This is a genomic window from Devosia sp. P2_G7, assembly GCF_056403495.1.
The window spans coordinates 1-55,695 of record NZ_JBFUFI010000006.1; the positions used below are offsets into that span (position 1 = coordinate 1).

Genomic DNA, 55,695 nt, shown 5'->3' on the forward strand with positions numbered 1-55,695 from the left:
AGCGGCTTGACCGGCGAACCGGTCCTTGCCGTGATGGTTTCCGCCTGAACTGCAGCGACCCGCAGCCCACCCGGTCTCCCCCGCACCAACCACTCGTCATGATCTCGCTTCGGTGCAGCGGATGGGGGGAGAATCGCATGGGTGGGGAGCGGGGGGATAGATCGGCGCAAGATTCTCGCAACGCCTTGCCCGGCCTCGTGATTGTGGCTCCGCTCACCCCCTCCCATCCTCCCCCGTCAGAGGGGGAGGTGCCGGGCGGTGGTTGTGGCAAGATCGAGCTCCGACCACTGCAGGGCGGATGTGTGTTCAGATGGTGCGTCACCAACCTGCGCGCTGCCTACAGGCTACCATCCACCCCCGCCGCCACCGCCTCCGCCACCACCGGAACCGCCGCCTCCGCCGCCGCCGCTGGAGAAGCCAGAGCCCGATGACGAACTCGGCTGCGCAGCGACCATCGCGGCGCTCATGCCGCTGGCGACCGAGGAAACGGTGTTCGCGAAGCTGCCCGAGCCGCTCGACCAGTCGCGGCCGGAATAGAAGCCGGGCGAGTAGCTGCCGCTGCGCGCGTCCGCCACCGCGTTGCGCGCTAGTTCGCCCTCGAAGTGCTCCGACCATGGCTTTTCGACGCCCAGCGCGATGGCGTAGGGCAGGATGCGCTCGAACCGCTCCACCGTCATCGGTGGCTCGTTGGTCATGTTGAGGCGATTCTTCTCAGCGGTGTTCATGTACATCTTGAAGCCGTCGAGTTGATCCATGACCTTGCGGCCCTGCACCGTCGGCGCCCGCATCAGCACGGCGAACACCACGTTGATGAAGATGATCGAGGCGGCGCCGATCAGCGCCATGTCGGGGCGGAACTCGCCGATGCGGAAGTCGCCGAAGAAGCTGCCGGCCGCGCCGAGGACATTCCCGCCGAAGATCACTGCCCACACTGCGAAGATGATTTTCGACAGGATCGGGCTGCGCCACAGGCCCCTCAGGATGCCGGCGAGGATGCCCAGAAACAGCGCGCCGGCGCCCGCGAACACCAGGGTGATCGGGTCCAGCATGTCGAACAGCACCATGGCGAGAAGGATCGCCACCGACAGCGCCACGCCCAGCACCACGTAGCCGGTGTTGTTCTTGTAGTAGACCTGCCGGTTCTCGGTCTCGATGGCCGAGACGAACTGGCCGCGGGTCTCGTTGAGCTTCGGCCCTGTCGTGGTGTTGACCGTTACCTTGCCCTGCGAGTTGAAGTAGTTGAAGAGCAGCCGCTCGGCCGCCCCGAGATCGTCCGGCGGCTCCTTCCCGGTAGTGGTGACGGTCAGCGTCTTGCCCGGGTTGTCGATCTTTACCAGGCCCCTGACCCCGAGGTCGAAGATCGAGGCGGTGAAGGCAGTCCAGCCACCCTTCGCCCAGCCCATGCCGTCGACATATTCGGCGAGCCCCGGTGAGAAGTCCTTGGGCGGGTGGAACAGCGGGATGATGGTGCCCTTCTTGGGGTCGCGGCCGACGGCGCTCCAGGCGAGGAGGTTGTAGAGCAGCACCAGGCCGACAGCGATCACGGGCACCACGATGTCGCGGTGGTCGCTCAGCCAGAACAGCAGCGCGTCTAGTCCCTCCGGCTCGGTGAGGATGCCCTTTTGAAACGACGCCGCCACGCTGACGCCTTCGCCCGAGGCCAACGGTCGGTTTACCCGGAAGATCGCAGTGTTGTCCGAGGTGCGAGTGATGGTGACGGCTTGCTCCATCGATCCGGGCGGGCCGGTGTAGCCGACCAGCCGGTCGATCACCGCGCCCTTGGGCAGGGTGATCGAGGCGACAGCCTCCTCGATCGGGAAGTTCCAGTAATTGCCGGTGGCGTTCCAGAACAGCTCGTCATGATCGGCGAAGATGCGGCCCATCCGGGTCATGGTGTAGCGGATGGTGTATTTGTGCCGGCCGTTGCTGAGGAACACATCGGCATCACCGATACGGATGCGCTTGAAGCCGGCCCCGATGCTTTCGAGCGAGTAGGGCTCGGTCCGGCCGTCGCGAGTGACCGATTGCACGGCGAGGTTGGAGCGGAGGCGCGAGTTGTCCGGGTTGATCAGGATCAACGGGATGTCGCGATAGATGCCGCGCTTGATCTCATAGCCTTCGGCGTTCACCTCGATGGTCTCGATGACGTCGACCGAGCCATCGGCGAGGAGGGTGACGGCGGAGGCGAATGAGGTGATGGCTTCGCGGGCGGTGGCCGGAAGGGCGAGGAGGAGGGCGAAAAACAGCGCCAATAGAGCGGCCGCGAACCCGGTGGCTGTGGACCGCCACCCCTGTTTCCTCCCCCTACTGGGGAGGGAAACCCTCCGAATTGGCGGCGGCTGCCGCAACGTCGGAGCAAGCGGCTCCTTCGTCTCCCTCCCCGGCAGGGGGAGGGGACAGGGGTGGGGGTCCACAGCCACCAGCTTCTCCATTTTGAACAACCGGCGCTTAGAACTTCACCGACGGCACGGCCCGGTCGGCCTCGTTCTCCAGCTCGAAATACTCCGCCTTCTCGAACTTGAAGGCATTGGCGACGACGTTGGAGGGGAAGCTCTCGACGGCGGTGTTCAGGTTGCGCACCGAGCCGTTGTAGTAGCGGCGGGCCAGCTGGATTTCGTCTTCGACGTTCTGCAGCGCGCTCTGGAATTCGAGGAAGGTGGTGTTGGCCTTGAGGTCTGGATAGGCCTCGGCGATGGCGAGCAGCTTGCCGAGAGCACCTGACAGCGCCCCCTCGAGCTGGCTGCGCTCTGCCGGGCCGGCATTGGCGCCGGCGGTGGCCGCGGCGCGGGCGTTGGTGACGGCCTCGAGCGTCTCGCGCTCATGGCCCATATAGCCCTTCACCGTCTCCATCAGGTTGGGGATCATGTCGGTGCGGCGCTTCAGCTGCACATCGATGCCCGACCAGCCCTCTTCCTTGAGCTGCCGCTTCGACACCAGGTCGTTGTAGATGAAGATCGCGTAGCCAACTGCGGCGACGACGATCGCCAGAATGATCAGCCCAGTCATGGAGCCCTCCCGATGTGACGCCCTGAGTGCCGCAAAGTGGCACCGGACGGTAGGGCATCGCAATTGAATTGCGCCGGCTGAATGGGAAATGAACGTGTTTTTGGAAGGAGTTCGCGGCGCGAGCTAAACTTGGGGATAAACTGGAATTCAGCAAATCAACTGAATTAACTGCAATGAAGTTATTCGTCTGGCTCTTCGGTTTCGAGCAGCGGGTCCTGATTGTGCTTCTTCTTGCGCTTGTAGCCCTTCGGACCGGGCTCCACTTTGGGCTGGAACTGCCCTTCACGCAGTGCCTTGGCGGCGACGTTGCGCGGCGCCGTCTGCTTGCGCGTCAGGGCGACGGTGATTTTCTGGTCCTTGCTGGGCATGCCGGAAGATAGCGCGCTGAGGGTCGGTTGTCAGTGGCGCTTGAAGTACTGCACTTCGCGCTGGTGCTTTTCGGCGCCTTCGCGCGTGTCGAAGGTGCCCAGGTTCCGACGCTTGCCGGTCTTGGGGTCGGTCTTCTTGGAATAGAGCCGGTATTCGCCGGACTTGAGCTTGCGGATCATCGGAGTTCTCCTTCGAAGGACAACGCCGGGGCCGAAGCGCCGTTCCTAGCGCTCGGCCAGCCGCGGCATCAGCTCGACGAAGTTGCAGGGCTTGTGCCGGTTGTCGAGCTGGGCCCGCAGGATCCCCTCCCACGCATCGCGACAGGCGCCGCGCGAGCCGGGAAGGACGAAGACGAACGTCTCGCCGATCAGGCCGCCGGTGGCGCGAGACTGGAGGCTCGAGGTGCCGACGGTGGTCGAAGAGTACTGGTGGAACAGCACCGAGAACCCCTCCATCCGCTTCTGGAACAGCGGCTCCAGCGCCTCGGGCGTCACATCGCGGCCGGAGAACCCAGTGCCACCGGTGGTGATGATCGCATCGATGGCCGGGTTCACCACCCACTCCATCACCTTGGCGCGGATCTGATGGATGTCGTCGCGCACCACGGCGCGCTCGAAGCACTTGTGCCCGTCGGCTTCCATCAGCGATTTCAGCAGCGCTCCACCGGTATCGGTTTCGAGCGTGCGCGTATCCGATACGGCGAGCACCGCGATCGACAGCGGGGTGAACGGCTTGCTCTGGTCGAGCTCGCTCTTGAACATTTCTCTACTCCGGCTTCGGCTTGTCCGACTTCGTCGTGTCACCTGGAGCATCGGGCTTGGGATGCTCGGGCGCAAGCACCACCGGCTCGATCGGATCAGGCACGATGATCTCGGCTTCGCCCGCAGGTGCCGCAGGAGCTGCAGTCGGGCGCGGCGCCTGGCTTTCGTCACCGCGGGGATCGAGCGTCACTGTCCCGGGCGACACGCCCTTCTCGGCGCTCATGGCGCGGAACCGGACCCGTCCCGTCGCGTCGCGCACTGGCCGCACCTTCATCCTGAGGAACGCTGTAACGGCCAGCGCTCCGTGGAACGTAGCGGTGACGATGAACAGTCCCACCGGCGCGATCGTGTTCATCACCCAGCTGGCGATGATCGGACCGATGGCGAGGCCGATGCCGAGGATCAGCAGCATGCCGCCGGCGACGCGGCCGAACTCGCCTTCCTTGGCGAAGTCGTTCGCGTGCGCCACGGCGATGGCATAGAGCGGGTAGGCGCCGAAGCCGTACATCCCGAACAGGATGAACATCAGCACGCCGCTGCTGGGGTTGATCAGCACGGTGAGCAGCCCGACGACGGCCGAGAAGCCGCTGAGACCGACGATCACCAGCCGGCGGTCGATCTTGTCCGACAGCCGGCCGAACGGCGTCTGCGCCACGGCGCCGACGACGGCGGTGACGGCGAACAGGTAGGCGATGGTCGAGGCATCGAGCTTCTGCTCGAAGCCATAGACCGGGGCGAGCGTGCCGAACGTGCCGTTGGCCATGCCGCAGGCGAAGGCAGCGATCACCGCCAGGGGCGAGGTCTTGTAGAGCAGCACCACGTCAAGCCGGGCCGACGAGATCGGCCGCGGCTGCGGCGTCGAGGTGAGCGCGGACGGCAGAAGCGCGCAGATGAAGGCGATGGCGCCGACCACGAACGGGATGTGCCCGAACGTGCCGGTGACCGCCATGGCGAGCTGGCCGACCGTCGAAGCTGCCATGTTGATCGTGGTGTAGACCGAGAAAATGGTGCCGCGGCTGCGGTTGTCGGCGACTTCGTTGAGCCAGCTCTCGACGATCATCGCGGCGCCCGCGAAGCAGAAGCCGGAGAAAGCGCGCAGCACGATCCAGCCGATGTCCTGAACCCAGAGCAGGTTAAGGAGAATCGTGACCGTGCCGATCGCCGCCATGATCGAGTAGGCACGAATGTGCCCGACCCGTTTCACCAGCAGCGGCACGGTGATCGAGCCGGCGACGAACCCCACCGACCAGCCGGTGCCGATGAGGCCCAGCGCGGTCAGCGAAAAGCCCTCCTCGGCGCCGCGCACCGAGAGCAGAAGGCCCTGTAGGCCGCCTCCGAACATCAGGAGTGCCGAGCCGATGAACAGGGCATAGATCTTGAGGGCGGAGGACATGGCGCTTTCTGCGGTTCTTGGTCCTGAGGCGCTTGCCCGTGGAGTCGGACCAAATTCGGGCAGGATACTCAAGCGCCGCGATTATTCTCTGCGCGAGAGCGTTAAGTCGCCGTCAAAATAGCGATGTGGGTTGGTGCTTTGGTCGCAGGAGATAACGGCTCGTGGCCACGGCAGCCGCACGGACTAGCCGGCAGAGGCCCGTGTCTCATCCATCGCCTGCTTCAAACTCAGCATGTCCCGCCAAGCCAGCGCCTTGCTCGCCGGAGTGCGCAGCAGATAGGCCGGGTGCAAGGTGGCCAGCGCACGGGTCTGGTGGCTGTTGATCGTCAGGTCGCGCCACTGGCCGCGCATGCGGGTGATGCCGTTCTGGGTCTGGAACAGCGACTTGGTCGGGACGTTGCCGAGGGTCACGAGGAACTTCGGCGCCACCAACTCGACCTGGCGCAGCAGGAACGGCGTGCAGAGCGCCATCTCTTCGGGCGAGGGGTCACGATTGCCGGGCGGGCGCCAGGGCACCATGTTGGCGATGTAGACCTTAGTGCGGTCTAGCCCGATGGCTGCCAGCATGCGGTCGAGCAGTTGCCCGGCGCGGCCGACGAAGGGCTTGCCTTGCAGGTCCTCCTGTTCGCCGGGGCCTTCGCCCACCAGCATGATCTCGGCTTCGGGATTGCCGTCGGCGAACACCAGTTGGGTGGCGCGCTTCTTAAGGAGGCACCCGTCATAGGCGTTCATCACCGCGCGGAGCTCGTCGAGCGTCGTGGCGCCGGCCGCGAGAGCAGTCGTTTCGGTCGGATCCGACGTCAGCGAGATCGCTATCGGAGCCTGTGCGGGCACCGGCGTCGCGGTCTGAGCAACGTCGGCAACTGGTGCCGGACGCGCGCGCGACGGCGCTGCCGAGGCGGCGAAACGATCGACCGGCTCCTCGCCCACGGCGAAATCGACGCCGACGGCGCGATACCAGTCGAGCGCCGCGCGGGCTTCGGCGTCATTTAGCGGTCGATTTTCGGACATTTGTTCTGTTATGTCACAGCCCGCTTTCCCCCGCCATATTCGAATGGGATGTGACCTTGGCCGACGCCGGCAACCGCGAGATCCTCGAGACCGATGTGGTCATCGTCGGCGCTGGTCCCGCGGGGCTGAGCGCGGCCATCCGGCTGAAGCAGGTGGCGCCGCACCTGTCGGTCACAGTAGTGGAAAAGTCAGCTGAACTGGGCGGACACATAATTTCCGGCGCAGTGATGAACCCGGTAGGGCTCGATGCGCTGCTGCCCGGCTGGCGCGACATGGGGGCGCCGGTTGGTCCCGATGTCACGCGCGATACCTTCCACTTCCTCACCGGCACCGCCGATGTCCCGCTGCCGGGCCTGATGATCCCGCCGCAGATGAAGGTCCCCGATGCGGTGATCGTCAGCCTCGGCGATCTGGTGAAATGGCTCGGCGAGCAGGCACAGGGCCTCGGCGTCGACATCTTCCCGATGACCGCGGCAGTGGATGTGCTGACTGGCGAGGGCGGCCGGGTCGAAGGCATCATCACCGGTGATCTCGGCGTCGATCACGCCGGCAATCCCAAGGGGACCTATGCCGCGGGCATTGGGCTCAGGGCCAAATACACGCTGATCGGCGAAGGGGCCCGCGGCTCGCTGGCCAAGCATTTGATTGGCCATTTCGGCCTTGCCGACGGGCACGATCCGCAGCTCTACGGGCTCGGCATCAAGGAAGTCTGGGAGATCGCCCCCGAGCATCACGAGGCGGGGCGCGTCGATCACTATCTCGGTTTCCCGCTCGACAATGCCACTTCCGGTGGCGGGTTCGCCTACCATACAGCGGGCAACAAGCTCTATCTCGGCTTTGTTGTCCACCTCGGCTACGAGGACCCGACGCTGTCGCCATTCGGCGAGTTCCAGCGCTTCAAGAGCCATCCCGCGATTGCCCGAGTACTGCAGGGCGCGCGACGGCTGAGCTATGGCGCACGCGCATTGACCTCGGGCGGGCTGCAGTCGGTGCCGGACCTCGCTTTTCCGGGCGGTGCGCTGATCGGTTGCGCCGCGGGCTTCATGAACGTGCCGGCGCTGAAGGCCATCCACAACGCCATCCGCTCGGGCATGGCCACCGCCGACCGGGTCGCCGCGGCGATCGGCGCGGGCAGGGCGCACGATACGCTCGAGGAGCTGAACGACAGCGTGTTGGCAACCGGTATCGGCGCTGAACTGAAACCGGTGCGTAATGTGAAGCCGTTCTGGGGCCGCTTCGGCACGTATCTCGGCGTATTACTGGGCGGCTTCGACATGTGGTGCGAGGCGCTGTTCCGCTTCTCGCTCTTTGGCACACTGAAGCACGGTAAGGCTGACTACCAGGGGCTGAAGCCGATCTCGGCAGTGACGCCGCGGACCTATGCGCGCCCGGACGGCGTGACGACCTTTGATCGCGCCGCCTCGGTCTATCTCGCCAACCTCAGCCACGACGAAGACCAGCCGGTGCACCTCAAGCTCGCTGACCCCGATCTGCCGGTGCGGGAGAACCTGCCGCGCTATGGTGAGCCGGCGCCGCTCTACTGCCCTGCGGGGGTCTATGAAGTGACCGAGGAAGGCGGGGCGCCAGTGTTCCGCATCCACGCGGCGAACTGCGTGCACTGCAAGACTTGTGATATTAAAGACCCGGCACAGAACATTACTTGGGTGCCGCCCGAAGGCGGGTCGGGACCCAACTATTCCGGAATGTAGGCGGCCGGACGCCGTCACGTCATCGTGCCTGCCCCTTGCGGCGCAGTCGCAAAATCGCCCATGTTTCTTGGGCTAGTCAGCGCTTTCCTGCCCTCCTCGGAGTTTTCGAGCCTCGTGACCCAAAAAGCCCGTCTCGCTTCCGGCGTTCTGCTCGCCGCCATGCTCACCATCGGCGGTGCCATGGCGCTCGAATCGACCGCGTTCCCGCTGCGGGATAACAGCGTCACCGGCAGCTACCTCGCCGGCCGGCAGGCGCTTTCGGATCTGCGCACAGATGACGCAGCGCGCTATTTCCGCGCCGCCGCAGAGGGCGACTGGGACAATCCGATCATCATCGAGCGCAGCTTCATCGCCTATGCCGCGAACGGGCAGGTGTCCGACGCGGCGCGCGTTGCCAAGCACATGCTCGAGCTGAGCGCGCCGAACGACCTGGCGAGCCTCGTCCTCGGCACCGAGGCGGTCAAGCAGCGCCGCTATGGCGCCGCGGCCAAGGAACTCGAGAATGTCGGCGGCGATACCTTTGCCGGGATCACCGGCGGGCTGCTGCGCGCCTGGGCGCTGCTCGGCGACGGCAAGCCGGATGAGGCCAACAAGGTGCTCGACGAGATCGGGCAGGGCGGGCTCGAGGATTTCCTCGTCTTCCACCGCGCGCTGATGGCCGACGTCGAGGGCAAGAGCAAGGAAGCGCTGGAATACGCCGCCAAGGCATACGAGACCGACCCGTTCGTCGCCCGTATCGTCGAGGCCTATGCGCGCATGCTGGGCAATGCCGGCCGCTTTGACGAGGCCGAGGAAGTGATCGCCAAGTTCGAGGCCCAGGGGCTCGACCATCCGCTCGTCGCTGCCGTGAAGGCCAAGCTCGACCTGAAGCAGCGCCCCGGCGTGTTTGCGGCCGACGTGCAGTCGGGCGCAGCCGAGATGTTCCATTCGGTCGGCGTGGCGCTGGCCCGCGAGGGCAGCCCCGATGTCTCGGCAGTGTTCCTGCAGCTCGGGATGTATCTCGATCCCAAGTCCGACGTGATCGACCTGGTCTATGGCCAGCTGCTCGATGGCGCGGGCCAGCATGACGCTGCCAACGCCATCTACGACAAGTTGCCGGCCGACTCGCCGATGAAGCCGATGGCCGTGGTGCGGGTGGCGGAAAACCTCAACGCCATGGGCAATCGCGACGAAGCGATCCGCAAGCTCGGCAACATCGTCGCCACCAACCCCAAGGATCTCGAGGCGCTTTCGGTGCTCGGCGACATGCAGCGCGCCGCCGAGAAATATGCCGAGGCGGCCGACACCTACACCAAGGCGCTTGCGGTTGCCGGTGGCGACGCTCCGGGCGACTGGCGCTTCTACTATGTGCGCGGCATTGCCTACGAGCGCGACAAGCGGTGGGAGAAGGCCGAGGGTGATTTCAAGCGCGCGCTCGAGCTCAACCCCGACCAGCCCCAGGTGCTGAACTATCTCGGCTACAGCTGGGTCGACCAGGGCATCAACCTGATGCCGGCGCTCGACATGATCCAGAAGGCAGTCGCGGCGGCGCCGAATGACGGCTACATCATCGACAGCCTTGGCTGGGCCTATTTCCGGCTTGGCCGCTTCGAGGACGCGGTGCAGCAGCTCGAACTCGCCGTGCAGCTCCGTTCCACCGATCCCGAGATCAACGACCACCTCGGCGATGCCTACTGGCGGGCCGGGCGCCAGCTCGAGGCTCGGTTCCAGTGGAACATCGCCGCGGCCGTCGACACCACCGGCGCGGTGAAGGAGCGGGTGGCCAAGAAGCTCGCGGGCGGTCTCGATGCCGTTAGCCCCGCGCCCGATGCAAGCCCTGTAGCGGAAGGCCAGGCCGCGCCCGCCCAGTAACATGGCGCAAGGCACCGCCGTGGCCGCCGTTTCCGAGGCGGCCCCCGCAAAGGTCAATCTCGCCCTGCATGTCACCGGCCGGCGCGCCGATGGCTACCACGAGCTCGAGAGCCTCGTGGTGTTCGTCGATGTCGCCGACGAGGTCTCGGCGCACCCCGCCAAGGCCGATCGCCTGCGCGTCACCGGTCCCTTCGCCGCAGCGGCGGGCGGAGGCGACTCCAACCTCGTGACGCGGGCAGTGAACGCGTTCCGGGCCCGCTGGCCGGAGAGCCTGCCCAACGGGCTGGATATCTCGTTGACCAAGAACCTGCCGGTCGCCGCAGGCATTGGCGGCGGTTCGGCCGACGCCGCAGCGATGCTGCGCCTGCTTGCGGGCATCGCGGAGGGCGAGTTCTCGCTTGCCGACCTGCGGGCGGTTGCACTGACGCTCGGCGCCGATGTGCCAGCCTGCCTGCTGTCGCGGCCCTGCGAAGTGCGTGGCGTCGGCGAAATTCTCCACCCGCTGCGCGGTTTTCCCCCCACTCACCTGGTGCTGGTCAATCCGCTGATCCCGGTGGTCACCGCCGACGTGTTCCGCCGGCTGGAGCAGCGCACCAACCCGCCAATGCCGGCCCTGCCGCAACCGCTCACCCGGCCGGCGCAGCTCGGCCTGTGGCTGGCCGAGACTCGCAACGACCTCGAGGCTCCGGCCGTCGCGCTGGTGCCGGCGATCGGTGACCTGCTACGGCAGATGCGGGTGCTGGATGGCTGCGCGCTGGCCCGCATGTCCGGCTCCGGCGGCACGGTGTTCGGCCTCTTCGGCTCCGCCGCGCAGGCCCATCAGGCCGCCCACGACATGCGCGCGAAATACCCGCAATACTGGGTCGCAGCGGCTCCGGTGATCAGCTGAAAACGACAACGGCCCCCGAAGGGGCCGCTGCGAAATGATGCTGATCGGTACGATCAGAAGTGGAAGTTCACGCCCGCGGTGATGCTGTGGGCGACAATGTTGCTGTCGGACTCGATATTGAAGCCCGGGCCAAACGGAATAAAGTAGTCGTAGGTCTGGCTGCCGTAGTCGCTGTAGCGGTACTCAAGCTTGGCCGACACGTTCTCAGCAACCATGGCTTCCGCGCCAACACCGACGGTCCAACCCACATGGGTGTTGGTGTCATCGGCAAAGCCGAAAATCTCCGTAGTGCTGTTGGCCACTGCGAGGCCGGCGGTACCATACAAGAGGACGGCGTCGAACGACACGCCGGCGCGAGCACGCAGCGAAGCTGTCCAGTTGATCTGGCGATCGATGAAGCCGGAGAGATCCGGGTCGCTCACGATGTTGCCGAGAGAAATGTCGCCTTCGACGCCGAGCACAAATGTATCGACCTGCCAGTTGTAGCCGCCCTGGACACCGAGCAACCAGCCATCGATGTCGTAGGTACCGAACGGGCCTGGCGGGGGCACGAGCTCCCAGTCGACCGTACCACTGACCCAGCCAACGTGACCGCCGACATACGCACCGGTCCAGTCAGCGACGGGTGCCGCCGCTTCGACGGCGACTTCGTCAACGATCAGATCAGCAGCGTTGGCGGCGCCGGCCGCGCTCAACAGCAGCACGCTGGCGAATGCAATTTTAGTCTTCGTCCACATAGAAAATCTCCCAAATCAATGGACCACTCGATAGGGGGTCGATTGTTGGGAGTCTATTAATTGTGGCGGGATGCGGAAAGAACTGTGGCCAAATGTTGCGCGCTTGCCACAAAGCCGCCGCGGCAGAGGAAAACGCCGCGGCCGTATAAGTGTTAATACGCCCGCGCAACAGTAAATTCGGCGATCTCGCCGAGAAGCGATTTCATCTCGCTGGGGGGCAACTGCTTCAACGACTCACGAGCCCGGCGGGCGTGAGTGCCGGCTTGCTCGATGGTGCGGCCAAGGGTGTCGTAACGATTGAAGATCGCGACGACTTGCCTGAGCTGGGTTTCCCCGGCGTCCACGACGCCCAGTGCCGCGACCAGCACGTCGCGCTCAGCCGGTGTCGCCGTTTGCAGCGCCAGAATAACCGGCAGGGTCATCTTGCCTTCGCGCAAATCGTCGCCGGTGTTCTTGCCCAGGGTGCCGCTTTCGCCGCGATAGTCGAGCACGTCGTCGACCAGCTGGAACGCGAAGCCCAGTTCGCGGCCGTAGTTGCGGAGCGCCTCGCGACCGGCCGCGTCGGCGCCGCCGGCCATCGCACCCACTTCCGTCGCCGCCTCGAACAGCGTGGCCGTCTTCGCGCCGATCACCTCGTCATAGTCGGCGGCGCTGGTGCTGAGATCGCGCGTCTTGGCCAACTGCAGCACTTCACCCTCGGCGATGATCGTCGCGGCCTGCGAGATCACCCTCAGCGCTTCGACATTGCCGGTGTCGACCATCATCATGAAGGCTTGGCCGAGCAGGAAATCGCCCACCAGGACGCTCGCCTGGTTACCCCATTTCATCCGCGCTGCCGCCCGGCCGCGCCGCATCTCGCTCTCGTCGACCACATCGTCGTGCAGCAGGGTGGCATTGTGCATGAACTCGACGGCGGCGGCGAAATTCACTTCGCTGCCATTGGCACGGCCGAACAGCATCGAGGCCGCGACGGTCAGCATTGGCCTGAGCCGCTTGCCGCCCGCATCGATGAGATAGCGCGCCACTTCCGGCACCAGCTGGACATGCGAGCTGGCCTTTTCGAGGATCATCGCATTGACGAGATCCATGCCGGTCCGGGTGGCGTCGACCAGCCGGTCAAGCGCGCCGGCGTTCGTCGTCGCCTCGTTTGCCGCTGCCGCCGATAGAGCCATGAAATCCCCGGTTTGAGCTACGCATCCGGCACCCTATAGTCGGGCGCATGCGAACTGTCGCGATGGTGCGATGTCCCTAGACGAAGCTACCGATCTTGTAAAACAACAAACGCTGACGCGCGACGCCTTTTTGGGTGGCCGCCTCACCGTGTCGCAGCCTGAGCGGGGCTTTCGCGCTGGGCTGGACTCCGTGCTGCTCGGTGCGTCGGTGGGCGCCGGCTCGCGCAGCCTGCTTGATCTCGGCGCCGGCGCCGGCACCGCGGCGCTGGTCGCCATGGCCGAGCTCGTGGACCTCACGGGGACGCTAGTCGAGGCTGATCCGGCAATGGCGGCGCTTGCGGTGCTGAACCTCGGCACCAACGGCATGGCCCAGCGCAGCAAGGTGCTGCAGCTCGATTTGACGGCGCCGGGCCGGGTTCGTGCCGCTGCGGGGCTGGCCAGTGATCATTTCACCACCGTCATCGCCAACCCGCCCTTCTTCGATCCAGGCCGGGGCTCGGCGCCGTCCACTCAGCGCGCCGACGCACGGCACATGGACGACGACGTTCTCGATCGCTGGGTGAAGACCGCTGCCACCCATGCCGCGCCGGGCGGTGAGGTGATCTTCATTCATGTCGCAGAGGCATTGCCGCTGCTGTTGACCGCCTTCACCCGGCGCTTCGGCGCCGTCAGCGTGCTGCCGCTGCTGCCACGCGAGGGCGAGCCGGCCAGCCGGGTGCTGGTGCGCGGCATCAAGGGCTCCCGTGCGCCGTTCACGCTGATGGCGGCTCGCGCCTTGCACGAACCCAGAGGCCGAGCCTTCCGCCCAGAGTTCGACGCGATCTTCCGCGGCACGGCGCGGCTCATCTGGTAATCCCGCGCCGAGGCACATACATCTGCCCGGTCGAAAACGAGGGTATCGCATGGGTCTCCGGTCCTGGATGAAGCGCAAGATGGGGCAGGGCGGTCCGGTGGTGCCGGTGGTTCGCCTGCATGGCGTCATCGCTGCCGACCAGCGGCCCGGCCGGCTGAACATCGAGACTGTGGCGCCGCTGCTGAAGCGCGCCTTCGCGGTAAAATCCGCGCCGGCGGTTGCCATCATCATCAATTCTCCGGGCGGCTCGGCGGTGCAATCGCGGCTGATCTCGAAGCGCATCCGTGATCTTGCCGATCAGCACGAAAAGCCTGTGCTGGTATTCGTCGAGGACGCCGCGGCTTCGGGCGGGTACTTCATTGCTACTGCCGGTGACGAGATCATCGCCGATCCCTCGTCCATCGTGGGCTCTGTCGGCGTGATCTTCGCCGGCTTCGGCTTTGTCGAGACGCTGAAGAAGGTTGGTGTTGATCGCCGGGTGCATACCTCGGGCCGCAACAAGTCGACGCTCGATCCTTTCCTTCCCGAGAAGCCGGAGGACGTGGAGCGCATCAGGCAGATGGAGACCGACATCCATCAGGTGTTCATCGACTGGGTGAAGATGCGTCGTGGCGACCGGCTGAAGGCATCGGATGACCTGCTGTTCACCGGCGAGTTCTGGAGTGGCATCCGTGGATTGGAACTGGGCCTGGTCGATGGCCTCGGCGACCTGCATGAAGTGCTGCAGACGCGCTACGGCGACAAGGTCGAGTTGCTGCCGATCGGGCCCAAGCGCAGGCTCTTCAGTCTCCCGGGCTTCGGCTTGGCGGCGCTGGCCGGCGACGTTGCCGCCAACATCGAGGACCGCTCCGTGTGGGCGCGGCTGGGGCTCTAGCCATGACCGGCACCCTTCTCCGCGTCTTGATCTTCGTGGCGATTATCCTCGCCATCCTGTGGGGTGTGCGGAAAATCTGGCGCGACTGGACCGGACAGTTCAAGGAAATCGACAAGGCGAAACACGAGCGTGACCTGCAGGAGCGCAAGCGCCCCGACGTCATCACGCTGAAGCGCGACAAGGACGGCAAGTTCCGACCGCCCGAGGGTGACGGGCGCTAGATTCCCGAAGACAGGACGATGGCCCCCGGCTAGCCTTCCGGCAAACTGGAGTCGGGAAATGGTCGACAGTTTGCTGCGCAGCCGGCGGGCGGGACACCACGCCGAGGTGACATCGGTCGAGTTGTTCTTCGACCTCGTTTTCGTCATCGCGGTCACCCAGATATCGCACGCGCTGCTCGAAGACCTCACCTGGAGCGGCGCCCTCAGGGCAGGAATGCTGCTTCTCACCATCTGGTGGGCCTGGATCGACACTGCGTGGATCACCAACTGGCTCGACCCGCAAAAGCCGCTTGTGCGGCTGCTACTGTTCATCCTCATGGGTGTGGGGCTCGTGATCTCGAGCGCGCTGCCCGAGGCCTTTGGCGAGCGCGGGCTTGCCTTCGCGTTGGCCTTCGTGGTGTTCCAGCTCGGCCGCACGGCCTTCATGCTCTGGGCGGTCCGACGGGATGCGTCGCTGAGGCAGAACTTCGTGCGCATTGCCATTTGGTATGGCGCTTCGGCGGTATTCTGGCTCGCCGGCGGTTTCGCCGAGGGCGATCTGCGCCTCTACCTGTGGCTCATCGCCGTGCTGCTCGACGCGATGTCGCCTATCGTGAACTTCTGGGTGCCGGGGCTGGGTCACTCCGACACGCATGAGTGGACGATCGATGGCGGCCTGATGGCCGAGCGCAGCGGGCTGTTCGTGATGATCGCGCTGGGCGAGTCGGTGCTGGTGACCGGTACGGCTTTCACCGAACTCGAGTGGACGCCGGCGCTGATCTTGGCGATGACCGTGTCGCTGCTGCAGTCGATCGCCATGTGGTGGATTTACTTCGGCCAGCATGCCGGAGCCGCAGCGGCGGCCATAGGGCGCTCGGACGATCCCGGTGGCATCGCCCGCTTTGCTTACACCTACGTCCCCATTCTGCTGATCGCCGGCATCGTCGTTTCGGCAGTCGGGGACGAAATGGTGCTGGCCCATCCGGATGGGCACCTCGATACATCCGCGATACTGGTGCTGATCGGTGGACCGGCACTGTTCCTCGTCGGCGCCGTCTTGTTCAAGCTGGCCGTGTTCAAGTACTGGTCGATCCCGCGCCTCATCGGTCTGGGCCTGATGCTCGCGCTCTATCCGCTGGCCAGCGGGTTGTCGCCGCTGCTGCTGTCTACCGCCGCCACCTGCATCATGATTGCGCTTGCGGCCTGGGAAGTCGTCGATATCGCGAGGCACCCGGAGCGGTTTCCAGCCATGCAGCACCATGGCGAATGAACAGCGGAATTGACCCGGTGCCTTGGCCCCACTAGGTTCCGCGCGCAATTCCAGAGCCGGACCGCCCGCCGATGACCTCCCTACCCGCCCACATGGACCCCAGGAACTCGTTCCAGGGGCTGATCCTGACGCTGCAGCGCTTCTGGGCGGAGCAGGGTTGCGTGATCCTGCAGCCTTACGACATGCAGATGGGCGCCGGTACTTTCCACACCGCGACGACGCTGCGCGCGCTTGGCCCCAAGCCCTGGAAGGCGGCCTATGTGCAGCCCTCGCGCCGCCCCAAGGACGGCCGCTACGGCGAGAACCCGAACCGGCTGCAGCATTACTACCAGTTCCAGGTGATCCTGAAGCCATCGCCCGACAACATCCAGGAACTCTACCTGCAGTCGCTGGCCGAGATCGGCCTCGATTCGAGCCTGCATGACATTCGCTTCGTCGAGGATGACTGGGAGAGCCCGACGCTGGGCGCCTGGGGGCTCGGCTGGGAATGCTGGTGCGACGGCATGGAAGTGAGCCAGTTCACCTATTTCCAGCAGGTCGCCGGCTTTGAGACGAAGCCCGTGCCGGGCGAGATCACCTATGGGCTCGAGCGCCTGGCCTGTTATCTGCAGAACGTCGATTCCATCATGGAACTCAACTTCAACGGCGGCAGCGGCGAGGACAAGGTCACCTATGCCGACGTGTTCCTGCAGAACGAGCAGGAGTTCTCGAAGTACAATTTCGAGGCCGCCGACGTCGACATGCTGTTCCGCCACTTCAAGGATGCCGAGGACGAGTGCAAGGCGTTGCTGAAGAAGGGTGCCGTTGGCAATCGCCAGACGCTTGCCGTGCCGGCCTATGAGCAGGTCATCAAGGCCAGCCATAACTTCAACCTGCTCGACGCCCGCGGCGCCATTTCGGTCACCGAGCGCCAGAGCTACATCCTCAGGATCCGCGATCTCGCCAAGGCCTGCGGTGAGGCTTGGCTGCAGACAGCGGGCGGCGGGGCCGCCGACTGACGGCCTGCGGCAGCCTTAGCTGCACGTCACCTCGAGGCCATCCGATCCGGTGAACCGGAACTTCGTCTTGCCGGTGTCGTCGGTGCCGAACACGCCGACGAGCTGCATATCCTTGAGCGGTCCCGAGAGCGGGTTCACGTCGTTGCCGGCCGATGCCACCTGCCCACTCGCGCTGTTGCCGTCGACGTTCTTGAACGAATAGTCGCCCGCCACGAACAGCGTGAGTTCGCCAAGATTGGCGCCATTCTCGCTGACACAGGAGTAGACGCCGGGCGGTGGGAATTGCGCCAGCGCGGGGGTGGCGAGCAGTGCTAGGGCGGCGGCGAGGTGGAGCGGGCGCATTATGGGAGTATGCGACCGCGAGGCAGCGGAGGCAACGCGCAGGTCATAAGCAGCTCTCCGATTGCTCATGACGCCCAGCTTCGCCGGCAGTTATACCAGTTTCACGAAAATGGTATAACCGGACCGGAACCTGTGTTATACCATTTTCGCGAAAATGGTATAACACGATGAAACAGCTCGATCTGCCCTACCAGACCCTCTACTCGGAACTCGCTCAACGCAGCCTCGATGCCGCCTTCACGTCCGAGTTCGAACTCGATGGACGCTTCGTAGCTGTTGAGGTCAAGGGCAGGAAATTCTGGTACTACGACGCGCCCAAGCAACCCGGCGACGTCCAGGCCAAGCGTCGTACCTACGTCGGCCCCTCCGACGATGAGGAGATCACCCGGCGCGTCGAGCAGTTCAAGGACCTCAAGGAAGACTACCGCGTCCGCTCGCGCCTTGTTTCCACGCTTGTGCGCGAAGCCTACCTGCCTCGCCCCCAGCCGCTCGCCGGCAACATCGTCGAAGCGCTCTCTCGCGCTGGTTTCTTCCGGCTTCGCGGTGTGCTGATCGGTACGGTGGCGTTTCAGTGCTACTCGGCGCTGCTGGGTGTCCGCATGCCCGGCGCGATCATGCAGACCGGCGATGCCGACTTCGCCCAGTTCCATTCGATCGCCAATGCGGTCGACGACAGCATGCCGTTCATCCTCGACGTGTTGCGCGAGGTGGATCCCACCTTCCGGGAGATTCCGCATCGCAATGATGGACGCTACACCACGCAGTACAGCACCCGCTCGGGTTACAAGGTCGAGTTCCTCACTCCCAACACCGGCTCGGACGATCACACCGATCGGCCTGCCGCCATGCCGGCATTGGGAGCAACCGCCGCGCAACCGCTCCGCTTCCTCGACTTTCTGATTCATGAGCCAGTTCGCGCCGTGCTTCTACATGGTGCCGGCGTGCCTGTGCTGGTGCCTGCTCCCGAGCGCTATGCCATCCACAAGCTGATCGTCGCCACGCGCCGGCTCACGGACAACGATGGTCTCGGAAAGAGTCGCAAGGATGTGCAACAGGCAACGGAGATCATGCAGGCCATGGTCCAGACCCGCCAGACCGACGCCCTCGCCGACGCCTACATGACGGCGTGGGATCGTGGCCCGGCCTGGCGCGACGCCATCCGACAAAGCCTGCTGACTATCGATCCGGAAGTGTTGGAAGACATTCGGCGGGCGCTACTGGTCTCACTTGAACGCATGCTCGGCGACCCGGTCCACTACGAACTGGCCGCCCGGCCGGCTTAAACCGGCGGCATCAGCCCTTCCGACTTCCGCTTCTTGCCCTTGAACGGCTCCATACCCTCGTTGGCGAGCTGGTCGGCGCGTTCGTTCATTTCGTCGCCATTGTGGCCCTTGACCCAGTGCCAGTTGATCTTGTGGCGCTGGGTGGCGGCGTCGAGGGACTGCCAGAGTTCGACGTTCTTGACCGGCTTCTTGTCAGCTGTGCGCCAGCCGTTCTTCTTCCAGCCGTGAATCCACTTGGTCAGCCCGTCCTTGACGTAATTGCTGTCGGTGTGGAGCTCGATCTCGCACGGCCGCTTCAGCGCGGTCAGTGCTTCGATGGCGGCGGTGAGTTCCATCTGGTTGTTGGTGGTGAGCGGCGCGCCGCCCTTCAGCTCTTTCACCGTGTCGCCATACTGCAGCACGGCGCCCCAACCGCCGGGACCGGGGTTGCCTGAGCAGGCGCCATCGGTGTGGATGATAACAGAGTTCATGCGGGCGGCCGATCGTAGCGGTAGAACTCGACATCGGGATGGCCGTAGCTGTCTCCCGTATGGGTGTAGACGCCGCCGAGCTTGCGCAGCACCTTCAGCGAGGGCTCGTTGCGCGCGTCCGCCATGCCGAGGAAATGGTCGCGGTCGGTGTCGCGCCAATACCAGTCCCTGAGAGCGCTCGCCGCCTCGTACACGTAGCCCTGGCCCCAGAACTCCGGATAGAGCGAGTAGCCGATCTCCGGGATCTCGTCGGCGCCGTAGATACCGAAGCCACAGCGCCCCACGAGCACGCCATCGGCCTTCCGCGTCACCCGGAGCTTGCCCATCTTCTGGCGCTCGAACAGCGCGATCCAGTGGGCGAGCGCCTTGTCCATGTCCGCCTTGCTCCACGGCTGTCCGTGCCCGGTGAGATAGCGCGCCACCGTCGGATCGCCATGCAGGCGGTAGAGGTCGTCGATCTGGTCGGCACGCCAGCCGGAGAGGACCAGCCGCTCCGTTTCCAAGAGGGTCAGGTCAGTCATGCGGCGGGCTGGGCTCTGAGTTCGCGGGGCAGGTTGAAGACGATGCTCTCGCGCTGCTCGCCGCTGGCGCTGACCGCGATGTCGAAGCGCTGCGCGAAGGCCTCGATGACCTCGTCGACCAGCGTCTCGGGGGCAGAGGCGCCGGCGGTGATGCCCAGCGTTTTGATGCCCTCGAACTTGCTCCAGTCGATCTTGTCGGCGCGCTCGACCAGCGAGGCATTGGGGCAGCCATTGCGTTGCGCAACTTCGACCAGGCGGACCGAGTTCGACGATTCCGGAGCGCCGACCACGATCATCGCGTCGACATTCGGCGCCACCCGCTTCACCGCTTCCTGGCGGTTGGTGGTGGCGTAGCAGATGTCTTCCTTGTGCGGCAGCGCGATGGTCGGAAAGCGCCGGCGCAGCACCTCGACGATAGCGGAGGTGTCGTCGACGCTGAGCGTCGTCTGCGTCACGTAGGCGAGCTTGGCCGGGTCCCGGGGCACGAAGCTCTCAGCTTCCTCGACCGTCTGGATCAGCGTGATGGCTTCATCGGGCAACTGGCCCATGGTGCCGATCACCTCGACATGGCCTGCATGCCCGATGAGGACGATCTCGCGGCCCTCATTGTGGTGCCGGTTGGCCTCGATATGGACCTTCGACACCAGCGGGCAGGTCGCATCGAGAAAGAACATGTTGCGCGCCTTGGCGCCGGCCGGCACGGACTTGGGCACCCCGTGGGCGGAAAACACGACGGGAGCGCCGGTATCGGGGATCTCGTCGAGCTCCTCGACGAACACCGCGCCCTTCTGCTTGAGCCCGTCGACCACGTATTTGTTGTGGACGATGGCGTGGCGCACATAGACCGGCGCGCCGTAGCGCTCGAGCGCCAGTTCGACGATCTGGATGGCGCGATCGACGCCGGCGCAGAAACCGCGCGGCGCACACAGCGTAATGTCCAAGTGCGGCCTTGTTTGCATAGGAGAGCAGATGCGTTCAATGCCCGGGCAAGTCAAGGTAGCAATGCCGCGACCCAAGGGCACGGGCAACGGTGCGTCAAGCCGATCACAAGTGATCAGTTGCGGTGCAACGGCCTGAACGGCAATATGTTTCGCAACTTGGCGGAAGGTGTCCCCGGTGACCCTGGCAATGGAGATGTTCGCGATCGCGCCCGCCACGGGCAAGGCGAACCTTTCCTCGATCCAGGACGGGTTGCTGGTCGGCAAGGCTTTGTGGCTGAGCCGCGCTGCCGAAGCCGGGTTGCCCGTTGCCCCGACCATTGTCATCAGCCGCGCCGCCTGGAACGCCCTGCAGGAAGAGCGCAAGGCGAAGGACGACCGGCTGCGCATCCATTGGGTGGCGACGCTGTTCCGGCTGGTTGGCCGCGATGGCCGGCCGCCTGCGCTGGTGGTGCGCACGTCGAGCGCGGCGCACAGTTCGGGCCTGATGCCGGCACGGCCGGGGCTGAGCCCGCCTGCCAACGAGGCCGAGTCCGTCGACCCGGCACGGCCGTTGGCAAAGGCCATCTCGGATGCCTTTGCGTCCTACGCCACATTCGATCCGCGCCCGGAGCGGCAGATCGTCATTGTCCAGGCAATGGCCGACGGGGACGTTCGGCAGTTCCTCACTCGCGACGCGCAGACGGGAGTGCTTGGCCCGGCGCCAGTCAATGGCACGCCGTTCGGTCCCTTGCCGCCTTCTGCAACGGCGTTCGTCGATCTCCTGGATGCGGCGGCTGGGCAGCATCTGAGCTGCCTAGTGTCAGTGGAGGGCGACACGGTCCGCCTGCTTTCGGCTCGTGCCGCCCCGGCTTCGGCGGCGGCCGAACTCGAAGCCGCCGTTGATCGTGTGGCGCGTGGACGCTGGACGCAGCGCGAGGCAGTGACCCATATCGACCCGGCGCGCCTGCAGCAGATGCTGCATCCCCGGCTCCGCTCGCCTGAAAGCGCCGCGGTGCTCGCCACCGGACTTGGTGTCTCCCCGGGCGCCGCCAGTGGCGTCATCGTCTTCAACTCCGAGGATGCGGCGCGGATGAAGGCGCGCGGCCGGCATTGCATCCTCGTCGTCACCGAGACCGGCCCGACCGACATCGAAGGGATGAAGGCGGCGACCGGCATCCTGACCGCCCGGGGCGGCATGACCAGTCACGCGGGCGTGGTGGCGCGTATCACGGGCAAGCCCTGTGTTGCCGGCGTGCGGACACTGAGCGTCAACCAGGCGGAGATGACCTGCCGCATCGGCAACAAGGAATTCCGTCAGGGTGACCGCATCACGGTCGACGGCACCGACGGCTCGGTCTATCTGGGCGCCTTGCCACTGGCGCAGCCGCATATTGGCGGCGCGATGGGGAAGCTCCTGGGCTGGTCCGACGCCTCACGCCGGGTGAAGGTGCGGGCCAATGCCGAGACGGTGGAGGCGGTGAATACGGCGCTGAGCTTTGGCGCCGAGGGGATCGGCCTGGCGCGCTCGGAGCACATGTTCTTTTCGCGCGAGCGCATGGTGGCGTTGCGGCGGCTGATCCTGTCGGAAGATGCCGACGATCGCGCCAAGGCCCTGACCGGGTTGGTCGATTTCCAGACCGCGGACTATTCCTCGATCTTCCTTGCCATGAAGGGGCGGCCGGTAACCGTAAGGCTGTTCGATCCGCCGCTGCACGAGTTCCTGCCGCGTACCGACGAGGATATCGAGGAGACGGCGCAGTCGCTCGGCCTCGAGGTGCGTGCGCTTCGTATGCGGCTCGACCGTATTGCCGAGACCAACCCCATGTTGGGGCACCGCGGCGTGCGGCTCGCCATCACCTATCCCGAGATCCTGAAGATGCAGATCGAGGCGCTGTGCGCCGGCGTGCGTGCCGCTTCGGCCAAGCAGTCGGAGCCGGTGACGCTCGAGGTGATGGTGCCGTTCGTTTCCACTGTCAGCGAGGTGGTGGAGGTTAAGCGCCAGACCTACGCCATCGTCGAGCAGGCCGGGCTACCGCCGGCGGCCCGGGAGCGCTTCGCCTTCGGCACCATGATCGAACTGCCGCGCGCGGCGCTGCGGGCAGGGGACATCGCCGAACATGTCGACTTCTTCTCGTTCGGCACCAATGACCTGACGCAAACCACCTACGGCATCAGCCGCGACGATGCGCCGGCGTTCCTTTCGGCTTATCAGCGGAAGGGCCTCTACGACCTTGATCCGTTCGTCACGCTCGACCAGAAGGGCGTCGGCGAGATGATCACCATCGCGATCGAGCGCGGTAAGCGGGCGAACCCGAACTTGAAGATCGGCATCTGCGGCGAGCATGCAGGCGACCCGGCCTCGCTGTGGTTTTTCGCCCGGCTGGATGTGGATTACGTGAGCTGCTCGCCATATCGGGTGCCGGTGGCGAGGCTGACGCTGGCGCAATAGCCGGCAGCATTTACGTCAGCCCAGCTGCCCCATTTCGCCCGGATATAGCCCCTTCGTGGCCATCTCCGGCCCGTCCTGACGCCAAATTTCCCCTGTTTACGGTCGGCTAACCCTAAACCCGCATTATCGCGAAGGCCGGCATTTGCGTCACAGTTTATCTGAAATGCCGGCGCGTCGTTTGTTGCGTTCGCGTGGATAGTAAAGCGTTCTGATGGCCCCATACCGGACCACCCCGATGCGCCGTGCTCGCAATGAGCTCGCCGCACTCAAGGCATGCGCAGGTTTCGCGCTCGCAATTTTCGCCGTCGCCGGCTTGACCGGCGCCGCTCACGCCCCCGACATGGGGTCGAGTTCGGCATATGAGGCAAGCCTAACGCGGCCGAGCCTCAGTCGTTCCGGCACGGATGTGGTCATCACCGGCTCGATCGACAACATTTTCCTTTCGCAGAGCTTCGTCGGCGCCAATCGTGCGCTGAAGCAGGATCGGGCCCGCCCGGTGGTCCAACTGGCGGAACTGACCGCCAGCTTCGCCGATATCCGCGCCAAGATCGCGGCCGCACGCAACCCCAAGGGCACGGCTCCGGCGACCGTCGAGACGGCCAAGGCCGACCTTGCCACCTGGACCAAGAGCCAGGTGGAGGCCAAGGCCCCAGCCGAGATACCGGTAGCCGTTGCGGCCATTGACCCCGCGCTGACGACCCCCGCGCTCGATGCCATCGAAGGCCTTGCCGGCACCGGCAGCGATGTGCCGGTGCCCCACACGATGTCGGAGAAGCTCGCCTATGCGCGGGCCGACCTACCGGCGACGGTGTTCGACGGCTCGGTGATGAGCAAGCAGGGCAAGAAGGCTTCCGACAAGGAAGTCTGGTGCATGGCCACTGCGATCTATTTCGAGTCACGCGGCGAGAGCTATCGCGGCCAGGTGGCGGTGGGCCAGGTGGTGATGAACCGCGTTTACCACAAGCTCTATCCCGACACGATCTGCGGCGTGGTGTTCCAGAACCAGAGTAAGCGCAACGCCTGCCAGTTCTCCTTTGCCTGCGACGGCATCCCCGAGAAGGTGACCGACCAGAAATCCTGGAAGCAGGCCATGGCAATCGCCAAGGACGTGATCTCGGGCAAGGAATACCTGGCCGAAGTCGGCTACTCGACCCACTACCACGCCACCTACGTCTACCCGCATTGGGCGCCGCGCATGAAGAAGAACACCAAGATCGGCATGCACGTGTTCTACCAGTTCAAGCGCGGATGGAAGTTCGGCTGATAACTGGCTGTTTCTGAAGCGCGGCTGACTCGATGCCCCTCTCCCCCTTGGCGGGGGAGAAAGCGAAAACTTGGGCTTAGCGCAGCTAAGTCCTTAGTTTTCGCAAAGGGGGGTGCGGAGCCATCGTGCCCTCCACGATCCCCTCTCTTGCGATTTCTAAGGCTTAGCAGGCGCTAAGCCCAAGAAATCGCTTTCTCTCCCGCAAGGGGAGAGATGACTGAGGCATCGGTGCAAATTCGCCCAAAGCCCTCAGAACTTCGCCATCTCGCGCTTAACCTTCTCGATGAAGCCCTTCAGGCCCGCTTCGGTCTGGTTGTTCATGTCGTAGAGCGCCAGGTATTTTGGCGGCAGGAGCGTGCCGAAGGTGACCCAGGCCCAGCGCATGGCGAGGCGGCGGGGTGGATCGCCCATGATCATGGTGCGGAAGCGATCGCCGCCATAGGTGGTGATGTAGGCGACCTTCTTGATGTTCTTCATCGCCGGGACGAGCTTGCCCTTGTCATTGGCGTCGCCGCCTTCGAGGACGAACGAGACGCCCGGCAGGAAGATGCGGTCGAAGAAGCCCTTGAGGATCGCCGGATAGCCATAGTTCCACACCGGGTGGACGAAAACGATCTTGTCGCAGGCGCGGAGGCGGTCGACGTAGGGCTTGGTCAGCGGCGTCAGGTTCCCTGGCACGTCGTGGTAGCCGAGCCGTTCGTCGCGGCTCATCGCCGCGATGAAGTTGTCGTCATAGAGGTTCAGCGCATCAACCTCGTCGCCCTTCGCCCGAAGGGTTTCGCAGGTCGCGTTGAACAGCGCGCGGTTGTAGCTGGTCTCGACCGGATGGGCGTGGACGACCAGCACCCTCATTCGGCGGCGCCGCCGAGCGTGTAGAGGCCGGTGAACAGCCAGGTACGGCCGGATTCGAAATCGAAATCCGGATCGTCCCAGGCGATCATCTTGCCGGGGTTGAGGATGCCCTTGGGATCGGCTTCCTTCTTGAACTGCAGCTGCGCTCGGTCGGTCCGCTTCATGCCGCCCTCTTCGAGGGTGTAGCGGTGCGGGTTGAAGACCAGGCAGCCGTTCTCTTCGTGGATCCGGATGATCTCCTCGAGCCGCTCTTCCGAGGTGTAGCGGACGATGGGGAGGCCGGAGAACACGACGCGACCGTCGAAGCGGGTCATCTCGATATGCATCGGCAGCTCTTCGCCGAAGATGTCGATGATCTTCTTCACATGGTCGAGGTCGGGGTACTGGGTCTGCAGGTAGGTGATGGTCGGGTCGATCTTGAGGCCGCGGAGCGTCGTGTGGTTCCAGGCCAGCTCGTAGATCGGGGGCAGCTTGGCCTTTTCCTCGGGCGTCAGGGTGTCGGCGCGATAGAGCAGGTCGCCTTCGTGGAAGGCGACGAAATCGACCAGTGCGGGGACGGCTGCAGGAGCCGCCATCAGCAGCACGACCGATTGCTCGCGGCTGCGGATGTAGGGGCGGTGGCGGTTGAAATAGTCGTGCGCGATGGGCGCGGCGACCGGCGAGATTTCCTTGCACAACAGCCCATCCTGCAGCGCCACCTGCTCGGCGAAGGCGCAGGCTTCCTGGATGGTGTCGAAGCCCACCATCATGTCGACCCAGTCGTAATGCGCGGTCAGCGGCATCTCGGCTTCGACGATGATGCCGTTGGTGCCGTAGGCGTGGGCGACCTTGAGGATGTCGGGGCCGCGCAGGTCGAGCACACGCGGTTCGGCTTCGCAGGTGACGACCTTGAGGCCGAGGATGTTGCCGAAATTGCGCAAGCCGCCCCAGCGGATCGAGCCGACGCCGCCCGAGCCGCCGGCGATGAAGCCGCCCAGCGAGGCCATACGATAGGTCGAGGGGTGGAAGCGGAGCTCGCCGTTGACGGCGTGGATGGTCTGCTCGTCGAGCTGCTCGAGGATGACGCCAGCTTCGGCGCGCACCCGGTCCTGCTCGATCTTGATGACCTTGTTGAGGTTCATCAGGTTGAGCATGGCGCCACCCGACAGCGGCATGGCCTGGCCGTAATTGCCGGTGCCGGCGCCGCGCGGGGTGATCGGCACGTCGTACTTGAAGGCTTCGCGCAGCACGGTGACGACCTCGTCGACAGAGCGCGGCGAGACCACGATCTCAGCGGTGACGCCTTCGAGCTGCTGCTTCAGGCGCGGCGAATACCAGTAATGGTCGCGGCTCTTCTGCTGCACGATGCGCGGGTTGTCTTCGACCGGAATGTCGCCGAGAGCGGCGCGAAAGCCAGTGATATCCATGGTTTACTCCATCAGGTCGTCGAGTTCGCGATAGTCGGGAAGGCTCGTGTCGATGGCCTTGCCGGCACGAAGCACGATGCGGTCATGTTGCGGGCGGGCGTTGAGCTCGGTCCAGCTGCGGGCGCGGAACAGCACCAGGTCGGCGGGCGCGCCGGGCGCGATCACTGCCTTGTAGGTGAAGCCGGCATGCGCGGCAGGCGCTGAGCCGACGGCGCGCACCCAGTCCCACGCCTGATCCTGCGGGTGGTCGAACTGCAGGATGCGGGCGCCCTCGCGCAGCACCTCGACGCCGTCGAGATCGCCATAGGCGTAGAACGGGTCGCGGGTGTTGTCCGAGGCGATGGCGACGACGGCGCCAGCAGCCTTGAATTCGTTGAGGAGAGTGGCGCCGCGGCGGATCGGGGTGCGGACGGCGCCGTTCCCGTTGCTGCGGTCCTGCAGGTAGATGTTGCACATCGGCAGCGAGACGATGGCGATGCCGGCTTCGACGGCCTTGTCGATGGTGGTGCGCTGGGTGCGCTCGTCCTGCACGGTGAGGACGCAGCAATGGCCGGCCATCACCTTGCCGGTGTAGCCGGTCTCGAGCACCGCCTCGGCGAGATGCAGCAGGGCGTGCGCCGAGGGATCGCCGGTCTCGTCGGTGTGGAGGTCGAGATCGAGCCCGAGCTCGCCGGCCTTCTCGACCACGCGCAGCATGGCCTCCTTGGAGCGAGCATATTCGGCGACCGAGCCGCCGAGGATACCGCCCGAAGCCTTCACCTGCTGGGCGACAGCGTCGAGTTCGGCCGGGTTCACCAGCGTGTCCGGGCCCGTGATGGAGACGGCCTGCAACTCGATGCGGTCGGCCCAGCGCTCGCGCATCTGCTCGAACAGCGTCCAACTGATCTCGTGCTGGGGCGGGGCGCTATCGAGATGCGTGCGGATGGCGGCGGTGCCGTGCGCATAGGCACAGCGCAGGGCGAAATCCATCCGCCGCTCCATATCGGCGGCGGCCCACTTGCTTTCGCGATCGGCGCCGACGGCGAGCAGGGCGCCGAGCCAGGTGCCGTCGGGGTTTTCCTTGCGCGGCCAGATGTGACCCTTGTCGAGATGGGTGTGGATATCGACGAAGGCGGGGAGGATCAGGCCGGCATCGAGATCATGGCTCGGGCCGGTAACGGGGGCCGAGCCGGTGGGGCGGATGGCGGCGATGCGGCCATCCAGGATCTCGATATCGACGTTCTCGATGGCACCGCTGCCGGCCTTGCCCAACGCAGCGCTCGGGATCCGGGCGTTGCGGAGGGTGACATTGCCGGTTGCGAGGGCAGGGGTGCCGTGCACGCTCAATTCTCCCGCTTGATGGCGCTCTCGTGCCAGCGGTGCAAGGACAGCCAGGCAATGAACGAGGTGAGGCCAAAGATGGCGATGCCGGTGCCGGTGAGGAGGATCAGTGCTGCGAACAGCCGGGGGATGTTCAGCCGGTATTGCGACTCGAGCAGCCGGAACGCGAGGCCCGAGCCCTGGCCAGCGGTACCCGCGGCGAACTCGGCGACAACAGCTGCGATGAGCGCGAGGCCGCCGGCGATCCTGAGGCCCGCCATGAAGTACGGCAGGGACGCCGGCAGCTTGAGATAGATCAGCGTCTGCCAGCGCGAGGCGCCGTAGAGATCGTAGAGGTTGAGCAGGTTGTGATCGACGCTCTTCAGGCCCGTCACCATGTTGGAGAGGATCGGGAAGAACGCCACGAGGAACGCGATGATCAGCAGCACCGTCTGGGTGTCGGGCACATAGATCAGCAGCAGCGGGGCGATGGCGATGACCGGGGTTACCTGCAGGATCACCGCGAACGGAAACAGCGCCAGTTCCACCCACTTGCTCTGGACCAGGATGATCGCCATCGCGACACCGCCGATCAGCGCGAGGATCAGCGCGGTGAAGGTGATCCGCAGCGTCACCAGCAGCGAGGGGGCGAGCGTCGGCCAGTCGTTGTAGAGCGACGTCACCACGTCGCCCGGCGTCGGCAGGATGTATTTCGGGATACCGTTGAGCACCACGATCAGGTGCCAGGCGATCACCGCCAGCACCAGCATGGCCACCGGCACCGCGACTCGCAGCACGCGCTCGGTGTTGGAGGTGCGCGGGCGGAGGATGGCGACGGCGCTGTCGGTGCCGGCTTCGTCGTCGGTGTCGGGGGCGGTTTGCACGACGTTGCTCATCAGTGCGTCCCCCCACCGGCGTGAATGGCTTCGTGCAGTGCGTGCGACACCTCGTGGGTGGTGGCGCGGTACTCTTCCGACGTGCGGTATTCGGCGTTGCGCTCGCCGCTGGTCTTCAGCGGGATATCCGCGAACACCTGGCCGGGGCGGGCCTTCATCACCACGATGCGGTTGGAAAGGTAGGCGCTCTCGAACACCGAGTGGGTGACGAAGATGACGGTGACGCCCGACTGCTTCCAGAGCCGCAGCACGTCATCGTTGAGCTTCTGCCGGGTGATCTCGTCGAGCGCGGCGAACGGCTCGTCCATCAGCAGCAGCTTGGGCTTGGTGACCAGCGCGCGGGCAATCGAGACGCGCATCTTCATGCCGCCCGACAGCTCGCGTGGGTAGGCTTCGGCGAAATCGGCGAGGCCGACCGAGGCCAGCGTTTCCATGATGCGGGGGCGGGCGGCGGATTTGCTCACGCCCTCGAGGCGGAGCGGCAGGTAGACGTTGCCGAACACCGTCTGCCACGGCATCAGCGTCGGCTCCTGGAACACGAAGCCGACATCGCCCTCGGGCAGGCCTCTGGAATTGATCTTCGAGGATGGCCAGTCGATGGTGCCCGAGCTGGCGCCGCCGAGGCCGGCGATGATCCGGAGCGCCGTCGACTTGCCGCAGCCGGACGGGCCGAGCAGGCTCAGGAACTCCCCGCGCTCGACGTCGAGCGACATGTCCTTGAGCGCCAGCGTACCGTTGGAGAAGACTTTCGAGACGTTCCGCATGGAGACGACGGTGTGCGTCGATTTCGGTGCGGTCCTCGGCTCGGCGAGGGAAAGATCAGTCAATGCAGCAGCCCACGTTAGGGACGAACGGCGCGGGCGGAATTGCCCGCGCCGAGTAGGTTCTTCTTACTTCACCAGCTCTTTGCCAAGGCCCTGGCAGACCAGTTCAGTGGTATATGCCTGGGTGACGTCGATGCCTTCGGCGAACAGGCCGACCTTGACCATCTGGTCGTAAAAATCCTTCCAGCGCGCGTCGGTCATGCAGCCGATGCCGCCGGTCTCCGCGTCGCCGGAAACGACGATGCCGTATTCCTTCATCTTGGCGAGGCCGTACGCGAGCTGACCATCGGTCATCTCGGGATTGTCCTTCTTGATCAGCTCGTTGGCAGCGGCGTTGTCGCCGTAGAGGTAGTTGTACCAGCCAATGATCGATGCTTCGACGAAGCGCTTGGCCACGTCCTTGTTGGCGTCGTACCAGGGCTTCATGGTCTCGATCGTCGTCGAATAGGGCTGGAAGCCGTTATCGGCGAGCAGGAACACCTTGGGCGCCCAGCCGGCCTGCTTCTCGATCTCGTAAGGCTCCGAGGTCAGGTAGCCCTGCTGGATCGCCTGCTTGTCGGCGATGAACGGCGCCGGGTTGAAGGTGTAGGGCTCGAACTTCTCGTCAACGAAGCCCTCGTAGGCGGACTTCATCCAGCTGAAGTACGAGATGAAGCCATCCTTGGAGAGGATGTACTTCGACGCCTTGGCGAGATCGGCGAAGGTCTCGAAGCCCGCATCCGGATGGGCCAGCAGCACCTGCGGATCCTTCTGGAAGATCGAGGCGATCGTGATGGTGGGGATGCCTTCCTTGACCGCGTCGATCGCGGTGGTCGGGCCACCCATGTAGAAATTGATCTGCCCGCCGATCAGCAGCGACCGGTTGGCGCCCTGCGGCCCGCCTTGGCGGATGGTGACGTCGAGGTTGTACTTGGCGTAGGTGCCGTCGGCCACGGCCTGGTAGTAGCCACCGTGCTCCGCCTGGGCCAGCCAGTTGGTGCCGAAGCTCACCTTGTCCTGCGCGATGGCGCCGCTCATGCCCAATGCTAGCGTTACCACGCCGGCCGAGATGAGCTTGGTGAAGTCGATCATCGTTAGTCTCCCTGTTAAGGTATCCGCCGGGGCTTGTCCCCCGCCCGGCCGGTCGGCAAACTTCCATGCCCGCGGGCACACCAAACCATTCATTCCGCGCCGAAAAGCAAAAGAAAAGCCCAAAATTGCGCCATTCAGCAAAGTGCCGCCAGAATAGGCAATAAGGATTAGATTGGGGCTTTCATTCGCCCTCGTTTGACGCTTAGCTGAGCATACACACCGGGGGTCCTGTGCATAAGCCGCTTTCGCCTTCATCGATTCATCCGGCGTTTTCGCGCTACAGCCTCGGTGTCGAGGTCAGTTCGCGCTCGCGCTACGTCTTCTGTTCCGGCCAGGTCGGGATCACCGCTGATGGCGCGATTCCCCCCGATTGCGCCGGCCAGACGCGCGTCTGTTTCGACAACATTGCCGCCGTGCTGGCAGAGGCCGGCATGGGCTTTGGCGATGTGGTGAAGCTCAATGCGTTCGTTACCGGCCGCGAGCACCTGGCCGAGTACATGAAGGTGCGCAACGAGCTGTTTCCGGAGCCGTTCCCGGCCTCTACGCTGATGATCGTGACAGGATTCGCGCGGCCCGAATTCGTCGTCGAGATCGAAGCGGTCGCCGCGATCCCCAGCTGACTGAAAGACTTCACATGAGCTATCGCAAGATCTGGTGGAACGACTTCTCCGCCAACCAATTCCATGGCCTCGATCCGAACAAGACCATCGCGGTGTTCCCGGTGGCGGCGGTGGAGCAGCACGGCCCGCATTTGCCGGTGGGCACCGACACGATCATCAACCAGGGCCATCTCGACCTGTTGGTGCAGCGCGCGCCGGCGGATCTCGATATCCGCATCCTGCCGGTGCAGGCGATCGGCAAGTCGAACGAGCACATCTGGCAGAAGGGCACGCTGAGCGGGACCGCGACCAACCTGATCGATGCGTGGACGCAGATCGGGCTGGAGATCGCGCGGACCGGCATCAGGAAGGTGGTGTTCGTCAACAGCCATGGCGGGAACGTGTCGATCCTCGACATCGTGGCGCGTGAGTTGCGGGTGCGGCAGAACATGCTGGCGGTGAAGGCCGGCTGGAGCCATTTCTGGCCCAAGGACATCTATTCCGACATCGAGAACCGCTTCGGCATCCATGGCGGCGACAGCGAGACCTCGCTGGTGATGCACTTCCGGCCCGAACTGGTGAACCGCGAGGCGCTGCAGGATTTCCCGTCGGTCGCGCAGCGTGACGAGCAGGGCTACAAGTACATGCGGCCAACCGGCATGCTGAGCTATGCCTGGATCGCCAGCGACATCCACCCACTCGGCGCCGCCGGCGAGGCCAGCAAGGCGACGGCGGACAAGGGGCGGATCACTGTCGAGACGGCGGTGGACGGTTTCATCGAGCTGCTGCGTGAGGTGGAGCGCTATCCGCTGCCGGGGACGCGCGACTAGGGAAGCCGGCGCCTCCCATTGCGCGCCTGCCTTGCACCCGGTAATCCCTGCTGATGCAGCAGTTTCAGACGCAAACCGACACTCTATCGCTCAACGGCAAGCCACTCAGCTTCGCGAGCCTGGCGCGTATCGGCGCGCGTGCGGTTTCGCTCGAGGCCGATCCCGTCGCCATGGCGCGTGTCGACGTGGCGCGGAAGGTGGTCGACGACAAGCTCGCGCGCGGTGAGTCGGTGTATGGCGCCAATACCGGCGTCGGGGCGATGAAGGACGTCGAGTGGACGCCTGAGCAGCTCGAGACCTTCAATCTCGGGCTGGTGCGCGCCCACCATTTCGGCACCGGCGCGCCGTTTCCCAACTCGGTGGTGCGCAGCGCCATGGCGATCCGCGTCAACACGGCGCTGACCGGGCGGGTGGGGTGCTCTCGCGCGCTCGTTGACGCGTATCTGGCGCTGCTCGACAGGGATGTGGTGCCGGTGGTGCGGCGTACCGGCTCGATCGGCACCGCCGATATTGGGCTGATGGGCCAGATCGGCGCCGTGCTGACCGGCGTCGGCGAGGCGGTGTACCAGAACCGCCGGATGTCAGCCGAAGCCGCGCTCGCTGAGGCCGGATTGGCACCTTGCCGTATGGCGCCGCGCGACAGCCTCGCCTCGATCAGCGTCAATGCCGTTGGCTTTGCGGCCGCGGCCGAGGCGGTGCGTTCGGCAGCGTCGGCGGTGCGCATGCTGCTGGCGACGAGCCTCACCACGGCCGGCGCGTTGGGCGCGTCGCGTGACCCGTGGAAGGCCGTGGCGCATGTTGGGACGGAGCGGGAGGCCGAGATCGGCGCCTGGCTCTACCACAACGCCATGGGCTGGGACTGGCCGAACGCCACGCATGTGCAGGATCCGCTGTCGCTGCGCATGATGGCGCAGGTGTTCGGCTCGGTGTTCGACACGCTGCTGGTGGCGGGACGGACTGTGCTGGCCGCCACCGGCCGCACCGACGACAACCCGGTGGTGGTCGAAGGACAGGTGCTGACCTCGGGCGGATCGCTGCCGCTCGATGTGACGATCTATCTGCAGACCGCGCAACTGGCGCTGGCGCATGCAGCGCGCAACTCGTTCAACCGGTGCGTGCTGCTGAGCAACGGAGCGCGGCGCGACCTGCCGATCAACCTGGTGCCGCGCGGCGCGATTGCCACCGGCTTCGGCCCGATCATCAAGCTGGCGGGCGAACTGTTTGCGCGGGCGCTGTCGATGGCCATGCCGGTCTCGGCGCAATCGCTCGTGGTGGCCGCAGGGCTCGAGGACGAAGTGTCGTTCCTGCCGCTGGTGGTCGAGCGGTTGGAGCGGCAGGTGCGGGCGCTAAGGCGTCTCGCGGCGCTCGAGGGGCTGCTGGCGGCGCAGGCGATGGACATTCACGGCGACCGGCCGAGTGGCGTGCCGGGGATGATCTACGAGAAGGTGCGCAAGCACGCGGCGTTCTACGAAATCGACCGGCCACTTTCCGCCGAGGTGGAAATCATCGAAAGCGATCTCGGTTCCGAACAGGCAATGGCGGAACTGATTTCCCACGCACCCATTCCTGCACTGGACGAGTTTTTCGCGCTCGGCCCCGTCACGTAGCATGCCGGAGTATGACTTTTCCTTGGCGCCCGTATAGGTTTGGCACCAATTCCGGCCCTAGGGATCGTGCACGGCGGCCGGAACAATAAGGAGACCATCATGCTTTCGAAGAAACTGCTCGGCGCCGTTGCGGCGCTGGCCTTCACGGTGACCGCGGCCAACGCCCAGGTCGTCGTGTCGTCGAAGATCGATACCGAAGGTGGCTTGCTCGGCAACATCATCAGCCAGGTGCTGCAGGCCAATGGCGTCGCCGTAACCGAGAAAATCCAGCTCGGCGGTACGCCCGTCGTCCGCCAGGCAATTACCGCCGGCGAGATCGACATCTACCCCGAATACACCGGCAACGCCGCGTTCTTCTTCGAGAAGGCCGACGACCCGCTGTGGAACGACGCCGCGAAGGCCTATGAAGAGGCCAAGAAGCTCGACTACGACGCCAACAAGATCGTCTGGCTGTCGCCCGCTCCGGCCAACAACACCTGGGCCGTGGCGGTTCGCAAGGATGTGGCCGACGCCAACAAGCTCGCGACGTTCTCCGATCTCGGCAAGTACATTGCCGGTGGTGGAAACATCAAGCTGGCGGCCTCGGCCGAGTTCGTTTCGTCCCCCGCCGCCCTCCCGAAGTTCCAGGAAGTCTACGGCTTCACGCTGAAGCCCGACCAGCTGGTGACGCTCTCGGGCGGTGACACCGCGGCGACGATTGCTGCGGCCGCGCAGCAGACCAACGGCGTCAACGCCGCGATGGTCTACGGCACCGACGGTGGCATTGCCCCCTCCGGTCTGGTCGTGATGACCGACGACAAGGGCGTGCAGCCGGTCTACGAGCCGGCGCCGATCATCCGTGAAGCGGTGCTTAAGGCTAACCCGCAGATCGAAGAGCTGCTGAAGCCGGTGTTCGCCAAGCTCGACCTCGCGACGCTGCAGACGCTCAACGGCCGCATCCAGGTCGGCGGCGAAGCTGCCAAGGACGTCGCCATCGACTGGCTGAAGACCAACGGCTTCCTGAAGTAAGCCTTGGCGCAGACAGTGCATTTTGGGGGTGGGCAGGAATACTGCCCACCCCTAATGTTTTCGCGATGAGCGAACGGACACCATGACAGACATCGCGGTTCCCCAAGCTGGCCGGTTGCCGTTCGCCGTCGACAAGCTCGGCGTGCTGATCGCGGGGCTGGCGGCTGTCGCGTCGTTCCTGCCGTTCGCAGCGTTTCGCGCTAATCGCATCGTGCTGGGGGAATCGAAGGGGATATTCGTTGCGCTGCCCGGGTGGGAGGCGGTGTTGCTGGCGTTGGTGCTGGTGGCTGGCATCGGCATCGCGTTGTTCCGGACGCCGACGCTGTGGCGGTTGGCGACGAGCTTGGTGGTGCTGGCGCTGCTGTTCATCGCTATCGGCCATGCCGGCACGTTCCTGACGCCGCCGGGAGACAAGATTGCCCGCGTTTCACCCGGTGGCGGCTTCTGGCTGCTGATCTTTGCCTTCGCGCTGCTGGCGGCTGACGCCATCGCGCGATTGAAGCTGAAGCCGTGGATGCGGATCGGCGTGCTGGCGGCGGTGGCGGTGTTCTTCGCGGTGCTGCTCGTTTCCGGCACGCTCAACGACCTGTCGATCCTGCGCGAGTATTTCAACCGCGGCGACACGTTCTGGCGCGAGGCGCAGACGCATCTGGCGCTGGCGCTCGGCTCGCTGGCGGCGGCGACGGTCGCCGGTATTCCCATCGGCATCCTTTGCCACCGCAGCGATGCGTGGCGGGCGCCGGTGCTGAATGTGCTGAACGCCATCCAGACCATTCCGTCGATCGCGCTGTTCGGGCTGCTGATCGCGCCGCTGGCGTGGGTGGCGGCGAACGTTCCCGGCGCTTCGGCGGTTGGTATTTCCGGAATTGGTGCGGCGCCGGCGATGGTGGCGCTGTTCGCCTATTCGCTACTGCCGGTGGTGGCCAACACCGTGGTGGGGCTCGACAATGTGCCGCCGGCTGCCAACGACGCGGCCAAGGGCATGGGGATGACCGACTGGCAGCGGCTCACGACGGTAGAGTTTCCGCTGGCCTTTCCGGTGATCCTTACCGGCATCCGGATTGTGCTGGTACAGAACATCGGGCTCGCCACCATTGCTGCGCTGATCGGCGGCGGCGGGTTCGGGGTGTTCGTGTTCCAGGGCGTCGGGCAGACGGCGATGGACCTGGTGCTGCTGGGCGCCGTGCCGACCGTGGCCCTGGCCTTTGCAGCGGCCGTAGTGCTTGATTCTGTTGTGGAAATGGTCTCACCCAAGGATATGCACCGTGATTGAGATCGAGGCCCTCACCAAGGACTATCTCGAGCTGACAGTGGTCGACCACGTGAGCCTCACTGTCGCGGACGGCGAGCTGGCGGTGATCGTTGGCACGTCGGGTTCGGGCAAGACGACTTTGTTGAGGATGATCAACAGGTTGATCGAGCCGACCTCGGGCATGGTGAAGATCGACGGCGAGGATACGCGGGCGGTGCCGGCGTTCGAACTGCGGCGGCGGATCGGCTATGCGATCCAGGGGCACGGGCTGTTTCCGCATCGGACGGTGGGGCAGAACATAGCGACGGTGCCGACGCTGCTTGGCTGGGACAAGCAGAAATCCATGCAAAGGGTTGATGAGCTTCTGAGCTTGTTCCAACTCGAGCCCGCGGAATTTCGTGATCGGATGCCGAGCGAGCTTTCGGGCGGCCAGCAGCAGCGTGTCGGCGTGGCGCGGGCGCTCGCCGCGGAGCCGAAACTGCTGCTGATGGACGAGCCGTTCGGTGCGCTCGACCCGATCATCCGTGCCAAGGCGCAGTCGGATTTGCTGGCGATCCAGAAGCGGTTCGGCACCACCATCGTCTTGGTGACGCACGATATGGAGGAGGCGATCCACCTCGGCACGAAGATCGCCGTCATGGACAAGGGCAAGCTGCTGCAATACGCGCCGCCCGACGAGATCATCGCCCGGCCGGCGACGCCGTTCGTCGCGGAATTGATCGGCACCGGCGAGCGGCCGTTCCGGCTGCTGTCGTTGGGCAGGGTCCGCGACCTGGTGGAAGCCGGCCCAGCGCAGGGCGAACCGATTTCGGCCGATGCCTCGCTACGCGACGCCTATGCCGAGTTGCTGTGGACCGGGCGCGAGATGCTGCCCGTGGTCGACGAGACTGGCACCAGCATCGGCCGCATCCGCCGCGACGACATCGCCCACAAGGCTGAGCGCCCGCAATGAGCGTCGGGCTGATCACCCGGCTGATCGTCCTCGCGCTGCTGGTGGCGTTCATCGTCACGCCCGAGAGCTTCGCCTGGGTGTTCCAGCCGCTGACCAAGAACGGGCAGCCGGCGATCTATGTGCAGAACTCGCTGCTCAACCTGACGCTGAGCCATCTGACCATCGTTGCGATCGCGACGATTGCCTCGACCCTGCTGGCGGTGGGGCTGGCCATCCTCGTGACCCGGCCGTTCGGGGCGGAGTTCCTGCCGCTGAGCCGCTCGCTCGCCAATATCGGCCAGACCTTCCCGCCGGTGGCGGTGCTGGCGCTGGCGGTGCCGGTGCTGGGGTTCGGGGCGGCGCCGACGCTGGTGGCGCTATTCCTCTACGGGCTGCTGCCGATCTTCGAGAATGCGCTGACCGGGCTAACGACGTTACCGCCGGCGGTGACCGAGGCGGCGCGCGGGGTGGGGATGACCGACCGGCAGAGGCTGCTCGGTGTCGAACTGCCGCTGGCGACGCCGGTGATCCTCGCGGGCATCAGGCTCTCGGTGGTGATTTCGGTGGCGACGGCGACAATCGGCTCGACTGTGGCCGCGAGTACGCTGGGTGAGGTGATCATCGCCGGGCTGCTCTCGAACAACCTCGCCTTCATCGCGCAGGGCGGTCTGGTGGTCGGCGTGATGGCGGTTCTGATCTATGATGCGCTTTCGGCGCTCGAGCGGATGCTGATGGCTCGCACCGGTCAGCGTCGGCTGCAATCGTAGGAGCGGACATGTCCGATTTCGATCTCGTCCTCGCCGGCACGGTGGTGCTGCCTTCGATGATCATCGAGGGCGGCTATGTCGCGGTGCGCGACGGCAAGGTGGCGCATGTGGGGGAGGGCGTGGCGCCGCACGCACATGAGCGGCATCTGCTCGGCAACGCGCTGATCCTGCCCGGCGCGATCGACGCGCAGACCCATTCGCTGAGCCAGAAGAACCAGGAGGATTTCATCTGGTCGACCCGCTCGGCGGCGGCGGGTGGCGTCACCACTATCGTCGATATGCCGTACGATGAGGGCAACCTTGTGTGCTCGGCCGAGGCGGTGCGGATCAAGGTCGCGCATGCCGAGCCGCAGGCGCGGGTGGATTTCGCGCTTTATGGCACGATCAACCCGGAGGATGGCGCGAGCCGCATTGCTGAGCAGGCGGCGGCCGGGGTCGCGGCGTTCAAGTTTTCGACCTTCGGGACGGACCCGGTGCGCTTTCCGCGGATATCGCCGCCGCTGCTGGCCGAGGCATTTGCCGAGGTGGCGAAGACCGGGCTGACGGCGGGCGTGCACAACGAGGACGACGAGAGCGTCCGCGCCGCGATGGCGCGGGTGAAAGCCTCGGGGATCACCGACTGGCGGGCGCACGGCATGAGCCGGCCGCCGCTGACCGAGCTGCTGGCGACGCTGCAGATCTACGAGACCGGGGCGCAGACGGGGTGCGACGCGCATGTGGTGCATTGCTCGCTGAGCCGCGGCTACGACATCGCGGCGGACTACCGGGCGCGCGGGTTCGGCGCGACCATCGAGTGCTGCATCCACTACCTGACGCTCGACGAGGAGAACGACGTCCGGCGGCTGGGCGGCAAGGCCAAGATCAACCCGCCGATCCGGCCGCGGGCCGAGGTGGAAGCGCTGTGGCGGCAGGTGGCGGCGGGGAATGTGACGCTGGTCTCGACTGATCATGTGAGCTGGTCGGAGGACCGGAAGACCAATCCGGACATGCTGGCCAACGCCTCGGGCGTGCCGGGGTTGGAGGCGATGGTGCCGCTGTTCGTCAAGGGCGCGCTGGAGCGCGGGGTGTCGCTGACCTGGGCGGCGAAGCTGATGGCGGCGAACCCGGCGCGGCACTTCCGGCTCGGGCAGAAGGGGGCGCTGGAGGCTGGGAAGGACGCGGATATCACGGTGCTGGTGGACCGGCCGCAGGTCTATGACGCGGCGAGGTCGGGGCACAATGTGGTGGGGTGGTCGCCGTATAACGGGATTACGCTGCCGTGGACGGTGGCGGGGACTTGGTTGCGGGGGAAACAGGTGTTTGACGGGACGACTGTGGCTGAGCCGGGGGTAGGGCGGTGGGTGCGACCGTGACCCGAAACCTCCCCACGCAGGAAGCCCGCATCGCCGAGGACATCGCCACCCTCGCCGAGATCACCGAGCCCGGACGGCCGTACACGCGGCGCGCCTTTACCCCGATGTTCCTGCGCGGGCGGGAGTGGCTCGTCCGCCGCTTTGAGGCGGCCGGATTGGAGACGCGGATCGATGCTTCCGGCAACCTGATCGGGCGGCGGCGGGGACGCGTTGGCGGCAAGACCATCATGGTTGGCTCGCACTCCGATACCGTGCCGGACGGTGGCCGCTTTGATGGCATCGCCGGGGTGTCGGCGGCGCTGGAGGTGGCGCGGGCGTTGCACGACCAGGGCGTGGTGCTGGAGCATGATCTGGAGATCATCGATTTCCTCGCCGAGGAGGTTTCGATCTTCGGCGTGTCGTGCGTCGGCAGCCGGGGGATGGCCGGGGTGCGGCCGGACAATTGGCTGGACCGGGAGGTCGATCAATTCACGCTGCGCGAGGGGATCGCCGAGGTGGGCGGCAATCCGAACAAGCTCGAAAAGCGCGAGGATATCGCGGCGTTTCTGGAGCTGCACATCGAGCAGGGGCCGGTGCTGGAGGATGGGCATCTCGATATCGGCGTGGTGGCGGCAATTGCCGGAATCACCCGGATCGAGGTGGTGGTGAACGGGCGGGCCGACCATGCCGGGACGACGCCGATGGGTTCGCGGCAGGATGCACTTACCACGGCAGCGCGGCTGGTGGTGGGGATCGAGGAACTGGGGACGCGGCTCAGCAAGGGCCGGTTCCATTTCGCGGCGACGGTGGGTGAATTTTCGATCGAACCGGGTGCGGCGAACGTGGTGCCATCTAGGGCGCGGCTGCTGATCGATGCGCGGGCCGAGCGGCGCGAGGACATGGAGAAGTTCATTGCCGAGCTTGCTGTGCTCGTTAACGCGACGGCAGCCGCCACCGGGGTGGCGATAGAGCCGCCATTGACCATTTCCGACAATTTGCCAACGCCTTGCGACCCGTTCGTGCTTGATACGCTCGACGCGGCAGCTGTGGCCGTGGGGGCGCGCCATCGCCGCATGGCCTCGGGCGCCGGGCACGACACGGCATGGATGGCGCGGGTGACGAAGGCGGCGATGATCTTCATCCCCTGCCTCGGCGGCCGCAGCCATGCGCCGGAGGAATATGCCGAAACGGCCGACGTTGCCTTGGGGGCTGCGGTGCTGCTGGAGGCGGTGAAGAAGCTCGATAAGGACTTGTAGTATGGGTCGCGTACTGACCGAGAAGGATGTGGAGCCGGCGGTGAAGGGCGGGTCCGTCTATGCCGCGGGCGGGGGCGGATGGGCTGACCATGGCCGGATGCTCGGCTATGCGGCGGTGAGTATCGGCAAGCCGGAACTGGTGGACATCGAGGAGCTGGAGCCGCGCGATTGGGTGGCGACATCCGCCGCGATCGGCGCGCCGGCTTCGACCACGCCCTGGGAGATGCAGGGCCGCGACTATGTGAAGGCCGTCGAGCTGCTGCAGGAGGCGCTGGGCGAGCGGCTCGCCGGGCTGATGATCGGGCAGAACGGCAAAAGTTCGACGCTCAATGCCTGGCTGCCGGGGGCGATCCTAGGCACCAAGGTGGTGGACGCAGTGGGCGATATCCGCGCGCACCCCACCGGCGACATGGGCTCGATCGGCATGGCGAGTTCGCCCGAGCAATCGATCCAGACGGCAGTGGGCGGCAACCGGGCCGAGAACCGCTACATCGAGCTGGTGACGCGCGGCGCCACGGCGAAGATCTCGCCGATCCTCCGCACCGCGTCGGATATGTCCGGCGGCTTCATAGCCTCGTGCCGCAATCCGGTGCGCGCCAAGTATGTGCGGCGCAACGCGGCCTTGGGCGGCATCTCGCTGGCGCTGGAACTGGGTGAGGCGATCATCGCAGCGGAAAAGAAGGGCGGCTCGGCGGTGATCGACGCGATCGTCAAGGCTACCGGCGGCTCGATCCTCGCCAAGGGGACGGTGACCAACAAGGACCTCGTCTACACCAAGGAAGCGTTCGACGTCGGCCGGTTCGTCCTCAACGAGGGCGACAAGGCGATCACCATCCACACCATGAACGAGTACATGGCGGTGGACGACGCCGGCGGCAACCGGCTCGCGACGTTCCCGGATGTGATCACGACGCTGGACGCTTCGGGCACGCCGCTTTCGGCTGGGCAGCTGCGGGTGGGGATGTTCGTGTTCATCCTCCATGTCAGCAAGAAGATCATCCCGCTTTCGACCTCGGTGATCGAGCCGGCGGTGTTCCCGCCGGTGGAGAAGGCGCTGGGGATCGATCTTGCGACGTATGCGCTCGACGGGATCAAGCCGCGGAAGAAGGGTGGCGTGAAGGGCTGGGAGTAAGGCCGCCAGTCCTGCGGCCGATAGGCTGGTGCGGGAAACGTACCCCCCACCCTGTCCCTCCCCCTCGAGGGGGAGGAGACCCTGCGGCTATTGCCTTCGTCCCACTGACACCGTTGTCGGCGGCTGGCGTCTCCCTCCCCCTTGAGGAGGGGACAGGGGTGGGGGTTTCTTTCGGGCACGGACGCGGTAGAAAACTCCATGCCAAAACCCAATCCCCGCCATCCGAATTTCCCCATTCCATCCGGTCCGATCCTCCGCGCCAAAGGCTGGCGGCAGGAGGCGTTGTTGCGGCTGCTCGAGAACGTGCTGGCCGTGGGGGAGGACCCTGAGAAGCTCATCGTCTATGCGGCGCTGGGGAAGGCGGCGCGGAATTGGGCGGCGCACAAGAAGATCGTCGAGACGCTGATGACGATGGACGAGGACCAGACGCTCGTCATCCAGTCCGGTAAGCCGATCGGGCTGTTCAAGACCCATGCGCAGGCGCCGCTGGTGATCATGGCGAACTGCAACATCGTGGGGCAGTGGGCCAAGGCCGAGGTGTTCTACGAGCTCGAGAAGAAGGGGCTGATCGCCTGGGGCGGGCTGACCGCCGGGGCGTGGCAGTACATCGGCAGCCAGGGGGTGATCCAGGGCACCTATGAGATCTTCATGCGCATCGCCGAGAAGCGCTTTGGCGGTTCGCTCGCCGGGCGGTTCATCCTGACCGCCGGGATGGGTGGCATGGGCGGGGCGCAGCCGCTGGCCGGGCGCATGGCGGGGGCGGCGATACTCGATGTCGATGTCGACCCCGAGCGGGCGCGGAGGCGGAAGGAGATCGGCTATCTCGAGGAGATCGCGCCCAACCTCGACGCGGCGCTGGCGCTGATCGACGCGGCGGTGCGGGAGAAGCGGGCGGTTTCGGTTGGCCTGGTGGCCAATGCGGCCGAGGTCTATCCGGAGATTTTGCGGCGCGGGATCATTCCCGACATCGTCACCGACCAGACCAGTGCGCATGACCTCGTTTATGGCTACGTGCCCAAGGGGATGAGCCTCGATGAGGTGAAGCGGCTGCGGGTGGACGGGCAGGGGCAGCTGATGGCGGCGAGCCGCGCTTCGATTGCCGACCACGTGCGGGCGATGCTGGGGTTTCTTGAGGCGGGCGCCGAGGTGTTCGACAACGGCAACCTGATCCGCACGCAGGCGAAGCAGGCCGGGGTGGAGAATGCGTTCGATATCCCGATCTTCACTGAGGCGTATCTGCGGCCGCTGTTTGCGCGCGCCATCGGGCCGTTCCGCTGGATGGCGCTATCGGGCGAGGCGTCGGATATCGCGCGGATCGATGATCTGGTGCTGGAGATGTTCCCGGACAACAAGATCGTCACCAACTGGATCCGGCTGGCGCGGCAGTATGTGCCGTTCGAGGGGTTGCCGGCGCGCATTGCGTGGCTGGGGCATGGCGAGCGGACGGCGCTGGCGCTGGCGGTGAATGCGCTGGTGCGGTCGGGTGAGCTTGCGGGGCCGGTGGCGTTCTCGCGCGATCATCTCGATGCCGGGGCGATGGCGCACCCCAACATCATGACCGAGAACATGAAGGACGGCTCGGACGCGATTGCCGACTGGCCGCTGCTCGATGCGATGCTGCTCGCTTCGTCGATGGCGGACCTGGTGGTGATCCACTCGGGCGGCGGCGGGTATGCCGGGTACATGACCTCGGCCGGGGTGACGCTGGTGGCGGATGGGACCGAGGCGGGGGACGCGCGGTTGTCGCATGCGCTGACCAATGACACGGGCCTTGGCGTGATGCGATATGCGGATGCCGGGTATGAGGACGCGGTGGACGAGGCGGCGGCTAAGGGGATTGGGTGGTTTGATTTGAGGGGGTGAGGCAGCTCATCTCATCATCCATAGGACGTCATCCCGGCGAAAGCCGGGACCCAGTGCGCTGACCGCTCCACTTGCACCAACCTCTCCGACCTTGCTGTGATGGACCGGATGGGCCTGCGCCTATCCAACCATCGAGCAGTGGGTCCCGGCTTTCGCCGGGATGACGGCCGGTGGGCGCGCCGCCCTAGTTCTTCGCCACCCCGGTCTTCGCCGCCTTCGCCTCGTCGTACCACCACACTGTCGGGAAGCCGATCGAGAACTCGGGCAGCTCGGCCGGGTGGCTGAAGCGGTCCCAGCGGGCGATGCGGGATTTGCGGAGGGTGTAGGTGGGCGTCACGTAGTGGTGGGCGAGCAGGACGCGGTCCAGCGCGCGGGTGGCGGCGATGAGGGTTTCGCGGTCGTCGGCGAAGACGATCTTGTCGATCAGGGCGTCGACGCCCTTGTCGGAAATGCCGCCATAGTTGCGGCTGTCGTTCTGCGCGGCGGAGGCCGAGCCCCAGAAATCGCGCTGCTCGTTGCCGGGGGAGAGCGACTGCGCCCAGCCGGTGTAGATCATGTCGAAGTCGTGGTTCTGCACGCGCTCGATGTACTGCGGCGAATCCACCGACCGGATGCTCGCGTTGATGCCGAGGCGCTTGAGGTTGGTCTGGAACGCCGTGGCGATGGGCTCGATGGTCGGGCCGTTGAGGAGGATCTCGAACGTCACCGGCTGGCCGTCGGGAGTCATCAGCTGGTTGCCGCTCAGCGTGTAGCCCGCCTTGGTGAGGATCTCGTTGGCCGTGCGGAGGCTGTTGCGGAGCTTGGTCGTGTCGCCGTTGACCGGGTTCTTGTACTCGGTGGTGAACACCGTCGCGGGGACGAGGTCCTTGACCGAGTTGAGGATCTCGAGCTCCTCGCCCTGCGGCAGGCCGGAAGAGGCGAATTCGGTGCCGTAAAAGAAGCTGTTGATGCGGTCGTACTGGCCGAAGAAGCGGAGCTTGTCGAGCTCCTCGAAGTCGAAGGCGTAGAGCATTGCTTCGCGCAGGGCTTCGCTCTGGAACAGGGGTTTCCTGAGGTTCGGCACGAACCCGACGAGGATGCCGGAGCCGCGATAGGCGTTCTCGAACAGCTCCTTGATCACCTTGCCGTCGGTGACGGCGGGGAAGTTGTAGTCGTTCTGCCAGCGCAGGGCGAGGTTCTCGTCCCACCAGTCGAATTCGTCGCCCTTGAAGCCTTCGAACTCGGCTGTGGTGTCGCGGAAATACTCGTACTTGATCTCCTGGAAGTTGTTCTGGCCGAGATTGAACGGCTCCTTGAGGCCCCAGTAGTTGGGATCGCGCTCATAGGTGATCGAGGCGCCGGGGGAGAAGCTGGCGAGCTTGTAAGGGCCCGAGCCCATCGGCGGCTCGAGGGTGGAGTGGGCGATATCGCGCGGCTTGCCGTCGGCGCCGGTGCCCTCCCACCAGTGCTGCGGCAGGACGATCAGCTGGCCCATGATGTGCGGCAGCTCGCGGTTGCCGCCCTGGTCGAACGTGAAGGTAACCTCGCCGGGCGCGGTGACCTCGGCCTTCTTGACGTTGGCGAAGTAGTTGGCCTGGCTGGGATTCAGCTCGATGACCTTGTTGAAGGTCCACACCACGTCCTCGGCGGTGACCGGCTCGCCGTCAGCCCATTTGGCGCGTGGGTTCATCCGGAAGGTGACCGAGGAGAAATCGTCGGGGTAGCTGAAAGCTTCGGCGAGGTTGCCGTACTGGGTCGAGTTCTCGTCGAGCGAGGGCGTGGTCAGCGTCTCGAACACCAGCCCGATGCCGTCGGCGGGTTCGCCCTGCGGCAGGATCGGATTGAAGGTGTCGAAGCCGCCCATTGAGCTCAACCGCACGACGCCGCCGACTGGCGCATCGGTGTTCACGTAGTCGAACTTCTGGAAGCCTTCGGGATATTTGGGTTCGCCGATCAGCGAGCCGGCGTGGTGCCAGACCTTGTCCTGGGCGATCGCCGGGCTGAACGCGAGGAGCGCGGCGAGGGTGAGGGCGGCTAGCTTGTGCATGAAGGCCTCCATTCGGGGGAGAACGTGTTGGCTGAGCTTAGGGGGGATTGTGGCGGGAATCGAGGTGGGTCGCTTCCGAGCCGGTGGGGGTCTGTTTGCGCCGGACCCCAGGGCAATCACTGCGCCACCTCGGGGGTGGGCACGGCTTCGACGGCGAAGGCGGCGGCCATCAGGGCCTTGGTGTAGTCGGATTTCGGGGCGGCGAAGATCTCGGCGGCCGGGCCGTGCTCGACCACCTTGCCGTTGCGCATCACCATCACCTGGTTGGCGAGGGCGCGTACGACGCGGAGGTCATGCGAGATGAACAGGTAGGTGAGGCCGTGCCGATGCTGCAGCTCGCGCAGGAGGTCGACGACCTGCGCCTGGACACTCATGTCGAGCGCGGAAGTGGGCTCGTCGAGGACGACGAATTTCGGTTCGAGCACCATGGCGCGGGCGATGGCGATGCGCTGGCGCTGGCCACCGGAGAACTCGTGCGGGTAGCGAAAGCGGGCTTCCGGATCGAGCCCGACTTCCGTGAGGGCGCGGACGACGCGGGCGTCGCGCTCGGCCGGGCGAAGTTGCGGCGCGTGGACCGCGAGGCCCTCGGCAATGATCTCGGCCACCGACATGCGGGGGCTGAGCGAGCCGAACGGATCCTGGAAGACGATCTGCAGGTCCTTGCGGAGCGGCCGCATGGCGCCCCAGGAGAGCTTCTCGATGTCGCGGCCCAGATAGACGATGCGGCCCTCCGAACCGATGAGGCGGAGCAGGGCGCGGCCGAGCGTGGTCTTGCCTGAACCGGATTCGCCGACGACGCCGAGCGTCTCGCCGCGACGGATGGCGATGTCGACGTCGTCGACCGCCTTGATGTGGCCGACGGTGCGGCGGAAGAAACCGCGCTTGATCGGAAACCAGACGCGCAGCTTTTCGGCGGCGACGATCTGTTCAGCATCGGCGGCCGGCGTCGGGGGATCGCCCTTCGGTTCGGCCGCCAGCAGCTTCCTGGTGTAGGCGTGCTGCGGGTCGGCGAAGATGGTTTCGGTGCGGCCCGACTCGACGATCTTGCCCTCGGTCATCACGTGGGTGATCTCGGCCATGCGGCGGACAATGGCGAGGTCGTGGGTGATGAACAGGATCGCCATTTCGCGCTTCTGCTGCAGCGACATCAGCAGTTCGAGGATCTGCGCCTGCACGGTGACGTCGAGCGCGGTGGTGGGCTCGTCGGCGATCAACAGCTTCGGCTCATTGGCGAGCGCCATGGCGATCATGACGCGCTGACGCTGGCCGCCGGAGAGCTGGTGCGGGAAATCGTCGAGGCGCGAGACCGGGTCGGGGATGCCCACCTCGGTCAGCAACTCGATGGTGCGGGCGCGCGCTGCGGCCTTCCGCATGCCGCGATGGAGGATCAACGCCTCGCTCACCTGCCGCTCGACGGTGTGGAGCGGGTTGAGCGAACTCATTGGCTCCTGGAAGATCATCGAGATGGCGTTGCCGCGCACGCCGCGGATGGCCTTGTCCTCGGCATGCAGCAGGTCCTCGCCGTTGAACAGGACGCGGCCTTTTGGGTGCGACGCGGCCGGATAGGGCAGGAGGCGGAGGATCGATAGCGCCGTGACCGATTTGCCGGAGCCGCTCTCGCCGACCAGCGCCACGGTCTGGCCGACGTGGATGTCGAATGAGACGCCGCGCACGGCGTGCATCTGCCCGTGCTCGGTTTGGAAATCGACGTGCAGGTCATCAACCTGGAGCAGCGGGCCGTGCATCAACGTGTCCCCGCGAAGGTCTTGCGCGGATCGAACGCATCGCGCACCGCCTCGCCGATGAAGACGAGGAGGGTAAGGATGAGCGAGACGGTGAAGAAGCCGGTGATGCCGAGCCACCAGGCCGAAAGGTTGTCCTTTCCCTGGCTCAGCAACTCACCCAGCGACGGCGAGCCAACGGGCAGGCCGAAGCCGAGGAAGTCGAGGGCCGTCAGGGTGGTGACCGAGCCGGCGAGGATGAACGGCATGAAGGTGAGGGTGGCGACCATGGCGTTGGGCAACAGGTGCCCGACCATGATCTTGAGGTTGGAAACCCCGAGCGCGCGGGCGGCGGCGACATATTCGAAGTTGCGGGCGCGCAAGAATTCCGCCCGGACGATGCCGACCAGCGCCGTCCACGAGAACAGCAGCAGGATGCCGAGCAGCACCCAGAAGCTTGGGGCGATGATGCTGGAAATGATCAGCAGCAGATAAAGCGAGGGCACCGAGGTCCAGATCTCGATCAGGCGCTGCGCGATGAGATCGACCCAGCCGCCGAGATAGCCCTGCAGCGCGCCGGCGCCGATGCCGACGACCGAGGAGAGCACGGTCAGGATCAGCCCGAACAGCACCGAGATGCGGAAGCCGTAGATCAGCCGGGCCAGCACGTCGCGGCCCTGGTCGTCGGTGCCGAGCCAGTGGAAGTTGCCGATGTTGCAGGAGGGGTCGTCCACCCCGCCGGGGTAGAACGAGCAGCGCTCCTCGGCGGTCTGCAGCCAGGATGGCTTCGAGGGCACCGCGCCGGTGAGGGATTCGTCGACCGTGCCGTAGGAGTAGCGGATCGGCGGCCAGAACATCCAGCCATTGGCGTTGATCTCGTCGGCGATGAAGGGGTCGCGGTAGATCGTTTCGGCGAGGAAGCCGCCGAACTTGGTCTCGGGGTAGGCGACGACGACCGGGAACAGCAGCTCGCCCTTATAGCTCACCACCAGCGGCCGATCGTTGACGATCAGTTCTGCGAACATGGTGAGGATGAACAGGACGAGGAAGATCCACAGCGACCAGACGCCACGGCGATTGGCGTTGAACACCTTGAGCCGGCGCTCGTTGATCGGCGAGAGCAGTGGCGCCGAACGAGCCTGATCGGCCGGAGCAAAGACGAGGAAGGGGGAGCGGGCGCCCGCTAGGCTGGCGTGCATCAGACTTCCCGGCTTTCGAAATCAATGCGCGGATCGATCCACATGTACATGAGGTCGGAGACCAGCCCGATGACGAGACCCATCAACGAGAAGACGTAGAGCGTCGCGAACACCACCGAATAATCGCGGTTGAGCACCGACTGGAAGCCCAGGAGGCCAAGGCCATCGAGCGAGAAGATCGTCTCGATCAGCAGCGAGCCACCGAAGAAGGCCGAGATGAACGCCGCTGGGAAGCTGGCGATGACCAGCAGCATAGCGTTGCGGAACACGTGCCGGTACAGCACCTGCCTGTCGTTGAGCCCCTTGGCGCGGGCGGTGGTGACGTACTGCTTGCGGATTTCCTCGAGGAAGGAGTTCTTGGTGAGGAGCGTCACCGTAGCGAAGCCACCGACCGCCATGGCGGTGATCGGCAGGGTGATGTGCCACAGGTAATCTAGGATCTGGCGGTACCAGGGGAGGTTGGCGAAGTTCTCGGACACCAGCCCTCGCAGCGGGAAGATGTTCCAGAAACTGCCGCCGGCGAACAGCACGATCAGCAGCACTGCGATGAGGAAGCCGGGTAGCGCGTAGCCGACGATGACTATGGATGAGGTCCAGACGTCGAACCGCGAACCGTCGCGGATGGCCTTGGCGATGCCGAGCGGGATCGAGACGCCGTAGCCGAGCAGCGTCATCCACAAGCCCAGCGTGATCGAGACCGGCAGCTTCTCCTTGATCAGGTCGATGACCGAGATATCGCGGAAGTAGCTGTTGCCGAAATCGAAGCGGGCATAGTTCCAGATCATGGTGACGAAGCGCTCGAGCGGCGGTTTGTCGAAACCGAACTGCTTCTTGATCCGCTCGAGGATTTCCGGCCTGAGGCCCCGGGCGCCGCGATAGGTCGAGTTGACATCGCTCGTGCTCTTCGCCTCGCCAGTCTGCTGGCCGGCGAAATCGCCCTGCTCGCTGCCGGTGATGCGCTCGGTGGCACTGATGTTCTGGCCGGACATCTGGGCAATGACCTGCTCCACCGGTCCGCCGGGAGCAAACTGCACGATGACGAAGGAGACCACCATGATGCCGAACAGCGTCGGGATCATCAGGAGCAAGCGTCTCAGGATATAGGCGCCCAATGGCGGCTCCAGTCGTCGTGGTCGGTTGAGGCTAGCAACGCAGTACTGTGGGCCGGAATGCGGCAAATCACCAAGGAGTGAATGTCACGGCCGCACCGAGAAACTGACGCCGATGGCGTCGCCGACGGCGAAAATACGGTCGCGGGCCACCGCGTAGGCTTCGCCAGTGAGGTGTTCGAGCATCAGCGGCACTTCGCGCGGCAGACGATCGAGCTGGGTGAGATAGGTGCGGTAGTCGAGGACGCCTTCGCCGATCTGGACTTCATCGAGGTGGAGCGCCGCCTGGTGGTGAAGCTTGATGTCCTTGGCGTGGCACGAGACCACCCACTGCCCGAGCTTGTCGAAGCACTCGCGGATCAACGCGCCGTTATCGAAATACACCCGCGGCGTCATGATGAGGTTCACCGGATCGAAATGCGCACCGAACATCGGCCGGTCGATGGCGCGGATCAGCTCGACATAGCTGTCGACGCTGTCGGGCAGGGAATACTGCATCATCTCGAGCGCGAACTTGGCGCGGGTGGGCTTCACCGTATCGAGCAGGTAGCGGACGGTGTCGACTGAGGCGTCGAACGCCTCGTGGCCCATGTTCTCGGCGGCCGGGGCATAATCGGTGCCAGCCTTGAACGAGCCAATATAGCTGACCGCGCAGCCGGCGCCGACCGCATCGGCGATGGCGAGGCGCTCGACTGCGTAGGCGAGGTTGGTCTTCCGTACTGCGTCGTCGGGGGAGACGAGGTTGCGCCAGATGCCGATCTCGGCGAGGACGACATCGGCCTCGGCAAAGGCCTGCTCGATATCGACGAGCCGGGCAGTGTCGTTGATCGACACCTCCGGCACGTAGGCAGCGCCGTAGCCGAACTCGCGGTGGGCGTGGGCGAAGGCGTATGGGTCGTCGCTGCCGACGGGCAGGCCGTGACCCCCCAGCAGGATCATCAGACGTGGTTCCGCCAGCTGTGCTGCGGGTTGTAGTCGAGCAGCCGGCGGGCCTTGTCGATCGAGAGCAGCGTGCCGTTCTGGCTGAGCTCGCGCTTGTGCGGGACGTTGGGGAACACTTCGGCCATCAGGGACATGTTGGAGCGGCTCATCACCGTGTCGTGGTTGGCGATGATGAAGGGCTCGAAGCCCTTGAACTCGGCCTCGATGCCGCGGCGCACGGCCTGGGCCCCATCGCGGGCGTCGATATAGCCCCAGAGGTTCCACTTGCGCAGCTTCGGGTCGGCGTCGAAGCCGGGGAACGCCTTGTAATCCTCGACGTCCATGACGTTGGAAAAGCGCAGGCCGACGATCTTCAGCTCGGGGTCCCAGCGGCAGAACTGCGCCGCCATCGTCTCGTCGAGGAGCTTGCCGAGCGAATAGGCGCTCTCGGGGCGCGGGAAGTACTCCTCGTCGACCGGCACGTAGGGGGGCGGAGTCTCGAAAGGCAGGCCGAGCACGGTTTCGCTCGAGGCGAAAACAACGTTCTTGATGCCGGCGAGGCGGCAGGCCTCGAACACGTTGTAGCTGGTGGGCACGTTGTTCGCGACGGTGCGGCTGTTGGCGAACAGGCCGGGCGCCGGGATGGCGGCGAGGTGGACCACTGCGTCGAACGGGCCCTTGCGCTCGTCGACGCCGCCCATGATCGCCTGTGCCACCTGGCCGAAATCCGTGAGGTCGATGCGGACGGTAGGGCAGATCGGGTCCTTGGGCATCTGCTGGTCGATGTTGAGGACGGAGTAGCCGTTGGTCACCAGGTCCTTGAGCACCGCCCGCCCGAGCTTACCGCTGCCGCCCGTCACCAGAACCTTGGCCATTTCCTCATCCTCCCGAACTGATTTGCGCTGAGCCTAGCACGGGTTGCACCCATTCTGTCACGAGCCTGAACGCACTTGTCACGGCCGGTTCAAGCCGGTTGGCGCAGCCTCGTCTCCAGCGTCAAGGAGGCGGTTCGCTTCATCGCGACCCCTCAACATTGAAAAAGGACTCGACGTGCGGGCCAGCACCCCGCCGCCCCCAATCAGGAGACTGAAATGACCAAGCTCGCCCTCGCCGCGACGTTCGCGGCTGCTATGCTGACTTCGTTCTCTGTAGCCCCTGCCAATGCCCAGCGCGTCCCGCTCGACATTCCATGTACCAGCAACCAGTGCGGCCACGAGGGTTCCTCCAGCCCCGAACGCTGCGGCGATCAACTGGGGCACCTGAAGCGCGTGTACCCGGCCGAGGTTCTCGGCATCGACAATGGCTACCGCGTCTGGATCACCGAACTCTGCCCCACCTCCGACCTGATGCGCTCCGACGGCAACGCTGCCTATCTGCGTACCGCCATCGCCGACAATGACGTTCTGGTCGATGCCCTGAAGGGCAAGGGCTACTTCAGCGACGACGTGTTCGCGGTGAAGATGATGGGTGACGACACCATCAGCCTCTACGTCCACCACTTCGACCGCTAACCTCCCAGAAGTGCTACAATAAACCCTGACGCCGAACCGGCACGCGATGCCGGCCGGCGTTGGGTCCGATGCTATCTGGCATCAGGCTCAAAGCGTCACAGGGCACCCGTGCCCCGAACTGGAAAGGAACTGCCGCGGCGAAGCTGCCGCACCACACAGGAGACTGAAATGAACAAGCTCGCTATGGCCGCGTTCGCGGTTGCTACCTTGACTTCCGTCCTGCCGGCCCTTGCGCAGCCGGGCCCCAACTGTCGGGTACGCTGCGAAGAGCCATCGCCCGCCGAGAACTGCGGCGACCAGCTCGGCCACTTGAAGCGCGTGTTCCCCGCCGAAGTGCTTGGCGTTGATAATCACTATCGCGTTTGGGTCACCGAGTTCTGCCCCACCTCCGATCTTATGCGCTCGGATGGCAACGCGGCCTACCTCCGCACCTCCATCGCCCAGAACGATGTGCTCGTCGACATGCTCGGCGAGAAGGGCTACCACGCGGACGACGTGTTTGCCGTGAAGATGATGGGCGACGACACCATCAGCCTCTATGTCCACCGCTTCGACGATCATCGCTGATCGCTAGCCACGGACGGGCGCCGCCGGCGCCTGTCCCTGTCCCCTGGTCGACCAGTCTGCGCCACCTCCGCCGCGGTCCGATGATGAACGATCTCTGAATACGGCTCTCACCAGCAGTTCAAACGCCCAGCACTAGTTCCGCCGCCAACGACGCGCCGAGAGCGTGGCGAACGGCGGCAGGGGTGCCGCCGGGCAACCAAACCTGTTGAGAGAAATCATGAACCTGAAACTCATTCTGCTGGCCATGGTGACTGCCATCGGCCTTGCCGCCTTTGCGATGCCTGCTTACGCCCAGCCGACTTCGACCATCCCCGGCGGCGGTGGTGGCTGTACCATCGACTGCGACGATGGCGACTCCGAAGTGGGCGAACCCTTCGATCCGTTCTGCCACGTGGTCGAGTGCGACGAACCGGACGTTGCCGAAGAAGGCTGCATGCTGAACTGCGACGGCCCGGACATTCCGGAAGTCGCCGAAGAGGGCTGCATGAAGAACTGCCAGCCGGGCAAGCCCGGCGGCGATCCGGAAATCCCGGGCAATACCGCGGGCCTCGTGCGCTGCGACGCCAAGATCGGCGACCTGGCCAAGGTCACGGCCAAGCAGATCACCAGCGTCAACGGCAGGGACGCCGTGGATGTCGTGCCGGTTTGCGTCGACAAGAACCTGATCGAGCAGCAGCTGGGTGTCGAAAACCTGCGCCATGCCATCGCCCAGAACGACAAGATGGACAAGGCGCTCGGCAAGGGTGGCTACGGTGCCGATGACGTGGTCGGCGTGGTCGTCGGCCGCAAGGCAGCGGTGCTCTACGTCCACGCACTCTGATCCACGACGCATCGAATATTGAGGGCGGGACCCGCGGGGTCCCGCCCTCTTTTTTTTGCGAAGAAGAAGCAAAACCCGACCACTGAACCGCCCTGGCTCTGCTGATTTGGCCCGGGTCATTCCTGTAGCCAACCTGAACGGCGTCGTCAGAGGCGGTTCAAGGCAATGAGCCCAACTGCTGGCCATCGGACCAGCAGTAATGCTTCGCGCCCTAAACGCCGTGCGGCGCGCTCGCCGCACCCAGGAGACAAAAATGCCAAAGCTCGCTCTCGCCGCCACCTTCGCCATCGCCGTGCTGACTTCGTTCTCTGCCGTGCCGGCCGGGGCCATCCAGATTCAGCTGGACACCCCGTGCGGCCAGGCCAGTTGTCCTGATGGCGGCTCATCATCCAACTCCTGCGGCGACCAACTGGGTCATCTGAGCCGCGTGTTCCCGGCCGACGTGACCGGCATCGACAACGGCTACCGCGTCTGGGTCACCGAGCTTTGCCCGGGCGGCGAGCTGATGCGCGCGGATGGTAACGCGGCCTACCTCCGCGCCTCGATCGCCCGGAACGACCTGCTCGTCGAAATGCTCGGTGAGAAGGGCTACCACGCCGACGACGTGTTCGCAGTCAGAATGATGGGCGACGACACTATCAGCCTCTACGTGCACCACTTCGAGCGCTGAACGCATCGATCATCGTTTCGATGGGGCGGCGCCCCAGGGCAGCCGCCCCATCCTTTTTGTGGCCGCGACATTGCCTTGCCGATGAATGCTTTCTGAATAGCGGGCTCAGAGCGGGTTCAAACCGGGTGGGGCATGTTCGGGACAACAGATTGAAACCCCGCTCCGTGAGGACGCCCCAAATGAACAAGAACCATGAGAAGCTGCTGGTCGCGACCCTCGCCGGTCTGATCATCGCCAGCGCTGCCGCTTTCGCCATCCAGCCCGCCATGGCCGCCGGTTATGACGTCGAGAGCCCCGCCCACATCGTGGGTGTCAAGAAGTGGGACACGCTCAACGTCCGCAAGTGGCCCGCTTCGTACTCCCAGAAGGTCGGCGAGTTCGAACCCAAGACCAGTGTCTGGGTCGAGCGCTGCATCATCGCGCCGCAGGGCGGCTCGGACTGGTGCCTCGTCGAGCAGCAGGACACCAAGGGCTGGGTGAACGCCAAGTTCCTGAAGATGGCCTACGACTGGGATATCTGATCCCACCGATTTCCCGCCCGCGTTGCTCCAAACGGCGCGTGGCGGGCTTCTACCGACTGACCTCCCATGCACACGTGCCTTTGACTGACCTCCGAACATTGACTTCACGGCCCGGACGCGTTCCCTAGGGAACCTTCCGGGCCTTTTTTCTGTGAGTGCAGTCGTGGACGCCAACCCCATCCTTGTCGAGCAGACGCGCGGCAATTTTGTCGAGAACCGCCACCGCGGCGCCTTCGTCATCTCCGATGCCGACGGCAACATCATCGCCGAGGCCGGCGACATTTCGCGGCCGGTCTTTCCGCGCTCGGCGATCAAGTCGATGCAGGCGCTGGCCATGGTGACGTCGGGCGCCATCGACCGCTTCGGATTGAGCGAAGAGGAATTGGCGCTGTCCTGCGCCTCGCATCACGGCGAAGACGTTCACGTGTTCGGCGTGACGCATTTCCTCGACCATATCGGGCTTGGCGCCGGAGATCTCGAATGCGGGGCGCACCAGCCGACGAACAGCAAGGCACGCGAGGCCTTGCGCGCAGCCGGGCTGGAGCCGAGCCAGCTGCACAACAATTGTTCCGGCAAGCATTCGGGGATGCTGAGCGTGGCGCGCGCGCTGGGTGTCGACACGCATGACTACGTGACGCGTGGGCATCCGGTGCAGGTGGCGGTGCGCAAGGCGATCGAGACGGTGATTGGCGAGCCGCTGAGCGAGGATCGCTGCGGCACCGACGGCTGCTCGATCCCGACCTGGGCAGCGCCGCTTTCGGGCTTTGCGCGTGGGTTCGCCAAGATGGCGACGGGCGTGGGCCTGCCGGACGACCTGGGGAGCGCTGCTCGGCGCATTTTCGACGCGGCGACCCGGCATCCGCTGCTGGTGGCAGGCACGGGGCATCTCGACACGCTGGTGATGGAAGCGTTCGGCGGCCGCGTCATGCAGAAGGGCGGGGCCGAGGGCGTGCAATGCGGCGCCATCCGCGACAAGGGTTGGGGCTACGCGCTGAAGATCGACGACGGCAACATGCTGGCGAGCCAGACGCTCGTCGCAAACCTGCTGCTGCGCTTCGCCGACCCGGACGCGGCGCAGCGCGCAGTGCTGGAGAAGTTCGCCCGGCAGGTAGTGCGGAACGTGCGCGGATTCGATGTGGGTGAGATGCGGGCGGCTTAGGCGACGTCGCTAGAACCGTTTAGCGATGCCGGCCTGCTTCAGGACGCCGTTGGCGGTGTGGCGTGACAGGGTTCCCCGGTCGACCGTAACAGACTTGCCGATTGCTGGATTGTACCAGATTTCATGGTCGCCCTTGCCCTGCCGCTTGAAGGAATAGCCGGCGGCCTTTAGTGCTTCGACCAACTGGGCGTAAAAGCCGCGGACC

General features: G+C 65.3%; 54 protein-coding genes (1 of these 54 only partly in view). 28 read left to right on the forward strand and 26 right to left on the reverse strand.

The window, feature by feature from the left end; translation table 11 throughout:
• Window positions 1-344: 344 nt before the first annotated feature.
• The 7 genes from AC1DWU_RS11260 to AC1DWU_RS11290 form a co-directional block, all read right to left on the reverse strand.
• Window positions 345-2,252 carry a DUF2207 domain-containing protein gene (locus AC1DWU_RS11260; RefSeq protein WP_477150070.1) on the reverse strand — a complete coding sequence of 636 codons (1,908 nt, stop codon included), beginning with the start codon at window positions 2,250-2,252 and terminating at the stop codon, window positions 345-347.
• A 196-nt stretch (window positions 2,253-2,448) separates the two neighbouring features.
• Window positions 2,449-3,006: a LemA family protein gene (locus AC1DWU_RS11265; RefSeq protein ID WP_477150071.1), complete on the reverse strand. Its 558-nt coding sequence runs from the start codon at window positions 3,004-3,006 to the stop codon at window positions 2,449-2,451.
• Window positions 3,007-3,185: 179 nt separating this feature from the next.
• Entirely contained in the window at window positions 3,186-3,374 is a 189-nt protein-coding gene (locus AC1DWU_RS11270; protein ID WP_477150072.1) for a DUF7230 family protein, read from the reverse strand.
• 30 nt (window positions 3,375-3,404) lie between these two features.
• Complete coding sequence (locus tag AC1DWU_RS11275) at window positions 3,405-3,554, reverse strand: hypothetical protein (protein WP_477150073.1); 150 nt, start codon at window positions 3,552-3,554, stop codon at window positions 3,405-3,407.
• A gap of 45 nt (window positions 3,555-3,599) precedes the next feature.
• Window positions 3,600-4,136: a molybdenum cofactor biosynthesis protein B gene (gene moaB / locus AC1DWU_RS11280; RefSeq protein ID WP_477150074.1), complete on the reverse strand. Its 537-nt coding sequence runs from the start codon at window positions 4,134-4,136 to the stop codon at window positions 3,600-3,602.
• 4 nt (window positions 4,137-4,140) lie between these two features.
• Complete coding sequence (locus AC1DWU_RS11285; RefSeq protein ID WP_477150075.1) at window positions 4,141-5,529, reverse strand: MFS transporter; 1,389 nt, start codon at window positions 5,527-5,529, stop codon at window positions 4,141-4,143.
• 183 nt (window positions 5,530-5,712) lie between these two features.
• Window positions 5,713-6,540 (reverse strand): uracil-DNA glycosylase, encoded by an 828-nt coding sequence (locus tag AC1DWU_RS11290; protein ID WP_477150076.1) that lies wholly within the window; start codon window positions 6,538-6,540, stop codon window positions 5,713-5,715.
• Between the two features lie 50 nt (window positions 6,541-6,590).
• Between AC1DWU_RS11290 and AC1DWU_RS11295 the strand changes: the two genes are divergently transcribed.
• The 3 genes from AC1DWU_RS11295 to AC1DWU_RS11305 all read left to right on the forward strand — a co-directional run bounded on the left by AC1DWU_RS11295 (window position 6,591) and on the right by AC1DWU_RS11305 (window position 10,989).
• Window positions 6,591-8,249: an electron transfer flavoprotein-ubiquinone oxidoreductase gene (locus AC1DWU_RS11295; protein ID WP_477150077.1), complete on the forward strand. Its 1,659-nt coding sequence runs from the start codon at window positions 6,591-6,593 to the stop codon at window positions 8,247-8,249.
• Window positions 8,250-8,363: 114 nt separating this feature from the next.
• Entirely contained in the window at window positions 8,364-10,100 is a 1,737-nt protein-coding gene (locus tag AC1DWU_RS11300) for a tetratricopeptide repeat protein (protein ID WP_477150078.1), read from the forward strand.
• A gap of 19 nt (window positions 10,101-10,119) precedes the next feature.
• The gene (locus tag AC1DWU_RS11305) at window positions 10,120-10,989 is read left to right on the forward strand and encodes a 4-(cytidine 5'-diphospho)-2-C-methyl-D-erythritol kinase (protein WP_477150079.1); all 870 of its coding nucleotides are present in this window, start codon (window positions 10,120-10,122) and stop codon (window positions 10,987-10,989) included.
• A gap of 53 nt (window positions 10,990-11,042) precedes the next feature.
• On the opposite strand, the gene AC1DWU_RS11310 is transcribed toward AC1DWU_RS11305, so the two are convergent.
• Both AC1DWU_RS11310 and AC1DWU_RS11315 read right to left on the reverse strand, forming a co-directional pair.
• A complete protein-coding gene (locus tag AC1DWU_RS11310) occupies window positions 11,043-11,726 on the reverse strand; it encodes an outer membrane protein (protein ID WP_477150080.1) in 684 nt (227 codons plus the stop codon).
• A 152-nt stretch (window positions 11,727-11,878) separates the two neighbouring features.
• Window positions 11,879-12,898, reverse strand: a complete 1,020-nt coding sequence (locus tag AC1DWU_RS11315; RefSeq protein ID WP_477150081.1) for a polyprenyl synthetase family protein — start codon at window positions 12,896-12,898, stop codon at window positions 11,879-11,881.
• A 70-nt stretch (window positions 12,899-12,968) separates the two neighbouring features.
• On the opposite strand from AC1DWU_RS11315, the gene AC1DWU_RS11320 reads away from it, so the two are divergent.
• The 5 genes from AC1DWU_RS11320 to AC1DWU_RS11340 all read left to right on the forward strand — a co-directional run bounded on the left by AC1DWU_RS11320 (window position 12,969) and on the right by AC1DWU_RS11340 (window position 17,093).
• A complete protein-coding gene (locus AC1DWU_RS11320) occupies window positions 12,969-13,751 on the forward strand; it encodes a tRNA1(Val) (adenine(37)-N6)-methyltransferase (protein ID WP_477150082.1) in 783 nt (260 codons plus the stop codon).
• A 49-nt stretch (window positions 13,752-13,800) separates the two neighbouring features.
• The gene (locus AC1DWU_RS11325; RefSeq protein WP_477150083.1) at window positions 13,801-14,625 is read left to right on the forward strand and encodes a S49 family peptidase; all 825 of its coding nucleotides are present in this window, start codon (window positions 13,801-13,803) and stop codon (window positions 14,623-14,625) included.
• Between the two features lie 2 nt (window positions 14,626-14,627).
• Window positions 14,628-14,846: a hypothetical protein gene (locus AC1DWU_RS11330; protein WP_477150084.1), complete on the forward strand. Its 219-nt coding sequence runs from the start codon at window positions 14,628-14,630 to the stop codon at window positions 14,844-14,846.
• A 58-nt stretch (window positions 14,847-14,904) separates the two neighbouring features.
• The gene (locus tag AC1DWU_RS11335; RefSeq protein ID WP_477150085.1) at window positions 14,905-16,095 is read left to right on the forward strand and encodes a low temperature requirement protein A; all 1,191 of its coding nucleotides are present in this window, start codon (window positions 14,905-14,907) and stop codon (window positions 16,093-16,095) included.
• 71 nt (window positions 16,096-16,166) lie between these two features.
• Window positions 16,167-17,093 (forward strand): glycine--tRNA ligase subunit alpha, encoded by a 927-nt coding sequence (locus tag AC1DWU_RS11340; RefSeq protein ID WP_477150086.1) that lies wholly within the window; start codon window positions 16,167-16,169, stop codon window positions 17,091-17,093.
• Between the two features lie 15 nt (window positions 17,094-17,108).
• Here AC1DWU_RS11340 and AC1DWU_RS11345 read toward each other — a convergent pair whose 3' ends face one another.
• Complete coding sequence (locus AC1DWU_RS11345; protein WP_477150087.1) at window positions 17,109-17,435, reverse strand: hypothetical protein; 327 nt, start codon at window positions 17,433-17,435, stop codon at window positions 17,109-17,111.
• Window positions 17,436-17,602: 167 nt separating this feature from the next.
• Here AC1DWU_RS11345 and AC1DWU_RS11350 point away from each other — a divergent pair, with 167 nt between their 5' ends.
• Window positions 17,603-18,718 carry a nucleotidyltransferase family protein gene (locus tag AC1DWU_RS11350; protein WP_477150088.1) on the forward strand — a complete coding sequence of 372 codons (1,116 nt, stop codon included), beginning with the start codon at window positions 17,603-17,605 and terminating at the stop codon, window positions 18,716-18,718.
• Here AC1DWU_RS11350 and rnhA read toward each other — a convergent pair.
• Genes rnhA through ispH form a run of 3 tightly spaced genes read right to left on the reverse strand, consistent with a single transcriptional unit; the run spans window position 18,715 to window position 20,668 of the window.
• Window positions 18,715-19,188, reverse strand: a complete 474-nt coding sequence (gene rnhA / locus AC1DWU_RS11355; RefSeq protein WP_477150089.1) for a ribonuclease HI — start codon at window positions 19,186-19,188, stop codon at window positions 18,715-18,717. The two genes, AC1DWU_RS11350 and rnhA, sit on opposite strands and share 4 nt — an antisense overlap.
• Window positions 19,185-19,709 (reverse strand): GNAT family N-acetyltransferase, encoded by a 525-nt coding sequence (locus tag AC1DWU_RS11360; RefSeq protein ID WP_477150090.1) that lies wholly within the window; start codon window positions 19,707-19,709, stop codon window positions 19,185-19,187. Before AC1DWU_RS11360 ends, rnhA begins: the two co-directional genes overlap by 4 nt.
• Window positions 19,706-20,668 (reverse strand): 4-hydroxy-3-methylbut-2-enyl diphosphate reductase, encoded by a 963-nt coding sequence (gene ispH, locus AC1DWU_RS11365; RefSeq protein WP_477150091.1) that lies wholly within the window; start codon window positions 20,666-20,668, stop codon window positions 19,706-19,708. Before ispH ends, AC1DWU_RS11360 begins: the two co-directional genes overlap by 4 nt.
• A 157-nt stretch (window positions 20,669-20,825) precedes the next feature.
• Here ispH and AC1DWU_RS11370 point away from each other — a divergent pair, with 157 nt between their 5' ends.
• Window positions 20,826-23,078 carry a putative PEP-binding protein gene (locus AC1DWU_RS11370; protein ID WP_477150092.1) on the forward strand — a complete coding sequence of 751 codons (2,253 nt, stop codon included), beginning with the start codon at window positions 20,826-20,828 and terminating at the stop codon, window positions 23,076-23,078.
• Window positions 23,079-23,313: 235 nt separating this feature from the next.
• Window positions 23,314-24,342 (forward strand): cell wall hydrolase, encoded by a 1,029-nt coding sequence (locus AC1DWU_RS11375; protein WP_477150093.1) that lies wholly within the window; start codon window positions 23,314-23,316, stop codon window positions 24,340-24,342.
• Window positions 24,343-24,591: 249 nt separating this feature from the next.
• On the opposite strand, the gene AC1DWU_RS11380 is transcribed toward AC1DWU_RS11375, so the two are convergent.
• The 6 genes from AC1DWU_RS11380 to AC1DWU_RS11405 form a co-directional block, all read right to left on the reverse strand.
• The gene (locus tag AC1DWU_RS11380) at window positions 24,592-25,194 is read right to left on the reverse strand and encodes an NAD(P)H-dependent oxidoreductase (protein ID WP_477150094.1); all 603 of its coding nucleotides are present in this window, start codon (window positions 25,192-25,194) and stop codon (window positions 24,592-24,594) included.
• Entirely contained in the window at window positions 25,191-26,600 is a 1,410-nt protein-coding gene (locus tag AC1DWU_RS11385) for an FAD-binding oxidoreductase (protein WP_477150095.1), read from the reverse strand. The genes AC1DWU_RS11380 and AC1DWU_RS11385 overlap by 4 nt, the downstream gene beginning before the upstream one ends.
• Before the next feature lie 3 nt (window positions 26,601-26,603).
• A complete protein-coding gene (locus AC1DWU_RS11390; protein ID WP_477150096.1) occupies window positions 26,604-27,920 on the reverse strand; it encodes a cytosine deaminase in 1,317 nt (438 codons plus the stop codon).
• Between the two features lie 2 nt (window positions 27,921-27,922).
• The gene (locus AC1DWU_RS11395; protein ID WP_477150097.1) at window positions 27,923-28,795 is read right to left on the reverse strand and encodes an ABC transporter permease; all 873 of its coding nucleotides are present in this window, start codon (window positions 28,793-28,795) and stop codon (window positions 27,923-27,925) included.
• A complete protein-coding gene (locus tag AC1DWU_RS11400) occupies window positions 28,795-29,559 on the reverse strand; it encodes an ABC transporter ATP-binding protein (RefSeq protein WP_477150349.1) in 765 nt (254 codons plus the stop codon). Before AC1DWU_RS11400 ends, AC1DWU_RS11395 begins: the two co-directional genes overlap by 1 nt.
• Before the next feature lie 126 nt (window positions 29,560-29,685).
• A complete protein-coding gene (locus AC1DWU_RS11405) occupies window positions 29,686-30,690 on the reverse strand; it encodes an ABC transporter substrate-binding protein (protein ID WP_477150098.1) in 1,005 nt (334 codons plus the stop codon).
• Window positions 30,691-30,920: 230 nt separating this feature from the next.
• Here AC1DWU_RS11405 and AC1DWU_RS11410 point away from each other — a divergent pair, with 230 nt between their 5' ends.
• The 11 genes from AC1DWU_RS11410 (at window position 30,921) to AC1DWU_RS11460 (ending at window position 43,266) form a co-directional block, all read left to right on the forward strand.
• A complete protein-coding gene (locus tag AC1DWU_RS11410) occupies window positions 30,921-31,310 on the forward strand; it encodes a RidA family protein (RefSeq protein WP_477150099.1) in 390 nt (129 codons plus the stop codon).
• A 14-nt stretch (window positions 31,311-31,324) separates the two neighbouring features.
• Entirely contained in the window at window positions 31,325-32,119 is a 795-nt protein-coding gene (locus tag AC1DWU_RS11415; RefSeq protein ID WP_477150100.1) for a creatininase family protein, read from the forward strand.
• Between the two features lie 53 nt (window positions 32,120-32,172).
• On the forward strand, window positions 32,173-33,726 hold the full coding sequence (locus AC1DWU_RS11420) for an aromatic amino acid lyase (protein WP_477150101.1): 1,554 nt from the start codon (window positions 32,173-32,175) through the stop codon (window positions 33,724-33,726).
• A gap of 99 nt (window positions 33,727-33,825) precedes the next feature.
• Window positions 33,826-34,734 (forward strand): glycine betaine ABC transporter substrate-binding protein OsmF, encoded by a 909-nt coding sequence (gene osmF / locus AC1DWU_RS11425; RefSeq protein ID WP_477150102.1) that lies wholly within the window; start codon window positions 33,826-33,828, stop codon window positions 34,732-34,734.
• A gap of 82 nt (window positions 34,735-34,816) precedes the next feature.
• Entirely contained in the window at window positions 34,817-36,007 is a 1,191-nt protein-coding gene (locus AC1DWU_RS11430) for an ABC transporter permease (RefSeq protein ID WP_477150103.1), read from the forward strand.
• The gene (locus tag AC1DWU_RS11435) at window positions 36,000-36,938 is read left to right on the forward strand and encodes an ABC transporter ATP-binding protein (protein ID WP_477150104.1); all 939 of its coding nucleotides are present in this window, start codon (window positions 36,000-36,002) and stop codon (window positions 36,936-36,938) included. The genes AC1DWU_RS11430 and AC1DWU_RS11435 overlap by 8 nt, the downstream gene beginning before the upstream one ends.
• Window positions 36,935-37,684 (forward strand): ABC transporter permease, encoded by a 750-nt coding sequence (locus AC1DWU_RS11440; protein ID WP_477150105.1) that lies wholly within the window; start codon window positions 36,935-36,937, stop codon window positions 37,682-37,684. The genes AC1DWU_RS11435 and AC1DWU_RS11440 overlap by 4 nt, the downstream gene beginning before the upstream one ends.
• 8 nt (window positions 37,685-37,692) lie before the next feature.
• Complete coding sequence (locus AC1DWU_RS11445) at window positions 37,693-39,036, forward strand: dihydroorotase (protein ID WP_477150106.1); 1,344 nt, start codon at window positions 37,693-37,695, stop codon at window positions 39,034-39,036.
• The gene (locus tag AC1DWU_RS11450) at window positions 39,033-40,271 is read left to right on the forward strand and encodes a Zn-dependent hydrolase (protein WP_477150107.1); all 1,239 of its coding nucleotides are present in this window, start codon (window positions 39,033-39,035) and stop codon (window positions 40,269-40,271) included. The genes AC1DWU_RS11445 and AC1DWU_RS11450 overlap by 4 nt, the downstream gene beginning before the upstream one ends.
• A 1-nt stretch (window position 40,272) precedes the next feature.
• Complete coding sequence (locus AC1DWU_RS11455; RefSeq protein WP_477150108.1) at window positions 40,273-41,403, forward strand: DUF917 domain-containing protein; 1,131 nt, start codon at window positions 40,273-40,275, stop codon at window positions 41,401-41,403.
• Window positions 41,404-41,601: 198 nt separating this feature from the next.
• Window positions 41,602-43,266, forward strand: a complete 1,665-nt coding sequence (locus tag AC1DWU_RS11460) for a urocanate hydratase (protein ID WP_477150109.1) — start codon at window positions 41,602-41,604, stop codon at window positions 43,264-43,266.
• Window positions 43,267-43,450: 184 nt separating this feature from the next.
• On the opposite strand, the gene AC1DWU_RS11465 is transcribed toward AC1DWU_RS11460, so the two are convergent.
• From AC1DWU_RS11465 to AC1DWU_RS11490, 6 genes are all read right to left on the reverse strand, one after another.
• The gene (locus tag AC1DWU_RS11465; protein ID WP_477150110.1) at window positions 43,451-45,292 is read right to left on the reverse strand and encodes an extracellular solute-binding protein; all 1,842 of its coding nucleotides are present in this window, start codon (window positions 45,290-45,292) and stop codon (window positions 43,451-43,453) included.
• A gap of 116 nt (window positions 45,293-45,408) precedes the next feature.
• The gene (locus tag AC1DWU_RS11470) at window positions 45,409-47,040 is read right to left on the reverse strand and encodes an ABC transporter ATP-binding protein (protein ID WP_477150111.1); all 1,632 of its coding nucleotides are present in this window, start codon (window positions 47,038-47,040) and stop codon (window positions 45,409-45,411) included.
• Window positions 47,037-48,212: an ABC transporter permease gene (locus AC1DWU_RS11475; protein WP_477150112.1), complete on the reverse strand. Its 1,176-nt coding sequence runs from the start codon at window positions 48,210-48,212 to the stop codon at window positions 47,037-47,039. The genes AC1DWU_RS11470 and AC1DWU_RS11475 overlap by 4 nt, the downstream gene beginning before the upstream one ends.
• Window positions 48,212-49,324 (reverse strand): microcin C ABC transporter permease YejB, encoded by a 1,113-nt coding sequence (locus AC1DWU_RS11480; RefSeq protein ID WP_477150113.1) that lies wholly within the window; start codon window positions 49,322-49,324, stop codon window positions 48,212-48,214. Before AC1DWU_RS11480 ends, AC1DWU_RS11475 begins: the two co-directional genes overlap by 1 nt.
• Window positions 49,325-49,408: 84 nt before the next feature.
• Window positions 49,409-50,260 (reverse strand): sugar phosphate isomerase/epimerase family protein, encoded by an 852-nt coding sequence (locus tag AC1DWU_RS11485; RefSeq protein WP_477150114.1) that lies wholly within the window; start codon window positions 50,258-50,260, stop codon window positions 49,409-49,411.
• Window positions 50,260-51,117 (reverse strand): NAD-dependent epimerase/dehydratase family protein, encoded by an 858-nt coding sequence (locus tag AC1DWU_RS11490; protein WP_477150115.1) that lies wholly within the window; start codon window positions 51,115-51,117, stop codon window positions 50,260-50,262. Before AC1DWU_RS11490 ends, AC1DWU_RS11485 begins: the two co-directional genes overlap by 1 nt.
• Window positions 51,118-51,333: 216 nt before the next feature.
• Between AC1DWU_RS11490 and AC1DWU_RS11495 the strand changes: the two genes are divergently transcribed.
• The 6 genes from AC1DWU_RS11495 to AC1DWU_RS11520 all read left to right on the forward strand — a co-directional run bounded on the left by AC1DWU_RS11495 (window position 51,334) and on the right by AC1DWU_RS11520 (window position 55,490).
• Window positions 51,334-51,753: a hypothetical protein gene (locus AC1DWU_RS11495; protein WP_477150116.1), complete on the forward strand. Its 420-nt coding sequence runs from the start codon at window positions 51,334-51,336 to the stop codon at window positions 51,751-51,753.
• 168 nt (window positions 51,754-51,921) lie between these two features.
• Entirely contained in the window at window positions 51,922-52,320 is a 399-nt protein-coding gene (locus AC1DWU_RS11500) for a hypothetical protein (protein WP_477150117.1), read from the forward strand.
• Window positions 52,321-52,537: 217 nt separating this feature from the next.
• Window positions 52,538-53,140 (forward strand): hypothetical protein, encoded by a 603-nt coding sequence (locus AC1DWU_RS11505; protein ID WP_477150118.1) that lies wholly within the window; start codon window positions 52,538-52,540, stop codon window positions 53,138-53,140.
• 253 nt (window positions 53,141-53,393) lie between these two features.
• The gene (locus AC1DWU_RS11510) at window positions 53,394-53,810 is read left to right on the forward strand and encodes a hypothetical protein (RefSeq protein ID WP_477150119.1); all 417 of its coding nucleotides are present in this window, start codon (window positions 53,394-53,396) and stop codon (window positions 53,808-53,810) included.
• A 179-nt stretch (window positions 53,811-53,989) separates the two neighbouring features.
• Entirely contained in the window at window positions 53,990-54,331 is a 342-nt protein-coding gene (locus tag AC1DWU_RS11515) for an SH3 domain-containing protein (protein WP_477150120.1), read from the forward strand.
• A 163-nt stretch (window positions 54,332-54,494) separates the two neighbouring features.
• On the forward strand, window positions 54,495-55,490 hold the full coding sequence (locus AC1DWU_RS11520) for an asparaginase (RefSeq protein ID WP_477150121.1): 996 nt from the start codon (window positions 54,495-54,497) through the stop codon (window positions 55,488-55,490).
• Window positions 55,491-55,499: 9 nt separating this feature from the next.
• Here AC1DWU_RS11520 and AC1DWU_RS11525 read toward each other — a convergent pair whose 3' ends face one another.
• Window positions 55,500-55,695, reverse strand: the 3' portion of a protein-coding gene (locus AC1DWU_RS11525) for a type II toxin-antitoxin system HicA family toxin (protein WP_477150122.1). Its footprint extends 2 nt past the window's final position; only the last 196 of its 198 coding nucleotides appear in the window; the start codon is cut by the window's right edge — 1 of its three bases falls inside, at window position 55,695; the stop codon is at window positions 55,500-55,502.

What these genes read in the sequence shown, in the direction of transcription:
- AC1DWU_RS11415 (WP_477150100.1), top strand. Translation starts at nt 31,325, where the DNA reads ATGAGCTATCGCAAGATCTGGTGGAACGACTTCTCCGCCAACCAATTC.
- AC1DWU_RS11375 (WP_477150093.1), top strand. Translation starts at nt 23,314, where the DNA reads ATGCGCCGTGCTCGCAATGAGCTCGCCGCACTCAAGGCATGCGCAGGT.
- AC1DWU_RS11320 (WP_477150082.1), top strand. Translation starts at nt 12,969, where the DNA reads ATGTCCCTAGACGAAGCTACCGATCTTGTAAAACAACAAACGCTGACG.
- AC1DWU_RS11315 (WP_477150081.1), bottom strand. Translation starts at nt 12,898, where the DNA reads ATGGCTCTATCGGCGGCAGCGGCAAACGAGGCGACGACGAACGCCGGC.
- AC1DWU_RS11275 (WP_477150073.1), bottom strand. Translation starts at nt 3,554, where the DNA reads ATGATCCGCAAGCTCAAGTCCGGCGAATACCGGCTCTATTCCAAGAAG.
- AC1DWU_RS11395 (WP_477150097.1), bottom strand. Translation starts at nt 28,795, where the DNA reads ATGAGCAACGTCGTGCAAACCGCCCCCGACACCGACGACGAAGCCGGC.
- ispH (WP_477150091.1), bottom strand. Translation starts at nt 20,668, where the DNA reads ATGCAAACAAGGCCGCACTTGGACATTACGCTGTGTGCGCCGCGCGGT.
- AC1DWU_RS11380 (WP_477150094.1), bottom strand. Translation starts at nt 25,194, where the DNA reads ATGAGGGTGCTGGTCGTCCACGCCCATCCGGTCGAGACCAGCTACAAC.
- AC1DWU_RS11455 (WP_477150108.1), top strand. Translation starts at nt 40,273, where the DNA reads ATGGGTCGCGTACTGACCGAGAAGGATGTGGAGCCGGCGGTGAAGGGC.
- AC1DWU_RS11290 (WP_477150076.1), bottom strand. Translation starts at nt 6,540, where the DNA reads ATGTCCGAAAATCGACCGCTAAATGACGCCGAAGCCCGCGCGGCGCTC.
- AC1DWU_RS11495 (WP_477150116.1), top strand. Translation starts at nt 51,334, where the DNA reads ATGACCAAGCTCGCCCTCGCCGCGACGTTCGCGGCTGCTATGCTGACT.
- AC1DWU_RS11505 (WP_477150118.1), top strand. Translation starts at nt 52,538, where the DNA reads ATGAACCTGAAACTCATTCTGCTGGCCATGGTGACTGCCATCGGCCTT.
- AC1DWU_RS11500 (WP_477150117.1), top strand. Translation starts at nt 51,922, where the DNA reads ATGAACAAGCTCGCTATGGCCGCGTTCGCGGTTGCTACCTTGACTTCC.
- AC1DWU_RS11350 (WP_477150088.1), top strand. Translation starts at nt 17,603, where the DNA reads ATGAAACAGCTCGATCTGCCCTACCAGACCCTCTACTCGGAACTCGCT.
- AC1DWU_RS11265 (WP_477150071.1), bottom strand. Translation starts at nt 3,006, where the DNA reads ATGACTGGGCTGATCATTCTGGCGATCGTCGTCGCCGCAGTTGGCTAC.
- AC1DWU_RS11465 (WP_477150110.1), bottom strand. Translation starts at nt 45,292, where the DNA reads ATGCACAAGCTAGCCGCCCTCACCCTCGCCGCGCTCCTCGCGTTCAGC.
- AC1DWU_RS11360 (WP_477150090.1), bottom strand. Translation starts at nt 19,709, where the DNA reads ATGACTGACCTGACCCTCTTGGAAACGGAGCGGCTGGTCCTCTCCGGC.
- moaB (WP_477150074.1), bottom strand. Translation starts at nt 4,136, where the DNA reads ATGTTCAAGAGCGAGCTCGACCAGAGCAAGCCGTTCACCCCGCTGTCG.
- osmF (WP_477150102.1), top strand. Translation starts at nt 33,826, where the DNA reads ATGCTTTCGAAGAAACTGCTCGGCGCCGTTGCGGCGCTGGCCTTCACG.
- AC1DWU_RS11285 (WP_477150075.1), bottom strand. Translation starts at nt 5,529, where the DNA reads ATGTCCTCCGCCCTCAAGATCTATGCCCTGTTCATCGGCTCGGCACTC.
- AC1DWU_RS11460 (WP_477150109.1), top strand. Translation starts at nt 41,602, where the DNA reads ATGCCAAAACCCAATCCCCGCCATCCGAATTTCCCCATTCCATCCGGT.
- AC1DWU_RS11270 (WP_477150072.1), bottom strand. Translation starts at nt 3,374, where the DNA reads ATGCCCAGCAAGGACCAGAAAATCACCGTCGCCCTGACGCGCAAGCAG.
- AC1DWU_RS11400 (WP_477150349.1), bottom strand. Translation starts at nt 29,559, where the DNA reads ATGCGGAACGTCTCGAAAGTCTTCTCCAACGGTACGCTGGCGCTCAAG.
- AC1DWU_RS11510 (WP_477150119.1), top strand. Translation starts at nt 53,394, where the DNA reads ATGCCAAAGCTCGCTCTCGCCGCCACCTTCGCCATCGCCGTGCTGACT.
- AC1DWU_RS11310 (WP_477150080.1), bottom strand. Translation starts at nt 11,726, where the DNA reads ATGTGGACGAAGACTAAAATTGCATTCGCCAGCGTGCTGCTGTTGAGC.
- rnhA (WP_477150089.1), bottom strand. Translation starts at nt 19,188, where the DNA reads ATGAACTCTGTTATCATCCACACCGATGGCGCCTGCTCAGGCAACCCC.
- AC1DWU_RS11430 (WP_477150103.1), top strand. Translation starts at nt 34,817, where the DNA reads ATGACAGACATCGCGGTTCCCCAAGCTGGCCGGTTGCCGTTCGCCGTC.
- AC1DWU_RS11345 (WP_477150087.1), bottom strand. Translation starts at nt 17,435, where the DNA reads ATGCGCCCGCTCCACCTCGCCGCCGCCCTAGCACTGCTCGCCACCCCC.
- AC1DWU_RS11340 (WP_477150086.1), top strand. Translation starts at nt 16,167, where the DNA reads ATGACCTCCCTACCCGCCCACATGGACCCCAGGAACTCGTTCCAGGGG.
- AC1DWU_RS11385 (WP_477150095.1), bottom strand. Translation starts at nt 26,600, where the DNA reads ATGGATATCACTGGCTTTCGCGCCGCTCTCGGCGACATTCCGGTCGAA.
- AC1DWU_RS11325 (WP_477150083.1), top strand. Translation starts at nt 13,801, where the DNA reads ATGGGTCTCCGGTCCTGGATGAAGCGCAAGATGGGGCAGGGCGGTCCG.
- AC1DWU_RS11475 (WP_477150112.1), bottom strand. Translation starts at nt 48,212, where the DNA reads ATGCACGCCAGCCTAGCGGGCGCCCGCTCCCCCTTCCTCGTCTTTGCT.
- AC1DWU_RS11440 (WP_477150105.1), top strand. Translation starts at nt 36,935, where the DNA reads ATGAGCGTCGGGCTGATCACCCGGCTGATCGTCCTCGCGCTGCTGGTG.
- AC1DWU_RS11405 (WP_477150098.1), bottom strand. Translation starts at nt 30,690, where the DNA reads ATGATCGACTTCACCAAGCTCATCTCGGCCGGCGTGGTAACGCTAGCA.
- AC1DWU_RS11420 (WP_477150101.1), top strand. Translation starts at nt 32,173, where the DNA reads ATGCAGCAGTTTCAGACGCAAACCGACACTCTATCGCTCAACGGCAAG.
- AC1DWU_RS11335 (WP_477150085.1), top strand. Translation starts at nt 14,905, where the DNA reads ATGGTCGACAGTTTGCTGCGCAGCCGGCGGGCGGGACACCACGCCGAG.
- AC1DWU_RS11485 (WP_477150114.1), bottom strand. Translation starts at nt 50,260, where the DNA reads ATGATCCTGCTGGGGGGTCACGGCCTGCCCGTCGGCAGCGACGACCCA.
- AC1DWU_RS11490 (WP_477150115.1), bottom strand. Translation starts at nt 51,117, where the DNA reads ATGGCCAAGGTTCTGGTGACGGGCGGCAGCGGTAAGCTCGGGCGGGCG.
- AC1DWU_RS11330 (WP_477150084.1), top strand. Translation starts at nt 14,628, where the DNA reads ATGACCGGCACCCTTCTCCGCGTCTTGATCTTCGTGGCGATTATCCTC.
- AC1DWU_RS11515 (WP_477150120.1), top strand. Translation starts at nt 53,990, where the DNA reads ATGAACAAGAACCATGAGAAGCTGCTGGTCGCGACCCTCGCCGGTCTG.
- AC1DWU_RS11445 (WP_477150106.1), top strand. Translation starts at nt 37,693, where the DNA reads ATGTCCGATTTCGATCTCGTCCTCGCCGGCACGGTGGTGCTGCCTTCG.